44 protein-coding genes (1 of these 44 cut by a window edge) are annotated in these 54,058 nt (G+C 68.4%); 22 read left to right on the top strand and 22 right to left on the bottom strand.

The window, feature by feature from the left end; translation table 11 throughout:
- Positions 1–150, top strand: a 150-nt coding sequence (locus ACH413_RS38755; protein ID WP_396425563.1) for an acyl-CoA dehydrogenase family protein, incomplete at its 5' end; no start/stop codon positions are given.
- A gap of 126 nt (positions 151–276) precedes the next feature.
- On the top strand, positions 277–3,003 hold the full coding sequence (locus ACH413_RS38750; RefSeq protein WP_360043614.1) for a hypothetical protein: 2,727 nt from the start codon (positions 277–279) through the stop codon (positions 3,001–3,003).
- Here ACH413_RS38750 and ACH413_RS38745 read toward each other — a convergent pair.
- A complete protein-coding gene (locus ACH413_RS38745; RefSeq protein ID WP_360043617.1) occupies positions 3,000–4,535 on the bottom strand; it encodes an acyl-CoA dehydrogenase family protein in 1,536 nt (511 codons plus the stop codon). The genes ACH413_RS38750 and ACH413_RS38745 overlap by 4 nt on opposite strands.
- Before the next feature lie 71 nt (positions 4,536–4,606).
- Here ACH413_RS38745 and ACH413_RS38740 point away from each other — a divergent pair, with 71 nt between their 5' ends.
- Together ACH413_RS38740 and ACH413_RS38735 are read left to right on the top strand one after the other, a co-directional pair.
- Positions 4,607–5,956, top strand: a complete 1,350-nt coding sequence (locus ACH413_RS38740) for an FAD-binding oxidoreductase (RefSeq protein ID WP_396425555.1) — start codon at positions 4,607–4,609, stop codon at positions 5,954–5,956.
- A complete protein-coding gene (locus tag ACH413_RS38735) occupies positions 5,957–7,189 on the top strand; it encodes a cyclopropane-fatty-acyl-phospholipid synthase family protein (protein ID WP_360043619.1) in 1,233 nt (410 codons plus the stop codon).
- A gap of 52 nt (positions 7,190–7,241) precedes the next feature.
- On the opposite strand, the gene ACH413_RS38730 is transcribed toward ACH413_RS38735, so the two are convergent.
- From ACH413_RS38730 to ACH413_RS38715, 4 genes are all read right to left on the bottom strand, one after another.
- Positions 7,242–8,072: a trypsin-like peptidase domain-containing protein gene (locus ACH413_RS38730; protein WP_360043622.1), complete on the bottom strand. Its 831-nt coding sequence runs from the start codon at positions 8,070–8,072 to the stop codon at positions 7,242–7,244.
- 66 nt (positions 8,073–8,138) lie between these two features.
- Positions 8,139–10,172, bottom strand: coding sequence for an EAL domain-containing protein (locus ACH413_RS38725; protein WP_360043625.1), 2,034 nt, complete (start codon positions 10,170–10,172; stop codon positions 8,139–8,141).
- 175 nt (positions 10,173–10,347) lie between these two features.
- Positions 10,348–10,815, bottom strand: coding sequence for a GNAT family N-acetyltransferase (locus ACH413_RS38720; protein WP_360043627.1), 468 nt, complete (start codon positions 10,813–10,815; stop codon positions 10,348–10,350).
- Positions 10,812–11,912, bottom strand: a complete 1,101-nt coding sequence (locus ACH413_RS38715; RefSeq protein WP_360043630.1) for an LLM class flavin-dependent oxidoreductase — start codon at positions 11,910–11,912, stop codon at positions 10,812–10,814. The genes ACH413_RS38720 and ACH413_RS38715 overlap by 4 nt, the downstream gene beginning before the upstream one ends.
- A gap of 191 nt (positions 11,913–12,103) precedes the next feature.
- Here ACH413_RS38715 and ACH413_RS38710 point away from each other — a divergent pair, with 191 nt between their 5' ends.
- Positions 12,104–13,798, top strand: a complete 1,695-nt coding sequence (locus ACH413_RS38710; RefSeq protein WP_360043633.1) for an FAD/NAD(P)-binding protein — start codon at positions 12,104–12,106, stop codon at positions 13,796–13,798.
- Here the strand turns inward: ACH413_RS38710 and ACH413_RS38705 are convergent.
- Genes ACH413_RS38705 through ACH413_RS38695 form a run of 3 tightly spaced genes read right to left on the bottom strand, consistent with a single transcriptional unit; the run spans position 13,787 to position 16,442 of the window.
- The gene (locus ACH413_RS38705) at positions 13,787–14,254 is read right to left on the bottom strand and encodes a flavin reductase family protein (RefSeq protein ID WP_319975316.1); all 468 of its coding nucleotides are present in this window, start codon (positions 14,252–14,254) and stop codon (positions 13,787–13,789) included. The two genes, ACH413_RS38710 and ACH413_RS38705, sit on opposite strands and share 12 nt — an antisense overlap.
- Positions 14,251–14,730: an NAD(P)H-dependent oxidoreductase gene (locus ACH413_RS38700; protein WP_360043636.1), complete on the bottom strand. Its 480-nt coding sequence runs from the start codon at positions 14,728–14,730 to the stop codon at positions 14,251–14,253. Before ACH413_RS38700 ends, ACH413_RS38705 begins: the two co-directional genes overlap by 4 nt.
- A 56-nt stretch (positions 14,731–14,786) precedes the next feature.
- The gene (locus ACH413_RS38695; RefSeq protein ID WP_360043639.1) at positions 14,787–16,442 is read right to left on the bottom strand and encodes an FAD-binding dehydrogenase; all 1,656 of its coding nucleotides are present in this window, start codon (positions 16,440–16,442) and stop codon (positions 14,787–14,789) included.
- A 72-nt stretch (positions 16,443–16,514) separates the two neighbouring features.
- Here ACH413_RS38695 and ACH413_RS38690 point away from each other — a divergent pair, with 72 nt between their 5' ends.
- Positions 16,515–16,934 carry a cupin domain-containing protein gene (locus tag ACH413_RS38690; RefSeq protein ID WP_360043642.1) on the top strand — a complete coding sequence of 140 codons (420 nt, stop codon included), beginning with the start codon at positions 16,515–16,517 and terminating at the stop codon, positions 16,932–16,934.
- A gap of 289 nt (positions 16,935–17,223) precedes the next feature.
- Here the strand turns inward: ACH413_RS38690 and ACH413_RS38685 are convergent, their stop codons facing one another.
- Both ACH413_RS38685 and ACH413_RS38680 read right to left on the bottom strand, forming a co-directional pair.
- Positions 17,224–17,910 carry a hypothetical protein gene (locus tag ACH413_RS38685; protein WP_360043645.1) on the bottom strand — a complete coding sequence of 229 codons (687 nt, stop codon included), beginning with the start codon at positions 17,908–17,910 and terminating at the stop codon, positions 17,224–17,226.
- A 27-nt stretch (positions 17,911–17,937) separates the two neighbouring features.
- Positions 17,938–19,773 (bottom strand): tetratricopeptide repeat protein, encoded by a 1,836-nt coding sequence (locus ACH413_RS38680; RefSeq protein WP_360043647.1) that lies wholly within the window; start codon positions 19,771–19,773, stop codon positions 17,938–17,940.
- 43 nt (positions 19,774–19,816) lie between these two features.
- On the opposite strand from ACH413_RS38680, the gene ACH413_RS38675 reads away from it, so the two are divergent.
- Positions 19,817–20,356 carry a hypothetical protein gene (locus ACH413_RS38675; RefSeq protein ID WP_360043650.1) on the top strand — a complete coding sequence of 180 codons (540 nt, stop codon included), beginning with the start codon at positions 19,817–19,819 and terminating at the stop codon, positions 20,354–20,356.
- A gap of 254 nt (positions 20,357–20,610) precedes the next feature.
- Complete coding sequence (locus ACH413_RS38670; RefSeq protein WP_360043653.1) at positions 20,611–23,844, top strand: S8 family serine peptidase; 3,234 nt, start codon at positions 20,611–20,613, stop codon at positions 23,842–23,844.
- A 51-nt stretch (positions 23,845–23,895) separates the two neighbouring features.
- On the opposite strand, the gene ACH413_RS38665 is transcribed toward ACH413_RS38670, so the two are convergent.
- Positions 23,896–24,171, bottom strand: a complete 276-nt coding sequence (locus ACH413_RS38665; RefSeq protein ID WP_360043656.1) for a hypothetical protein — start codon at positions 24,169–24,171, stop codon at positions 23,896–23,898.
- Positions 24,172–24,286: 115 nt separating this feature from the next.
- On the bottom strand, positions 24,287–24,952 hold the full coding sequence (locus tag ACH413_RS38660; RefSeq protein WP_360043659.1) for an alpha/beta hydrolase: 666 nt from the start codon (positions 24,950–24,952) through the stop codon (positions 24,287–24,289).
- Positions 24,953–24,994: 42 nt separating this feature from the next.
- On the opposite strand from ACH413_RS38660, the gene ACH413_RS38655 reads away from it, so the two are divergent.
- The gene (locus ACH413_RS38655) at positions 24,995–25,345 is read left to right on the top strand and encodes a MerR family transcriptional regulator (protein WP_360043662.1); all 351 of its coding nucleotides are present in this window, start codon (positions 24,995–24,997) and stop codon (positions 25,343–25,345) included.
- On the opposite strand, the gene ACH413_RS38650 is transcribed toward ACH413_RS38655, so the two are convergent.
- Positions 25,335–26,417, bottom strand: coding sequence for a mechanosensitive ion channel domain-containing protein (locus ACH413_RS38650; RefSeq protein WP_360043665.1), 1,083 nt, complete (start codon positions 26,415–26,417; stop codon positions 25,335–25,337). The two genes, ACH413_RS38655 and ACH413_RS38650, sit on opposite strands and share 11 nt — an antisense overlap.
- 124 nt (positions 26,418–26,541) lie before the next feature.
- Here ACH413_RS38650 and ACH413_RS38645 point away from each other — a divergent pair, with 124 nt between their 5' ends.
- From ACH413_RS38645 to ACH413_RS38625, 5 genes are all read left to right on the top strand, one after another.
- Positions 26,542–26,778, top strand: coding sequence for a hypothetical protein (locus tag ACH413_RS38645; RefSeq protein ID WP_360043668.1), 237 nt, complete (start codon positions 26,542–26,544; stop codon positions 26,776–26,778).
- 76 nt (positions 26,779–26,854) lie between these two features.
- Positions 26,855–27,859 (top strand): adenylate cyclase, encoded by a 1,005-nt coding sequence (locus ACH413_RS38640; protein WP_360043671.1) that lies wholly within the window; start codon positions 26,855–26,857, stop codon positions 27,857–27,859.
- 2 nt (positions 27,860–27,861) lie between these two features.
- A complete protein-coding gene (locus ACH413_RS38635) occupies positions 27,862–28,842 on the top strand; it encodes a hypothetical protein (RefSeq protein WP_396425547.1) in 981 nt (326 codons plus the stop codon).
- A 1-nt stretch (position 28,843) separates the two neighbouring features.
- Positions 28,844–30,061, top strand: a complete 1,218-nt coding sequence (locus tag ACH413_RS38630; protein WP_360043676.1) for an adenylosuccinate synthetase — start codon at positions 28,844–28,846, stop codon at positions 30,059–30,061.
- Entirely contained in the window at positions 30,012–30,656 is a 645-nt protein-coding gene (locus ACH413_RS38625; protein WP_360043679.1) for an NUDIX hydrolase, read from the top strand. The genes ACH413_RS38630 and ACH413_RS38625 overlap by 50 nt, the downstream gene beginning before the upstream one ends.
- Here ACH413_RS38625 and ACH413_RS38620 read toward each other — a convergent pair.
- From ACH413_RS38620 to ACH413_RS38600, 5 genes are all read right to left on the bottom strand, one after another.
- Positions 30,631–31,755, bottom strand: coding sequence for a M1 family metallopeptidase (locus tag ACH413_RS38620; protein ID WP_360043682.1), 1,125 nt, complete (start codon positions 31,753–31,755; stop codon positions 30,631–30,633). The genes ACH413_RS38625 and ACH413_RS38620 overlap by 26 nt on opposite strands.
- Positions 31,756–31,826: 71 nt before the next feature.
- Positions 31,827–35,564 carry a Pls/PosA family non-ribosomal peptide synthetase gene (locus tag ACH413_RS38615; protein ID WP_360043685.1) on the bottom strand — a complete coding sequence of 1,246 codons (3,738 nt, stop codon included), beginning with the start codon at positions 35,562–35,564 and terminating at the stop codon, positions 31,827–31,829.
- 100 nt (positions 35,565–35,664) lie between these two features.
- Entirely contained in the window at positions 35,665–37,560 is a 1,896-nt protein-coding gene (locus ACH413_RS38610; protein WP_360043688.1) for a DUF4153 domain-containing protein, read from the bottom strand.
- Between the two features lie 87 nt (positions 37,561–37,647).
- Entirely contained in the window at positions 37,648–38,646 is a 999-nt protein-coding gene (locus tag ACH413_RS38605) for a HAMP domain-containing sensor histidine kinase (protein ID WP_360043690.1), read from the bottom strand.
- Entirely contained in the window at positions 38,643–39,332 is a 690-nt protein-coding gene (locus tag ACH413_RS38600) for a response regulator transcription factor (RefSeq protein ID WP_360043694.1), read from the bottom strand. The genes ACH413_RS38605 and ACH413_RS38600 overlap by 4 nt, the downstream gene beginning before the upstream one ends.
- 84 nt (positions 39,333–39,416) lie before the next feature.
- Between ACH413_RS38600 and ACH413_RS38595 the strand changes: the two genes are divergently transcribed.
- Entirely contained in the window at positions 39,417–41,597 is a 2,181-nt protein-coding gene (locus ACH413_RS38595) for an ATP-dependent RecD-like DNA helicase (RefSeq protein ID WP_360043697.1), read from the top strand.
- On the opposite strand, the gene ACH413_RS38590 is transcribed toward ACH413_RS38595, so the two are convergent.
- Positions 41,572–42,336: an alpha/beta fold hydrolase gene (locus ACH413_RS38590; RefSeq protein WP_360043700.1), complete on the bottom strand. Its 765-nt coding sequence runs from the start codon at positions 42,334–42,336 to the stop codon at positions 41,572–41,574. The two genes, ACH413_RS38595 and ACH413_RS38590, sit on opposite strands and share 26 nt — an antisense overlap.
- Before the next feature lie 370 nt (positions 42,337–42,706).
- On the opposite strand from ACH413_RS38590, the gene ACH413_RS38585 reads away from it, so the two are divergent.
- The 3 genes from ACH413_RS38585 to ACH413_RS38575 all read left to right on the top strand — a co-directional run bounded on the left by ACH413_RS38585 (position 42,707) and on the right by ACH413_RS38575 (position 46,230).
- Positions 42,707–43,984 carry a M14 family zinc carboxypeptidase gene (locus ACH413_RS38585; protein ID WP_360043702.1) on the top strand — a complete coding sequence of 426 codons (1,278 nt, stop codon included), beginning with the start codon at positions 42,707–42,709 and terminating at the stop codon, positions 43,982–43,984.
- Between the two features lie 87 nt (positions 43,985–44,071).
- A complete protein-coding gene (locus tag ACH413_RS38580) occupies positions 44,072–45,163 on the top strand; it encodes a serine hydrolase domain-containing protein (protein ID WP_360043705.1) in 1,092 nt (363 codons plus the stop codon).
- A 2-nt stretch (positions 45,164–45,165) separates the two neighbouring features.
- Entirely contained in the window at positions 45,166–46,230 is a 1,065-nt protein-coding gene (locus ACH413_RS38575; protein WP_360043708.1) for a serine hydrolase domain-containing protein, read from the top strand.
- Positions 46,231–46,292: 62 nt separating this feature from the next.
- Here ACH413_RS38575 and ACH413_RS38570 read toward each other — a convergent pair whose 3' ends face one another.
- Positions 46,293–47,921, bottom strand: a complete 1,629-nt coding sequence (locus tag ACH413_RS38570; protein ID WP_360043711.1) for a glycosyl hydrolase family 18 protein — start codon at positions 47,919–47,921, stop codon at positions 46,293–46,295.
- A gap of 336 nt (positions 47,922–48,257) precedes the next feature.
- On the opposite strand from ACH413_RS38570, the gene ribB reads away from it, so the two are divergent.
- Both ribB and ACH413_RS38560 read left to right on the top strand, forming a co-directional pair.
- Positions 48,258–48,914 carry a 3,4-dihydroxy-2-butanone-4-phosphate synthase gene (gene ribB / locus ACH413_RS38565; protein WP_360043714.1) on the top strand — a complete coding sequence of 219 codons (657 nt, stop codon included), beginning with the start codon at positions 48,258–48,260 and terminating at the stop codon, positions 48,912–48,914.
- On the top strand, positions 48,911–49,588 hold the full coding sequence (locus tag ACH413_RS38560) for an HAD family phosphatase (protein WP_360043717.1): 678 nt from the start codon (positions 48,911–48,913) through the stop codon (positions 49,586–49,588). The genes ribB and ACH413_RS38560 overlap by 4 nt, the downstream gene beginning before the upstream one ends.
- Here the strand turns inward: ACH413_RS38560 and ACH413_RS38555 are convergent.
- Positions 49,578–51,983: a LuxR C-terminal-related transcriptional regulator gene (locus ACH413_RS38555; RefSeq protein ID WP_360043720.1), complete on the bottom strand. Its 2,406-nt coding sequence runs from the start codon at positions 51,981–51,983 to the stop codon at positions 49,578–49,580. The two genes, ACH413_RS38560 and ACH413_RS38555, sit on opposite strands and share 11 nt — an antisense overlap.
- Positions 51,984–52,187: 204 nt before the next feature.
- Between ACH413_RS38555 and ACH413_RS38550 the strand changes: the two genes are divergently transcribed.
- Positions 52,188–52,901, top strand: coding sequence for a response regulator transcription factor (locus ACH413_RS38550; RefSeq protein WP_360043723.1), 714 nt, complete (start codon positions 52,188–52,190; stop codon positions 52,899–52,901).
- 130 nt (positions 52,902–53,031) lie between these two features.
- Positions 53,032–53,904, top strand: coding sequence for a DNA-3-methyladenine glycosylase family protein (locus ACH413_RS38545; protein WP_396425539.1), 873 nt, complete (start codon positions 53,032–53,034; stop codon positions 53,902–53,904).
- Here the strand turns inward: ACH413_RS38545 and ACH413_RS38540 are convergent.
- A protein-coding gene (locus ACH413_RS38540) for a serine/threonine-protein kinase (RefSeq protein WP_360043725.1) crosses the window boundary here: on the bottom strand, positions 53,810–54,058 show its final stretch. The gene runs 699 nt beyond the window's last position; only the last 249 of its 948 coding nucleotides appear in the window; the start codon falls outside the window, past its right edge; it ends in the stop codon at positions 53,810–53,812. The two genes, ACH413_RS38545 and ACH413_RS38540, sit on opposite strands and share 95 nt — an antisense overlap.

Raw genomic sequence — 54,058 nt, 5'->3', positions numbered from 1 at the left:
GCCCGCGACGCCACGCAGATCTTCGGCGGCTACGGCTTCATGAACGAGTACCCGGTCGGCCGGTTCTACCGCGACGCGAAGATCCTGGAGATCGGCGAGGGCACCTCCGAGGTGCAGAAGATGCTGATCGCCCGCGAGCTCGGTCTCTAGTCCATTCCGGCTGAATAACTCCAAAGCACCAGTTCCAAACGGTCTGTCCGGCTACCGTCGCTTGCCTTCCGCACGAGTGTGAGGGTGCAGATGACAGGTAGCCGGACAGAGCCCGTTTTCCCGGGTTTGCGAGATCTGCTCGGAGTCATTCACGGTCTTTGCGACCGGCCGGGGTTCTTCTACCGGAGCAAGACCGAGGAAGTGGTCGGTGACCAGCCACTTCCGTTGCTCTACCTGGAGAGCGAAGCCAGTCCGACGCCATTCCTGCACGCCCTCGAGCACAAGCTCGACGAGGGACGTCCGGCAATTCCGCACGCCTATGTCGACGTGTCCGCGGTACGCGCTGAAGTGGACAAGAGATGGCCACCGGAAGCGCGGGAGACCCAGCCGCTGTTGCCGTTGCTGGACGTGCTGAGTCATCGGCTGTCGGAGGTCCACGTCGGCAGTGAGCGGCTGACGCGGTTCGACCACTACCGGCTCGTCGACTGGCTCACGAGCAAGAGGCTGCCGCGCAAGCCGGGGCGCGACGACCGGGCAAGCGTCATCGAGTTGCTGCGGCAGTGGACCGGCAAGAGCGGCGAGGACGGCGAGGCGCTCAACCGGGCCGTCGACGCGTTCATCCCGAACCTCGTGACGAGGCTGGGGCTCGGGCTGGTCGCCTGGGTCGGCAGCAAGGCGGGGTTCCGCTGGCTCGGCAAGCGGGTGCCTGGGCTCGCGCGCGAGTCGAAGTGGTTCATGCGCGGGCAGAACTTCGCGCTGCCCAACCACTCCATCGAGTTCCTCGGGTTCGCGGAACGACTCACGCTGGGCAGGCGCGAGTCGGAGAACACCGAGCAGATCAAGCTGCTGCTCGTGCACGCGTTCCTGGAGGACCTGCGGATCTCCTACCGGCGCCGCCGCCGGTTCCTGCCGCGCAGGGCCGGGTTCCGCCGCACCGCCTACATCCCCGTGCTGCTCGACGGCGTGACGAAGGAGAACGGCGGCTGGGAGCTGCTGGAGCTGATCAACGACGTCCGCAACGAGACGGGCGAGCTGGACCCGTTGCTGGTGATCGCGGCCAGTTCGGTGCAGCCGGCGCTGTCGCAGCGGCTCGGGACCACGCCGGTCGCGCCGGACGAGACCGCGGACGCGCTGGCGACGTGGCGGGAGGAGCTGCCGCGCAAACGGCAGATGCTCGCGCCCGACGCCCGCTACCTCATGATCAGGCTGCCGTTCCCGAGCGAGGACAAGAAGAAGTGGAAGGGCGCGCCCGCGTTCACCGCGGCACCGGCGCGCTGGCTCGCGAAGTCGCGGCGGCTGGAGGCGATCATCGCGGCGGTGGTCCTGGTGCTGCTGGTGCCGGGGTTCGTGGCGGTGCAGAACAACGTCAAGGCCAACTGCTCGATCGTCGGTTCCGCGATCTCACCCGGTGTGTCGACGCGGCTGATGGAGGTGGAAGGCAACGTCGAGTGCCTCGGGTACAGCGACAACAGCGGCCAGGTGTTCGGCTCGAACGAACGGCTGCGGTGGACCCAGCAGGCGGTCTTCGCGCAGAACGGTGAGGCGGAACGGCTGCACGACTCGGAGCCCGCGCGGCCGCTCGTCTCCCTGCTCTACTTCTCCAGCCTCACCCACAAGGACAGCAACCCCGACGCCGACCACTCCAGGGCGGAGGAGCTGGAGGGCATGCTGCTCAAGCAACGGCAGCAGAACGACAGGTCGAGCTCGGGACCGCTGCTGCGCGTCGTGGTCGCGAACGGCGGCGGGAAGATGGGGCGCGCGGACGACGTGCTGTCGGGGATGCTGATCCCGTTGCTGGAGAAGGACCCGAGCATCATCGGCGTGGTCGGGCTCGACCGCAGCGTCGAGCAGACCCAGAAGGTCATCAGCGCGCTCGGGTCGCTCGGCGTGCCGACCATCGGCACCACGCTGACCGAGGCGTCGCTGCCGAAGCTCTCGACGACGTACTTCCAGCTCATCCCCGGCAACGTCCGCCAGGCCGACCTCGTCAGGAGGTACGCGCAGCACGTCGGCGCGACCAAGGTGACGATCCGCCACCCGAGGCTCGGCGGGACGGACGTCTACCTCGACAACCTGGTCAACGTGCTGGGGGAGGAACTGGCCAGGGAGAAGGTGCCGTACGAGGCGCACGAGTGGGTGAACAGCCCGCAGGAGGTGCCGTCGCAGTGCGTCGAGGACCACTCCAGCGAACTGGTGTTCTTCGCGGGCCGTGAGGAGCACTTCGGCGAGTTCCTGCAGGCGGTCGGCAAGGACTGCTACGACAAGAACCGCCTGCCGCGCATCCTGGCGGACGACGCGATCATCCGGTTCATCGCGCAGAAGGCCAGCCGCACGCGTGACTCGCTGGCCGGCATGCGCGTGTCGTACGTGAGCATGGCCGGGCTCGTCGTGCTCGCCGGCAAGTCCTGCGTCGAGGGCAAACCAGACCAGAAGGTGCGCGGCGGCCTGCCGCTGGACGCCTTCTGCGCCGGCTACAGCAGGCTGGCCCAGGAGATCCAGGATTCGGGGCTGCCGGCGGAGGACAGGCCCGCCAAGCCGTGGCCGGGCGAGCACATGGCGGTCGCCTACGACGCGGCAGGGCTCTTCCTCGACGCGGTCGGCAACGCCCAGGCCCGTCTGTCCGGACACGCCCCGCACCGCGGCGCGATCGGAGGGGAGCTGCGCGAGCTGGAGTTCTTCGGCGCGACGGGACGCACGAACTTCAAGGCGTCCAGGGTCGGTGAGACGCGGAACTTCACGATCCTGGAGATCGCGAACATCCACGACTTCGAGCAGCAGCCCACGTGCGTGTTCCTGACGGGCGACCTCTACGGGCCGGACTCGCCTCGCCAGGACAACGGTTGCCCTGCCTAGATCTTGGGCACGACCCGGTCGATGATCGAGGCGAAGTCGGTGGACCTGGGGAGCGTGCCGAACGCGACTCCCCAGTCCCCGCCGAGCCGTGAGCCGAGGAACGCGTCCGCGACGGCGGGGTGCCCGTGCTTGACCAGCAGGGCACCCTGCAGGATCAGCGCCATCTTCTCCACGACCCGGCGTGCCTGCGACTCGTCCACATCGGACAGCGCGACGCCGAGCTCGTTCAACGCCCTGTCGACGCGCTGGTCGACCCCGCTGACGGCGGCGAGGAACTCCTGCACCGACTCGGGTTCCCTCTTCATCGCCCGCAGCACGTCCAGCGCGGCGACGTTGCCGGAGCCCTCCCAGATCGACATCAGCGGCGACTCGCGGAACAGCCGCGGCATGCCGCTGTCCTCGATGTACCCGTTGCCGCCCAGGCACTCCAACGCCTCGGCGGCGTGCACCGGACCGCGTTTGCACACCCAGTACTTGGTGACCGCGAGCGCGAGCCGCGGCCGCTCCTGGGCCAGCCACATCGCGGTGGTGGTCGCCGCCTCGGACTCGATCGCGAGGTCCGCCAGCACGTTGCGCATGGCGGGCTGGTCGATCAGGTAGTTCCCGAACGCCTTGCGGTGCGCGGCGTGGTGGGCGGCCTGCCGGATCCCGAGTCGCATGCCCGCCGCGGTGCCGAGGACGCAGTCCAGCCGGGTCGTGTTGACCATCTCGATGATCGTCCGCACACCGCGGCCCTCGTCGCCGACCCGGTGCGCGAACGCCTCGTCGTACTCGATCTCGGCGGACGCGTTGGACTTGTTGCCCAGCTTGTCCTTCAGGCGCTGCAGGAAGAACCGGTTGCGGGTGCCGTCCGGGAGCACCCGCGGCACCAGGAAGCACGTCAGCCCGCCGGGTGCCTGCGCGAGCGTCAGGAACACGTCCGACATGGGCGCCGACGTGAACCACTTGTGCCCGGTCAGCACGTAGCCGTCGGTCACCGGCTTGGCGACGGTGGTGTTCGCGCGGACGTCCGAGCCGCCCTGCTTCTCGGTCATGGACATGCCGGCGATCAGGCCCTGCTTGCCCAGCGGTGCCCTGAGTCCGAAGTCGTAGTTCCGGGCGGTGAGAAGGGGTTCGTAGATTTCGGCCAGTTCCGGCGCGACGCGCAAAGCGGGCACCGCCGCGTAAGTCATCGAAATCGGGCATCCGTGGCCGGCCTCGACCTGGGACCACGCGTAGAACTTGGCTGCCCTGTTGAGATGCTCACCGTCGACATAGGCGTGCAATCCGTGCGAAACGGCCACGTTCATCAGTTCGTGCCAGGCCGGGTGGAACTCGACCTCGTCGATCCGGTTCCCGTACCGGTCGTGGGTGTGCAGGACCGGGGGATGGGCGTTCGCCAGCCTGCCGTGCTCCTGCCACTCGTGGCTGCCCGCGAGCCTGCCCAGTTCGTGCAGCTCGGGGCTGTCGACCCAGCTCAGCAGGGCCGGGTCGGCCGCGACGTCGTGACCGCTCAGCGGCGGCACCTGGTTGGTCACCTCGTGCGTAGCCATGCCTCGCACGCTACTACTCGCGAGTAACTTTGGGCAGGGTGTGTCGAAAGATCGCTGGCCCATTCGGGCTTTTGGGCGCGACAACGACGCTGACGAGGAATAACGTCGTTCTGGTGAGGGACCATGGGCACAGCTCGGCCGTGGCTGCGCTGAGCGCGCAGTACGCCGCGATGCGCGAAGGTGCGCCAGTGCGGCTCGCGAAGAAGACGTCGAACCTCTTCCGCTTCCGGGCCGACCAGGCCGGCGGACTCGACGTCGGCAGGTTCGACCAGGTCCTGTCAGTGGACCCGGTCGGACGCACCGCACAGGTGCAGGGCATGACCACCTACGAGAACCTCGTCGCCGCGACACTTCCCCACGGCCTGATGCCGTTAGTGGTGCCGCAGCTCAAAACCATCACCATCGGCGGTGCCGTGGCGGGTCTCGGCATCGAGTCCACGTCCTTCCGCAACGGGCTGCCGCACGAGTCCGTGCGGGAGCTGGAGATCCTCACCGGCGACGGCGAGGTGGTCGTCGTCAAACCGGACGACGACCTGTTCCGCGCGTTCCCCAACTCCTACGGGACGCTCGGCTACGCGCTGCGGCTGGAGATCGAGCTGGAGCCCGTGCGGCAGTACGTGCGGCTGCGGCACATGCCGTTCGGGTCGTTCGAGGAGTGCGCCGCCGTCATAGAGGAGGTCTGCGCGGACGGCTCAGCGGACTTCGTCGACGGCACGGTCTTCTCACGGGGTGAGATGTACCTGACGTTGGGGCACTACGCCGACATCGCGCCGTACACGTCCGACTACACCGGCAACCAGATCTACTACCGGTCCATCCAGAAACGCCGCACGGACCACCTCACGATCCACGACTACCTGTGGCGCTGGGACACCGACTGGTTCTGGTGCTCGCGGGCGTTCGGCGCGCAGAACCCGGTCGTCCGTCGCATGTGGCCGAAGCGCTACCTGCGTTCGGACGTGTACCGGCGGCTGGTCGCCAAGCACCGGCAGTTGCGGCCGCGGGTGGACGTCGAGCCGGTGATCCAGGACGTGGAGATCCCCGTCGCGGGGCTCGCCGAGTTCCTCGACTTCTTCGACCGCGAGATCGGCATCACGCCGGTGTGGCTGTGCCCGGTTCGCCTGCGCGACACCACGGCCTGGCCGCTCTACCCGATGGACAAGGACACGCTGTACGTCAACGTCGGGTTCTGGTCGGAGGTCCCGGTCCGCCCGGGAGAGAAGATGGGTGACCGCAACCGGCTGATCGAGCGCGAGGTGGCTCGGCTGGGCGGCCACAAGTCGCTGTACTCGGACTCGTACTACACCGAGGACGAGTTCTGGCGGCACTACAACGGTTCGCACTACCGGTCCGTGAAGAGCCGGTACGACCAGACGAACCGCTTGCCTGATCTGTACGCCAAGTGTGTCAGGGGACGATGAATGCGGTTGGCCTCCATTTTCCAGCGCATCACAGGTGGCAGCGACGTTCGCTTCCAGGCCTACGACGGCAGTACCGCCGGGCCTTCCGCGGCCTCGGTGTCCATCGACATCAAAACACCGGAAGCCTTGTCCTACCTGGCTTCCGCGCCGGGTGAACTGGGCCTGGCCCGCGCCTACGTGACGGGCCACCTGGAGATCCTCGGCGACGTGCACGCCGGTCTATCGCAGCTCTCCGAGTTCTCCCTGCGGGAACTCCCGGTGCTGCAACGGCTGGAGCTGCTGCGGTTCCTGGGCCGGATCCGGTTCTCGCACAAGGTCTCCCCGCCGCCACAGGAGACCCGTCTGCACGGCCTGCGTCACTCGAAGGCGCGTGACTCGCAGGCCATCGCGCACCACTACGACGTCTCGAACCAGTTCTACGAGTGGATCCTCGGCCCGTCGATGGCCTACACCTGCGCGGTGTACCCGTCGCTGGAGTCCACTTTGGAACAGGCCCAGTTCGCCAAGCACGACCTGGTGGCGCGCAAGCTGGGACTCAAGCCCGGCATGAAACTGCTCGACGTCGGCTGCGGCTGGGGCGGCATGGTCATGCACGCGGCCCGCGAGTACGGGGTGCGCGCGATCGGCGTGACGCTCTCGCGCAACCAGGCGGAGTGGGCGCAGAAGGCGATCGTCGAGGCCGGGTTGTCGGACCTGGCCGAGGTGCGGCACCTCGACTACCGGGACGTGCGCGAGACCGGGTTCGACGCGGTGTCGTCCATCGGCCTCACCGAGCACATCGGCAAGGCCAAGCTGCCGGCGTACTTCTCTTCGCTGTACCGGAAGCTGAAGCCCGGCGGCCGTCTGCTCAACCACTGCATCACCAGGCCGAACAACAAGGAACGGGCGCTGTCCGGTCCGTTCATCGACAGGTACGTGTTCCCGGACGGCGAGCTCGTCGGCCCCGGACACCTCGTGTCGCTGATGCACGACACCGGGTTCGAGGTGCGGCACGAGGAGAACATCCGCGAGCACTACGCACTGACCCTGGCCGCGTGGAGCCGCAACCTCGACGCGCACTGGGACGAGGCCGTCGAGGACGTCGGCGAGGCCAGGGCCCGCGTGTGGCGGCTGTACCTGGCGGCGTCCCGGCTCGGGTTCGAACGCAACAACATCCAGCTGCACCAGGTGCTCGGGGTGAGGCTGGACGGGACGACGTCGCACATGCCGTTGCGCCCGGACTGGCTGTCCTAGGACGGACTGAGGGCCGCGGCTTCGTGCCGCGGCCCTGGTTCTTGGGGAGGTTCTAGCTGAGCTGGCCCACGATCTGCTTGGCCGTGTTGGACGGGATCGCGAACCCGATGCCCACGCTCCCGGCCTCACCGCTGCTCGACGCCGGCGAGTAGATCGCCGAGTTGATCCCGATCAGCTCACCGGCCGCGTTCACCAGCGCACCACCGGAGTTGCCGGGGTTGATCGACGCGTCGGTCTGGATCGCCTGGTACGACACGGGTTGCGAGCGACGGCTCTCACCCGGCACGGTGACCTTGCGGTCCAGGGCCGAGACGATCCCGGTCGTCGCGGTGCCCTGCAGGCCGGACGGCGAGCCGATGGCCATCACCGCGTCACCGACCTTCACCGAGCCGGAGTCCGCCCACTTGATCGGCGTCAGCCCCGAGGCCCCGGAGACCTGCAGCACGGCGAGGTCCGAGGTGGCGTCGGCGTTCACGACGGTGGCGGGCAGTTCCTTGCCGTCGTTGAACTTCACGGTGATCTGGCCGCCCGCGGCCGCCACGACGTGGTTGTTGGTGAGGATCTTGCCGTCGGCGGACAGGATCACGCCGGAGCCGAGGCCGTTGCCGACGTTGACCTGCACCACGGAGGGCAGCACGTCCGAGGCGACGGCGCTCCAGTCCAGTGTGGACGTGTTGGAGATCGTCTGCGCGGAGACGGAAGTGGAGGTGGGGGTGGAGTCCGGCGAGGCGATCACCGCTCCGGTGACGCCGCCGAACAGGCCCGCGACGAGTGCCGCGGCCGTCAGCATCGGGGCCGTTCGGCGCCAGAACTTCGGGGCGACGACGACGGGCTGCGGTTCCACCAGTGACCCGCTCATCGCGGGGAAGCTCTGCTCGGTCATGACTCAAAGATGGACCCCCATCATGTGAGCCAGCTGTGCCGAAACCCTGGAAAACCCTGATAAGAACTAGCTGAGAAGAAGCGCGGAGACCTCGGCGGCCGACAGCGGCGGGCCGAAGTGCGCGCCCTGCCCGCCCGTCACGCCCAGCTCGGCCAGTCGCGAGGCCTCGGTCTCGGTGCGGACGTCCTCCGCGTACAGCGGCAGCCGCAGGATCGACGCCCACGTCAGCAGCGTCACCGACGCGCTCTCCTCCACGCGGTTCGCACCCTCGTCCAGGCCGTGCACGACGGAGCCGGTGAACTTCACGCCGGTCAACGGCAGCCGGCGCAACCGGTCGACGCCGACGTTGCCGCCGTTCACCTGGTCGAGCACCAGGCCGACGCCGCGTTCGGCGAGGATCGTGAGCTCCTCGAGCTGGTCGTCGTTCAGCAACGCCGGCAGGTGCTCGTGCAGTTCGAAGCGCAGCAACGACGCGGGCAGGCCCGTGCGGTCCAGCACGCGGGCGACCTCGGCGACGAGTTCGGGTTCCTGGCACAGCCGCGGCGGCAGGTCGATCGACAGGGCGGGCATCCGCTCGCCCAGCGCCCGGTGCCAGTCGCTCGCGTGCCGGCACGCGTCGTCCAGCGCCCAGTGCACGAGGCGGACGATCATGCCGTTGTTCGAGGACTGGTCGAGGAACGAGTCCGGGCACAGCACGCCGCGTTCGGGGTGGTCCCACGCGATCTTGGCTTCCAGCGCGAGCACCGAGCCGTCGGCCAGGGAGTGGACCGGCACGTAGTCGACGCGGAACTGGCCCTCCTCCAGCGCACCGGGGATGGACGCCGCGAGCGCGTACCTCTCCTTGTCGTGCACGTCCCGTTCGCGGTCGTACAACGCCCACTGCGCCTTGCCGTCGCGCTTGGCCCAGCCGACCGTGACGTCCGCCGCGCGCAGCAGGTCCGCCGCGTCACCGCCGCGCGCCGCCCGTGCCACGACGCCGACGCTCGTCGTCACGCCGACGCCGTGCGCGCCGAACCAGATCGGCTCCTCCAGGCGTACCGTGAAGTCCTCGACCAGGGCGACGACGCTCCGCACGTCCTGCGGATCCTTGATCAGGACGCCGAACTCGTCCTCGCCGATGCGCGCGATCTTGGCGATCTCCTCGGAGAACACCGCCCGCAGGTGCGTCGCGACGTGCATCAGCACCCGGTTGCCCGCCTCGTGCCCGAACGCGTCGTTCACGCCGCGGAACCCGTCGATGTCGACCTGCACGAGCGCGAGGGTGTCCGGGCCCTTCGACCCGGTGGCGCCTTCCAGCCAGCCGAGGAACTGCGCGCGGTTCGGCAGGCCCGTCTGCATGTCGTTGAGGCTCTGCCGCACGAGCTGCGTCTGCAGCGCGCGCATCTCGTTCATGTTCTCGATCATCGTGACGAGGTACGGCGGCGCGTCGTCCCCCTCGCGCACCATCGAGATCGCCATGTGCGTCTGGATGGTCTCGCCGTCGCTGCGGACCATCCGCTTCTCGACCCGGATGTTGTCGAAGTCCGACGCGATCAGCTGCTTCGTCATCTCCCGCAGCCCGGCCCTGTCGTCCGGGTGCACGAGGTCGCGGCCGCTCATCCTGCGCACCTCGTCGTGCCGGTAGTCGAGCATCGCCAGCAACGCCTCGTTGACGTCGATGATCTCGCCCTTGAGGCCGCTCACGACGATCCCGAACGCCGAGCTCTCGAAGATCGCCCGGAACTTCGCCTCGCTCGCCCTGACCGCGCCCTCGGCCCGGCGCATCGTGGTGATCGCGGCCGTGCGGCTGAGCTCCTGCTGGTCGAGCGTGCGGTCGCGCAGGCCCTCCGCGTACCCGGCGGCGAGCGCGGCCAGCTGGGGTTGCGTGACGGGGATGTGCTCACCGAGGCACGTGAGCGTCTGCTCCAGCGTCGCCGAGGAGATGAAGTCGTGCTCGACCATGGACCGGCCGACCCGCCGTGCCTCGCCCACCCCGCCACTGAGCAACTGCTCGACGTAAGCGCCGAGCAGTTCCTCGAGCTTCTCGCGCGTGAAGTTCGCGACGAGGGTGTTGGAGATCGCCGCCGCCCAGGCAACGGCGGGCTCTCGGCTGTCGACCATGTTCATTCAGCTCAGGTGGCCATTCGGAATCGGTCGAACGGGTGACAACCCCACTCGGTCGCACCACCGGGTGTGGGCCCGACCGGCAAGTTTACTGATCACTCAGAACCTGTCCAACGGAACCCTGAATCCCGGTCGAGATACAGCACTCAGGCCACGAATTCACTCGTTTGAACTAATGAATCACCTTGCTGAAGGCCAGTGGGCCAATTGTTAGAGGGTCTGTATCAACGTCGAACAACGGTGTGTAACCGGTCGCCAGGTACAACCCTTTCGCCTCCGGCTGGCGAGGCCCGGTGGTCAGGTAGATCCTGGTGTACCCAAACGTTCGCGCCTCATTCTCCAGTTCCACGAGCACGCGGCGCGCCAATCCACGCCTGCGGTGCTGTGAATGCGTCCAGATCCGTTTCAGCTCGGCGGTTTCGGCGTCGAACCGCTTGAACGCGCCACCCGCGACGGCCACTCCGGCTTCCATCAGCAGCAGGAACTGTCCGTTCGGCGGCTCGAACACATCCGCCGGCCGTTGCATCTCCTCTGCGCCCATCGGACCGTAGCGAGAGGTGTATTCGTACGTGAGTTCTTCGACTAATGGCGCCGCGTCCGGATCCGATTGCCGGACGCGGCGGACTTCGAGCGTCGTCATGCGGCGTTGGCCCGGTCCCGCTTCGCGACCTCCTCGCGCACGATCGGAATCACGTACCGGCCGAAGTCGATCGCGTCGTCGAGCAGGTCGTAACCCCGTGCGGACAGGATGTCGACACCGAGGTCGTAGTAGTCCAGCAACGCCTGTGCGACGGTCTCCGGAGTGCCGACCAACGCGTTGGAGTTGCCCGCGCCACCGGTCGCCTTCGCCGTCGGCGTCCACAAAGCACGATCGAATCGCTCGCCGCGTTCCGCGACGGCCAGAAGTCGTTGCGAGCCGGTGTTCTCCGGATTGGTGAGCGAATGCCGGCGGCTCAGCGGCCCGTTCGCCTTCCGCGCCTCGATCCGGTCGACCGTCCGGTGTGCCTTCTCCCACGCCAGTTCCTCGGTCGGCGCGATGATCGGCCGGAACGCGACCTGGATCCTCGGCACGTCCGTGCGTCCGGCGTCCTTCGCCGCCTGCTTCACCGACTCGATCTGCTGCGCGGTCTCGGCCAGCGGCTCGCCCCACAGGCAGAAGATGTCGGCCTCCGCGCCCCCTGCCGCGTACGCCGCGGGGGAGGAGCCGCCGAACGACACGTTCGGGCGCGGCTGCTGCACCGGGAACACGTCGCTCACGAAGTCCGCGAAGTGGTAGTGCTCGCCGTCGTGGTCGAACGCGGACCTGCTGGTCCAGGCCTTCTTGACGATCTGGATGTACTCGCGGGTGCGGCTGTAGCGCTGGTCCTTGGTCAGGTAGTCGCCCTCGCGCTGCTGCTCGTGGTCGGTGCCGCCGGTGATGAAGTGCACGGTCAGCCGGCCGTCGCTGATCTGGTCGAGGGTCGCGAACGTCTTGGCGGCGAACGTCGGGTAGGACACGTTCGGCCGGTGCGCCAGCAGGATCTGCAGCTTGTCGAGCTTGCTGGCGAGGTAGGCGGCCGCCGCGGAGGGTTCCGGCGCGCCCGATCCGTACGCGAACAGCACGCGGTCCCACCCGTGCTCCTCGTGCGCCCTGGCGAGCCTGAGCGTGTAGTCCTTGTCGAACGCGCCGCTTCCCGACCGCGGCGTCGTCTCCGAGCCGTCGTTCGTGGCGGCGATCCCGAGAAACTCAACTGGCATGACCGATTCCCCAGAGCTGTTGGTGGGATTGGGGCGCGTTGAGGGAGGCGCCCTTCGAGTGCACACCCGGATCTCGTTCGCCGCAACGACGTCCACAGAGCGGGATTTGCTTGCACGCGCGGGGTACTGTGGTGGTGTTCGCGTTGAGGGGCGCGGCTCGTTCTTCGTTGCCCTCCAACGGAAAGACGCGCATGCGCTCACTCGTCGTCATCGGTGGCGGTCCTCGTGCCGCCGGCCTGCTGGAACGCATCGCCGCCCAGTCGCCCACGCTGCCACTGGCCGTGCACGTCGTCGACCCGCACCCACCTGGGGCGGGCCGGGTGTGGAGGCACGCCCAATCCCCGTTGCTGCGCATGAACTCCATGGCCGAGGACGTCACGGTCTTCACGGACGACTCCTTTGACGGCTCGGGCCCGGTTCGTCCCGGTCCGTCGCTGGCGGAGTGGACCGACATCGACCCGACGTCGTTCCCGTCCCGTCAGGTGCAGAGCACGTACCTGGCGTGGTTCTTCGACCACGTGAAGAAATCTCTGCCTCCGAACATCTCTGTGACCGTGCATCAGGCGACGGCGCTGAAGGTCGTCGGCAACTGGGTGTGGCTCGACAACGGCGAGTCCCTGAACGCCGACGTGCTGGTGCTCGCGCTGGGGCATCTGGACGCCGAACCGGAACCCGAGCACCGCAAGCTCGCCGAGCACGCGTCGGAGCACGGCCTGATCTACGTGCCGCCGCTGTACTCCGCCGATGCGGACCTGTCAGCGGTGCGGGGCGATGTGGTGCTGCGCGGGTTCGGGCTCGCGTTCATCGACCTCATGGTGTTGCTGACCGAGGGCCGCGGCGGCCGTTACGTGCGTGGTCCGGAAGGGCTTTCGTACGTGCCTTCCGGTGCCGAGCCGACGCTGTACGTCGGTTCGCGGCGGGGCGTGCCGTACCACTCGAAGACCGGCTACCGGTTGCAGGGACGGCGTCCGACGTTGCCGAACTTCTTCGTCGCGGACGCCTTGAAGGGGCAGGAACTCGACTTCCGGGACGACGTGTGGCCGTTGATGGCCAAGGAGATCGCCTGGGGCCACTACCACGAGCTCTTCACCGGACATCCCGGTCTGGTGCGGATGCCGTTCGTCGAGTTCGCCACGTCGTTCGCCGCTTTGCCCTGGTACAGCGAGGAAATGCGCGAGCTGGAACTGCTCGCCGTGCCCGATCCGGCCGACCGCATCGACTTCGAACGGCTCGACCGTCCGCTGGCCGGCGTCACGTTCGCGTCGGCCGAGGAGTTCCAGGAGCACCTGCGCGCGTACGTCGAGGCGGACGTGGCCCGGCGCTCGGATCCGCGGCACAGCGCCGATCTGGGGGCGTTCCTGGCCCTGCTGTCGGTCTACGGCCAGCTGGCGGGCCTCATGCCGTTCGACGGCTGGTGGCACGGCTACTTCAGCTACCTGGCCTCCGGGCCGCCGCCGGACCGGCTGGAGGAGCTGCTGGCGTTGTCGCGCGCGGGAATCGTGCGGTTCCTCGGCGCCGACATGTGGGTGGACGCCGTGGAGGACGCCTTCGTGGCCGGCAGCGCGACGACGCCGGACGTGGTGCGCGCCAACGGTTTGATCGAGGCCCGGCTGCCGACGCACTCGTTGTCGCGCACGGCGGATCCGGTGCTGCGGTCGTTGCGCGCGGTCGGTGACGTCTCCGAGGACGCCGCCGGGCTGGTCCGGGTGTCGCCGGTGGGCCGCCTGATCAACGAACGCGGCGAGGAGGATCCCGTCCGGTTCGCCGTCGGCCCGTACACGACCGGGAAGGCGTTCGCGGCCTTCGCGCGACCGAAGACGAACGCCCCGGCGTTCCGTCAGAACGACGTGATCGCCAGGGCGTTGCTCGAGCAGCTAGGCGACTGAGGTGTAGCGCCCCTGGTGCCGCACCAGGGGCGCGGCGATGTCGGTGTGCGTGATGTCGAGGGGCTCGCCGACGAGCGCGATGTGGTCGCCCACCGCGATCCGCCGCGACGTCCGGCAGCGCAGCCGCACGGGAGCGTCCAGCAGCAACGGCACACCGTCGTCATCGGGCTGCCAGCGCGTGCCGGGCCCGAACCGGTCGACGCCCTTGGTCGCGAACAGGTCCGCCAGCCCGGTCTGCGCGGCGTGCAGCAGGTGCACGGCGAACAGGGGCGCGGTCCGCAGCACCGGCCACACCGAGGCGCCTTCGCCGATCCAGACGACGACCAGCGGCGGTTCGAACGAGACCGAGGTGAACGAGGAGACCGTGGTGCCGACCGGGCCTTCCTGGCCGGTGGCGGTGACGATCGTGACGGCCTGGGCGTGGTGCTTCAACGCGTTGCGCAGCTGTTCCTTCATCGCAGCACCTTCAGGGCGTCCAGGTCGAAGTCCGTGGCGTCGGCGGGAAGCGAGGCCTCGTTGAGGAACAAGGCTTGTGGCACCAGCGCACCCAGCTCGGCCAGCACCGGCCGCAGGTGCACCTCGACGGCCAGCGCGTGCTTGTCCGACGCGGCGATCTGGAGCGGTACGACGACCTTGCCCTTCAACCACCCCGGCGGCGCCTGGTCCAGCACGGCCTTGAGCAGGCCGGTGTACGCGGCCTTGTACGTCGGCGTGGCCACCACCAGGACGTCGGCCTGGCCGAGCGTCGCCAGTGCGGCCTTGATCGTGTCCGGTTCGGTGAAGACGGCGGGTGCGAGGTCCGCCGCCTCGATGACAGGCCCGTCGACGGGCACGCCCAGCGTCGAGGCCAATGCCTCGCGCAGGGCCAGGGCCGCCTGCAGCGTGCGCGAGGCGGGCCGCGGGTTGCCGACCAGAACACCGATCTGCGTCATGCCTTCAGCACAGCCGCAAGCCGGGGGACCGTCAACCCGCGTCCACCACGCGAGAACTACTTGACTGCTTCCGCCGCCGAACGCCCGGCGACCCGTCCGGAGAACAGGCATCCGCCGAGGAAGGTGCCCTCCAGCGCGCGGTACCCGTGCACGCCACCGCCACCGAACCCGGCGGCCTCACCGGCGGCGTACAGGCCCGGCAGCACCTCGCCGGACGTGTCGAGCACCCGCGACGACAGGTCGGTGTGCAGGCCGCCCAGCGTCTTTCGGGTGAGCACCGACAGCCGCACGGCGATCAGCGGACCGGCCTTGGGGTCGAGCAGCCGGTGCGGCTCGACGACCCGGATCAGCTTGTCGGTCAGGAAGTTGCGGGTCTGGCGGATCGCGTTGATCTGCATGTCCTTGCTCAGACCCGCGGTGACCTGGCGGTCGCGTTCGACGATCGTCTTCTCCAGCGCGGCCGCGTCGATCCTGCTGTCCCCGGTCAGCGCGTTCATGCCGCGGGCGAGGTCGGCGACCGTGCCGGCCTGGATGAACTCCTTGGACTTCTGCGCGAACGCCTCGACCGGCGCGACCGCACCCGGCAGCGCGCGCTTGAGGACGGCCTTCGTGTCCTTGCCCGTCAGGTCCGGGTTCTGCTCGGAGCCCGACAGCGCGAACTCCTTGCCGATGATCCTCTTGTTCAGCACGAACCACGAGTGCTCGTGCCCGTTCGAGGTGATGTGCTGCAACGACCCCAGCGCGTCGAAACCGGGGAACAGCGGGATCGGCAACCGCTTGCCGTCGGCGTCGAGCCACAGCGGCGACGGGCCGGGCAGGATGCGGATGCCGTGCCGCGACCACACCGGCGCGTAGTTCGCGATGCCCTCGGGGTAGTGCCACATGCGGTCTTCGTTGATGATCGCGCCGCCGGCCTTCTGCGTGATCTCCATCATCGAGCCGTCCACGAAGTCCGGCACACCGGCCAGCATGAACTTCGGCGGCTTGCCCATCCGCTCCGGCCAGTTCTTGCGCACCAGGTCGTGGTTTCCGCCGATGCCACCGGACGTGACGATCACGGCCTGCGCCTTGAGGGAGAAGTCGCCGACGACGTTGCGCGAGCTGGGTTCGGCCCGCTGGACGGACGACGGCTCCAGCACGTCACCGGACACGCCGTCGCACACACCGTTGGTGACGTTGACGCTCGTGACCTTGTGGCGGAACTTCAGCGTCACGAGTCCTTTCGCGACACCCTCGCGCACCCGGCGCTCGAACGGTTCGACGATGCCGGGACCGGTGCCCCACGTGACGTGGAAGCGCGGCACCGAGTTGCCGTGCCCGTCGGCCAGGTAGCCGCCGCGCTCCGCCCACTGCACGAACGGGAACCAGCGCACCCCCATGTTGTGCAGCCAGGAGCGCTTCTCACCGGAAGCGAAGTCCACATAGGCCTGTGCCCACAGCCGTGGCCAGTGGTCGCTCTCCCGGTCGAACGCCGCCGAACCCATCCAGTCCTGCAGCGCCAGGTCGTGCGAGTCCTTGACCCGGAGCCTGCGCTGCTCGGGGGTGTCCACCAGGAACAGCCCGCCGAACGACCACCAGGCCTGGCCGCCGAGCGACGCTTCCGGCTCCTGGTCGAGGAGAATGACCTTGCGACCCGCGTCCGCGAGCTCTGCGGTCGCGACGAGACCTGCGAGGCCCGCGCCGACGACGATGACATCCGCGTCATGTGCCATCGGGCGAGTCTAGATCTACCCCAGGTCACGCACGAGACCTGAGTCAATTTCACTTTTTGGGGGATGTTGAGGATGAGCTTCCGACCGGCCTCTGAGGTGGGCTTCACCACTCCGACCACGCGTTTTGTCGCGCCGGGCTCCGTCACGAACGGCGAGTTCGGCCTGTTCGAGTGGCGCATGGAGGCCCACCAGCCCGGCGCCCGGCCGCACTTCCACAAGACGTTCTCCGAGTCGTTCTACGTGCTCGAAGGCGAGATCACCCTGCTCGACGGCGAGGAGTGGGTGACGGCAGGCGAGGGTGACTTCCTCTACGTGCCGTCTCACCGACCGCACGCGTTCCGCAACGACAGCGACGCTCCCGTGCGGATGCTGATCCTGTTCTCGCCGGGGATCGCCCGCGAGAACTTCTTCCTGGAGGTCCGCAACGCGAAGGGACTCTCGCCCGAGGAGCTGGTCGCGTTCTACGAGAGCCACGACCAGTACAACCTCTGAACTCGGCTGAGGGTGCCGTCGACCGCCACTACCGGTGAGGGGGGTTTACCGGAGTGCCGGTCGACGGCGGGTTGACCGCGGCGCGAGCACGCATCGCCTGCGGAAGGGCTTTTCCGACCTGGGGGTGTCGGATCGCCCTGGCGCGCAGCTCGAGCGCCGACGGCCAACCACATTGTTGAACGTACAACCGGACCGCTGTGTTCCGGTCGGCTTTCACTGTGACCAGGCTCAATTCCTTCAGCTCGTCTTCAGGTTCTGAACGGGTCAGACGCAGCTGGTGATCAAGTGCTCACGAAAGGTCGTTGAGCTTGCGTTCTGCGGCCTTGCGAGCCTTCTCGGAGGCCGACGTGACCCGCTTGGCGTCCTCCAGCCGTTCCGCCGCCCGGTCGAACGCCCGCTGGGCCGCCAGCTGGTCGGCCTGAGCCTCGCCCAGAGCCTGCTCGGCCTCGTCCAGCACCTGCTGCGCCTCGGCCCGCTTGCGCTCCTGCCGTTCACGCCGCTTGCGGGCCAGTGCGTCCTCGCCGTCCTGCGCCGGCTCGGGCGTGGGCAGCGCGAACCCGAACCCCGAGTACTCCAGCCCCTTGGTCAGGTGGCCGTTGCGCACCTGCTCGGCGGACTCCGGGTCGGCCATCGCGGCCGTCAGCGTGTTGCGCACCTGCGTGACGGCGTCGTCCGCGAGCGGTCCCGTCAGCTCCAGCGTGCGGTAGACGAGAGCCTCCATGAGCTCCTTGCGCTTGCGGCCGAGCTCCCGCATGGTCAGCTGCGCCGTGGAGAGCCCCAGGGCCTCCTCCAGGCCCTCGGGAGCGTCCCTGACGAGCTTGTTGACCGCCCAGGCGCCCACGGTCGGCCTGCGCAGCTCGGCGATGGCCTTCGCGAGGTCCTTGTCGTCGGCCTGCTTGGCCGCGGCGTTGCGGGCCGCGGTGAAGTCCTTCGGAGGCAGGCCGTAGAGCTCGTCGGCGACCGGCTTCAGGTCCATGCGCGCAAAATAGCGCCTGACCGCCGGTCAGGCGTCCCGAATGGTCTGGAGCGAGCCCTGAGCCGCGGTGACGATCAGGTGATCCGGTCCGAACAGCTCGATGCCGATGGTCCGCACGACCAGGAGCAGGCTTCTCGCCAGTTCGACCTCACCACACGCGTGGAGCGCCACCCCGAGCTTGCCGGCGGCGAACAAGGTGTTCGGATGATCAGGGCCTGCCGTGCGCCGATACGTGTCCCACACGTGCTCGCACACCCTTCGCTGCTCGGCGGAGCGGCCGAGTGCCCCGTACGCGTCGCTGAGCAGCGACTGCGTGTAGATCGCGTCCGGCCTCACCGCGAGGGACCGTTCGAGCACGATCACGGCCTGCTCCGCACGTCCGGTGCTCGTGTAGGCGTAACCGAGGTCGTCCAGGGCGCCGAACTGCTCGGTGCCGCCGAGCGGCTCGTCCCGCCACGGTTCGAGCACGGAGACGGCCTCTTCAGCCCGGCCGATCCTCAGGCAGTACTGGCCGAGGACCCTGGCCGAGACGAGCGTGCCGGGGTGGCCGGCGCCGTGCACCTCACGGCTGGTCTCGAGGTCGATCCGCAACTCGGCCAGCAGGTCGTCGAGCCCGCTCGGCGTGCAGGCCGCGGCGACCCTGCGGGCGGTCAGGAGCAGCTCCCGGTCATCGCTGAACCGTGCGACGCACTCCGCGTACACCTCCTCCGCGATCGCACCGGCCCGGGCGAATCTCCCGGTGCTTCCCAGGAAGCTCGCCTCCCACATCCGCAGACGCAGCACGGCCTTCGACACGGGCCGGCCACCGGCGCCGGCCCACAGCGCCTCGATCTGCCGCACGAGTTCGTCGCCACCGAACTCGACATGACCGAGGAGCAGTTTCGCGGCGAGCTCGGTCCCGTCGTCCAGATCGCGGACCACCCGCTGCACCAGTCGATGCACGAGCACGGACGAGTCGCCGGCGAACTCCACCAGCGACGCCTCGTGCAGCGCCACCAACTCGTCGTCGAAGGAGTCGCCGAGCATCTGCCTGGACACGCCGTCCGGCGACAGCACCGACAGGATCCGGACGAGTTCGCTGCCCTGGAACGGTTCCAGGGCCATCAGGATCGCGGTGGCGGCGCCGAGCGGGTACGGGTCGCCGTCGCGCCGCTTGAGGTACTTCTCCGCCGGGAACTTCCGGAAGTTCTGCAGGTACTTCGCGAAATCCCACCGGGCAGCTCTGATCCGTGCCGCCGCCTGCGCGAGCGCCAACGGCAGATGCCCGAGTTCGGCGGCGAGTTCGGCGGCGTCACCGTCCAGTCCGGTGGCTTCGCGCAGGAACCGCGACGCGTCCTGCGGCGCGAAGACGTCCACCGGCACCTCACGGCCGAGTTGCGACCCTCGTGCGGTGCTGGTGATCAGCACCTGACAGCCGCTGACGGACGGCAGGTGCGGCCGGACCGCGTCCAGCGACACCACGTTGTCGAACACCAGCAGGGCGTTCCCGGACCGCGTCTGCAGGTGGTTGCGCACTCTCGTCGCCGCGATCTCGGCGCTGTCCTCCGGCCGGTACAGCCCGAGCCGGTCGGCCAGTTCGACCATCCCCGCGATGATCTGGCCTGGCGTTTCCGCCCCGATCCACGCCACCAGCCAGCCGTCCGAAACCCGTTGCCGCGCATGAGCGGCTGCCAGCTGCGTCTTCCCGACCCCGCGCTGCCCCGTGACAACGCACACGGGCTCACTCAACAAATCCAGTGCGGCAGGCGTCTGAAAGTTAGGTGGTTCGTGCGGGATCAGGCCCGTGACCACCTGGTCGGCAGGCACGGCGGGCAGACCGCGGTATTCCGCCCGCACCGGCATCCGGCCGTCCTGGTTTCGCACCGAACAATGCTAGGCCCCGCAATCGGGTAAACAGGATGGAGACATGCACACCAGGTGGAGATGGTTCCTGTTCGGCCTCGGCGCAGCCGTGGCCGCGATCGGTCCGCTCGCAGCCAAGGACGGCCCCTGGTACGCGTACGTCTTCGGTGGCCTGTGGTTCCTCATGGGCGCGACTGTCGCGTGGCGCACCTTCAGCATGGGCACGAAGCTCACGGCCGAAGGCATCACGTCGAACGGGCTCGACCGCCAGAGCACCGTCGAGTGGTGCGACGTCCAGGGGTTCGAACCGAAGCGCAGCCGGAACCTGATCTTCTTCCACACCATCACGCCCGCGGCACAGCTCCGCCGCGGCACGCACGTGCTGACCGAGCTGAGCCTGCTCTCGGTCAAAAAGGACTCGGTGCCCGAACGGACCGCCAAGCAAGTGACGGAACTGCGGCAGGCGTTGGCCAAGCATCGCGCTAACTGCCCCGAGTGCGGAGCGCAGCCGAAAGCGCTCGTGACCGGGCAGGGGATGGTGGCTCGCCTGCGGTCCCGATTGCGCTCGCTAATGGGCGGAAATAGCGATCAGTCCATCGCCTGATCACGGGATCCTGTTACACGCCAACACCGTTCACCGTTGACACAGCCTTGACATTCCCCTCCATCAGCTCTTGACTGGAGAGTGGTTGCTCGTTCCACGGCAGAAAAGAAACGCGCAGCACTAAAAGGCCGCCCGTTCAAGCCGCTGAACAGTCCAATGTGGATCTAACAATTACTCCGGTCCGACGATTGCCCCTCGTGAGGCGAAGAGATGTGCTTCGGAGCACTCTTTACCCCACGAAGGGCACATGCGCCGTGAAGAACTGGAGACGCCGCACCGGAACGGTCTTGCTGACCGCGGTGCTGGGCACTACCGGGTTCGGCTTCGCCGCCACCCCCGCCATCGCGCAGAACGCGTCACAGCAGCCTGCCGCTGACAAGCAGCTGGACAAGACCGACCGCGCGCTCGTCGAGGAGGCCGCCCGCGAGGGCAAGCCGACCGTCGACCTGCTGGTCGCCGCGGAGGACGGCAAGACCGACGCCGCGGTCAACGACCTCAAGGCGCTCGGCGCCACGGTCCAGAAGACCGAGAAGGACGTCGACTACGTCAAGGTGACCATCCCGCGCGAGAACGCGGAGAAGGCCGCCAAGCTGGCCTCGGTCAGCACCGTGGACGTCGACGGCCTCGTCGCCCTCGACAACCCGCGTCCCGAGGGCATGGAGAGCCCGGCTCCGCAGAAGGCGCCGGACTCGAAGACCCCGCGCACCAACCCGTACATGCCGACGCAGGACACGCAGGCGGCGCAGTTCGCCACCGCGCACCCGAAGTGGGACGGCCGCGGCACCACGATCGCGATCATCGACTCCGGCATCGACCTGGACACGCCTGCCCTGCAGACGACCAGCACCGGTGAGCGCAAGATCGTCGACTGGTACAACGCGAACGCCACGAACTCCGGCGACGGCACCTGGGTCACCATGACCAAGACCGGTCGCGTCGGCAAGTTCACCGACAGCGGCCGCGAGTGGACCGCGCCGGCGACCGGTGGCCCGTACTCGTTCGGCCTCTTCCGCGAGACCGCGGGCGACCTGAACCTCGCCAACAGCGAGACCGGCGGCGACATCAACCGCGACGGTGACCGCACGGACGCGTTCGGTGTCCTCCAGGACATCACGACGAAGGAAGTCTTCGTCGACACCGATGGTGACGGCAACTTCACCAACAACAAGCGCATGATCGACTACAAGGTCAAGCAGGACAGCGGTTTCTTCGGAACCGACAACCCCGCGACCCCCGTCGCCGAGCGCGTCGCGTTCGTCGTGCAGACCGACCGGTCGATCTACGACAACGCGGGCACGCCGTACGTCAACCTCGGCATCGCGGGCGCCGCGCACGGCACGCACGTCGCCGGCATCACCTCGGCCCACAAGCTGTTCGACGGCAAGATGGCCGGTGCCGCCCCCGGTGCGAAGCTGATGGCCATCAAGGCCTGCCTCTCCACGCCGTCCTGCACCAGCTCCGGTCTCATCGACGGTGTCCTCTACGCCGCGCGCAACGGCGCCGACGTCGTGAACATCTCCATCGGTGGCCTCCCGGCGCTCAACGACGGCAACAACGCCCGTGCGGAGCTCTACAACCGCACGATCAACGAGTACAACGTCCAGCTGTTCATCTCGGCCGGCAACTCCGGCGCGGGCTCGAACACCGTCGGTGACCCGTCGGTCGCCACGGACGCGGTGAGCGTCGGCTCGTACATCACCAAGGAGACCTGGCTCTCCAACTACGGCTCGAAGACCGCGCAGAAGCAGAACCTGCACGGCTTCTCGTCGCGCGGCCCGGCCGAGGACGGCGGCTTCAAGCCGAACATCATCGCGCCCGGTTCGGCGATCTCCACCACGCCGCGCTGGCAGCCCGGTGGCCCGGTGGCGGGCACCTACGCCCTCCCGCCCGGCTACTCGCAGTTCAACGGCACCTCGATGGCCGCCCCGCAGGCGACCGGTGCCGCCGCGCTGCTCGTGAGCGCGTTCAAGGCCACGCACAACGGCACGAAGCCGACCAGCGCCGAGCTGCGCTACGCGATCCAGCGCAGCGCGAACTACGTCGCCGACCTCGGTGCCTACGAGCAGGGCGCGGGCCTCTTCAACACCAACGCCGCGTGGACGTTGCTGGACAAGCACTCCGTGCCGGACAAGGTCACCACGTCCGTCGCGGTCAACACCGTCCTCAGCGGACTGCTGGCCACCCCGAACGTCGGTGTCGGCATCCACGACCGTGAAGGCGTGACCGCGGGCCAGGAGTACACCCGCACCTACACGCTGACGCGCACCACGGGCCACGACGACGAGACGTACAACGTTTCGTGGAAGGGCAACGACGGCACGTTCACGGCGCCCAAGAAGGTCAACCTGCCGCTGAACAAGCCCGTCCAGTTCGCCGTCAAGGTCAAGGCCAAGACCGCCGGCGCCCACAGCGCCGTCCTGCAGCTCGACAACCCGGAGACCCCCGGTGTCGACGCGCAGACCCTGAACGCGGTGTTCGCGGCGGAGAACTTCAACGCCGCCAACAAGTTCTCGGTCACCAAGTCCGGCACGATCGCGCGCAACCAGTCGACCAGCCTCTTCGTGAACGTGCCCAAGGGCACGAGCGCGCTGAAGGTCGACCTGGCCGGCGGCGGTGCCGAGGCGGGCAAGGGCCAGGTCCGCTTCCTGCGCTACACCCCGCAGGGCATCGGTTTCGACAGCAACACGTCGACCAACTGCTACAACCCGGACGCGGGCGCCGGTTGTGCCGGTGGCACCCCCACCAGCCGCACGGTCGCGAACCCGATGGCCGGTGTGTGGGAGATCGTGATCGAGGCGCGCCGCACCTCCGACGCCGACGAGGCGCCGTACTCGGTGACCGCGTCCGTGCTCGGCACGTCGGTCAGCCCGAACCCGGACACCATCGCGTCCGCGACGCTGGGCACGCCGATCGAGCGCACCTACACCGTGACGAACACGCAGGCCAGCTTCAACGGCCGGCTCGCGGCGCAGCCCGCGCTGGGCAGCGCGAAGCAGGCCCGTCCGACGATCGCGAACCTCGATGTCCAGCAGTACCCGGTCGCCGTCGGCGCCGGCGCGACGCGGCTCACCGCCACGATCGGCAACACCGCCGACCAGGGCGCTGACCTCGACCTGTCCGTCTACAACTGCACGACGGGCACGTGCGTGCTCGCCGGTCAGTCGGCGGACGCGGACTCCGAGGAGTCGGTGACGATCGCCAACCCGGCGGCCGGCAACTGGCTCGTCGTGGTGGACGGCTACGCGGTGCCCGCGGGCACAACGGCGTACGACTACTTCGACGTCTACACCTCGGCCGCTCTCGGCACGCTGTCCGTGACGGACAGCAACGCCGACCGCGCCGCTGGTGCGACGTGGAACGCCACGGGCGTCATCACGCCGCAGGGCCAGCCCGGTGCCGGCCGCGTGCTGCGCGGTGAGCTCGAGGTCCGCACCGACGAGAACGTCGTCGTCGGCGGCGGTGCCGTGATCATCCAGTCCGTCAGCTAGTAGCTCGTAGCAACGCAGAAAGCCCCAGGGTCCACGAGATCCTGGGGCTTTCTACGGTTCAGGGAGCTTGTTGTTCAGCGGCTCGTCCACGTCCACTTTGGACACGCCGGCGATCAGATACGCGTCTTCCACCTTGTCGACCGGCATCTCGGCGCGCAGGTAGCCGATTCTGGGATCCCGCGACTCGACGGTCGCGCCCAGCCTCGTCAGTGCCTGCTCGACCTCCTCGTCGCGTCCCGGCTGCACGGAGATCATCAGTGGCACTGTGAGGTGGCCGTCGCGTTTCGCCTGCTCGATCCGGATCCTGTCCGGTTTCGCTGAAGACACGGTCGGCACCTCCGCCAAGGGCACGGCTGGAGACCCGTTCGTACCACAGCTTCCGAGAGCCAGCGCGCAGAACGCGACGGCGAGCGGTCTTCTCATGTGGTTAGGACGGAACGCCTCACGAGAGTGGTTGCATGGCTTTCGACAAGAGTTCCGGATGCGTCACGTGAGCCACGTGACCTGCGCCTTCCAGCGTGATCAGGGTGCCGCCGGTGTCTTTGACGATCTTGCGCGCGGCCGGTCCGAAGAGGTGGTCGGTGCGTTCGCCGACGATCACCGTGACCGGAATCGACAACTTCGGCGGCTCGTAGCGGTGGCCGATGACCGCCCTCAGCTCGTGCAGCGTCGTGTCGAGCATGTCCTGCGCCTTGAGCCAGCCCTCCGGGTCGGTGTCGCGGAACGGGGCCTCGCCCGCGATCCGGACGGCCATGATCTCCAGCGCGAGGTCCCGGTCGCCCCGGCCCAGTGCGTCCTCGAAGTCCAGCACCGCCTGTGCGTCCAGGCCGATCGCGGGCTCGTACAGCACGAGCGCCTTGAGATCCGTGCGTTCCTGCGCCGCTAGCAGCGCGATGACGCCGCCATAGCTGTGCCCGATCAGGGTCGGCCGCTCGTGCCGGTCCAGCACCGCGTGCAGGTCGTCGATCTCGGTGCGCAGGCCGTAGCCGCTCGGCAACGGCACCCCGTTGCGCCCGCGCCGTTCCGGCACCTCTGTGGGGCCCAGCAGGGCTTTCACCTGGTCCCAGTCCGCTGCCGTGCCCTGTGCTCCGTGCAAGATCACGTTCATGCGGCCGACCGTAGGGCTTGACATCAGTGTCAAGGTCAAGGCGTGTTGATCGGTGAACTGGCCGCCGAGTGCGGCGTCTCCGCCCGCTCGGTCCGCCACTACGAGAAGTGCGGCCTGCTGACCTCGGAACGCTCGCCCAACGGCTACCGCCTGTACTCGCCGGCCGACGTCGAGACCGTGCGCCGCATCAAGGCGTTGCTCAACGTGGGCCTGCCCGTCGCGACCATCGCACTGCTGCTCCCGTGCGTCCTGGACGCCTCACCGCGCCTCGACCCGTGCGCGGACCTGCTCGCGACCCTGCGAGCCGAGGTGGCCCGCCTGGACACCCAGGCCGCCGAGATCGACCGATGCCGCGGCCTGATCGCGGGCATCCTCGAACGCTCTACCCCTTAGGCCCCGCAAACGCTTGCTCCCGCAGTTCCCCGTCCACGCTCTCCCCGAACACCCGAGCGTCCGTGTGCTGGTCACCGGCCGGCTGCTGGCGTGCGTAACCGGTCACGGTCCTGGTCCTGACCTGCGGCAACGCGCCGACGTGCTGTCGCTGCACCCAGTCCACCAGGTGCTCCCGCGTGAGACAGCGCAGGTCCCAGAGCTTGCCGGCGTCAGCGGCGCTCACCAGCGCCCGCAACCGCACGAACCCCTGCGTGGCCTGCGTGACCTGGAGAACGGACACCCGCCCGTCCCACAGATCGCTGCCCTCCAGCATCGACCGCATCTCCTGCCGCATCGCCTCGACCGGCACCGTCCAGTCCAGATCTAGCTCCACGGTCCCGAGCAACGCCGACTGCGTGCGAGTCCAGTTCTCAAAGGGAGTCTTGAGGAAGTACGAGGTGGGCAGCACGAGCCGCCGGTCGTCCCACAGGTGCAGCACCACGTACGTCAGCGTGACGTCCTCGACCCGCCCCCACTCACCTTCGACGACCACGACGTCATCGAGCCGCACCGCGTCACTGAACGCGATCTGCAACCCCGAGATCAGGTTGCCCAGCAACGACTGCGCGGAAAACGCCGCCACAGCACCAATGACAGCGGCAGAAGCCAGCACCGTCGACCCGACCGCCCGCGCTCCGGGGAACGTCATCAGGATCGCCCCGACCGCCAGCACCCCGATGACCACCAGAACCAGCCGCCGCACCAGCGTGATCTGCGTGTGCACCCGCCGCGCGTGCCGGTTGTCCGTGACGTCAGTGCGAATCCGCGACAGCGAGACGTCCACCAGCGTGCTGATCAACGCGGCCAGCAACCAGGCGCCGGCCAAGATCAACGCGATTCCCAAGGCGTGCAAAGCGATCGGCGCGTTCACGGGGTAGACGCTCAGGCTTATCTGCGCGGCCAGCACCACCCCGAAGGCCTGACCGGGCCGGTACATCTTGCCGCTGTGGGTGAAGCGGCGGACCAGACGGTGGATCACTTCCACCACCAGTAGTGCGAAGGCCACCGAGCAGCCCATGACGACGAACAGCAAACCGTTCCTCCTCCCGTATCGGGGCCGGGTACCCGGCGGCCGGGGAGGGGAACACCATGAAACGCCTCACGGAACGACCTATCGTGAGTGTCGCTTCTTGCTTCCTGCGGGGATGGTGTCTGTCATGACGATCTCTGACTTCGCGTACCTGTGGGAGTCGCCACGCGACAGGTATTTCCTGGTCGGATCGCCTGATGCCGAGTACGGGTACTTGATCTGGGATTCGGTCACCAGAACCGCTCTCGTGATCGAGGACGACGACCTGGCTGAGGAAGTCACGGCGAGGATGGAGCGGCAGGATGTTCCGGTAGTGGCGCGCATCGTTGACGTGCCGGGATGGTACGAGGGCTTGAAGCCGTAGACAGCGCCTGAGCGGCATCGGCTGAGTCACATCGCGCACCGTTGCGTTCTTGGTTTGAGTCTGCAAGACTCAAACTATGTTCACGACACCGGAGGCGCTGGAACTGGTGGAGCGCGCCACGACGGCCGAAGCGCTGTTCGGGCCCCGCACCACCGACCCGGACCTGCGCAAACAGGCAAAACGCCGGTACCGCGCGCTGGCTTCGGTCCTGCACCCCGACGTGGTCGGACCGGGCAACACGCGGGCGCACCGGGCGTCGGCGAACCTGACCCGCCTGCACCACGAGTGGACCCACAGCACGAGCGTCGAACTGAAGACGAGGACCGGCGTCTACCGCATCGGTGAGCCGTTCGCGGTCGGCAGCATCGCCAACCTGTACGAGGCGGACGGGCCGTACGTCGTGAAGGTGGTGCGCAACCCGGCGCTCAACCCGTTGCTGCACGGCGAATGGCAGGCCCTGCGGGCGTTGGAACGCTTCACCGACCGCAATCAGTGGCTCCGACCGTTCTACCCGAGGCTGCTCGACACGTCCGGCGAGGTCGCCAAGGGCTCAAGGGCTTTCACGGTGCTGGACCCGCTCGTCGACGGGTTCGTGACGCTCGCGGACGTGAAGCGTGCGTACCCGCACGGACTGGACGGGCGCGACTACGCGTGGATGCATCGCAGGCTGCTCAAGGCATTGGCCGGCGCGCATCAGATCGGGCTGGTGCACGGTGCCGTGACCGCCGAGAACGTCATGGTGCACCCGGAACAGCACGGGATCGTGCTGGCCGGCTGGTCGTTCGCCGTCGAGTCCAACCAGAAACTGCTCGCGACCAGCAAGACCATCAGCTACCCGCCGGAAGTACAAGCGGGAGAACCGGTGACGGCCGCGACGGACGTCCACATGGCACACACGTTGATGCTCGATTTGCTGAACCACAACGAACATCGGCAGCAAGCCTTCGCGAGAGGGTGCCTGCAGGAACTTCCGGCGCGCAGGCCCGACGCCGCCGACCTCATCGGCGAGTACGACGACCTGCTCGAAGAACTTTACGGCGCACGGGTTTTCCGCCCGTTCGCACTTCCCAAAGGAGAATGACCGTGGGACACGGCAAGTGGGATGACAACGCCTACGCGGCAGCCAAGACCTTCCGTGCTGCCAAGGGGATCGCGGACTTCGGCTACACCGCCTCGATCAAGGGGAACCCCGCGTCGAGCTGGAAGGCGGCGCCGAGCCTCGACCCGTTCAAGGTCGAGTACCGCGAGTGCCGCGACTCGCCCGACCACGCCGACTCGACACCGATCGCGGTGCTGTTCGACGTGACCGGGTCGATGGGCGCAGTGCCGCGGATCATGCAGGGCAAGCTCGGCAAGTTGCACGGGCTGTTGCAGCGCAAGGGATATCTCGCCGACCCGCAGCTGATGTTCGGCGGGATCGGGGACGCCGACAGCGATCGGGTTCCGCTGCAGGTCGGTCAGTTCGAGTCGGACAACCGCATGGACGAGCAGTTGCGGGACATCTTCCTCGAAGGCAACGGTGGTGGGCAGAAGAGCGAGTCGTACGAGCTGGCCGCGTACTTCGTGGCACGGCACGTGGTCACCGACGCGTGGCAGAAGCGGGGCCGGAAGGGCTACCTGTTCATCATCGGCGACGAGCTGAACAAGCCGCGGCTGGAAGCCAAGCACATCCGCCGGATCATCGGCGACGACGTCAAGCAGGACATCGATCCTGTGTCGGTGTACCGCGAGCTCGCCCGCAAGTGGCACGTGTACTTCATCCTTCCCAACCAGTCGTCGTACTTCAACGACGACAGCATCGGCGAGCACTGGCGGATGATCCTCGGCCAGAACTTCCTCAAGCTGGACGATCCCGGCGCGGTGTGCGAGCTGATCGCCGCGACGATCGGCATGGAGGAACGCGTGGTGGACCTCGATCAGGCACTGGTGGATCTGGCCGAGATCGGGTCGGTCGCGGAGAGCAAGGCCGTCGGCAAGGCGCTGGTCGCCGTCGGTGGCGCGGCACGCTCGATCACCGCCGCGCCGCTCGGCATCGACGGTCCTGACGACGTGGCGCTGAGCTGACATGAACGACCACGTGATCGTCGTCGGGCTCGGGTTCGGCGACGAGGGCAAGGGGGCCACCGTCGACGCGCTGTGCGCCGACGGGTCGGTGTCGGCGGTCGTGCGGTTCAACGGGGGAGCGCAGGCCGCGCACAACGTGGTCGTCGACGGGCGGCACCACACGTTCAGCCAGTTCGGGTCCGGCACGCTCGCGGGCGTGCCGACCTGGCTCTCCCGCCACGTGCTCGTCGAACCGATCGCGCTGGCGACCGAGTCACGGGAACTGGAGGCGCTCGGCGTCGCCGACCCGCTTTCGCTGATGTCGATCGACGCGCAGGCGCTGCTCACCACCCCGTTCCACGTGGCCGCGAACCGGGCCCGCGAGAACGCCAGGGGCGAGGACCGGCACGGCTCGTGCGGCAAGGGGATCGGGGAGACCGTCTGGTACGGGCTGCTCGAGGGGGCGACCAGGGGAGTGGTCGTCGAGGGGCAGGAGGTCATCGGCGAGCCGGGTCAGGCCCCGACCGTCGGTGACTGCCTGAACCCCGGCACCCTCAGGCACAAGCTCAGCACCCTCGCCCGGTTCTACGAGCCGCTGATCGGCGACGGCATCAGCGTGGACGAGCTGGTCATGCTCTACCGCTCGTTCGCCGACGCCGTCCGGATCACGACCGACGACTTCGGACGACTCGCGGACGCCGGACGGCTCGTCTTCGAGGGCGCGCAAGGCGTTCTCCTCGACGAGACCCACGGCTTCCACCCGCACACGACCTGGTCCACCACCACGCCACGCAACGCGAAAGCGCTGCTCGGCGGCCGAAAGGCCCGCGTCATCGGCGTGACCAGGACCTACCAGACACGGCATGGCGCGGGCCCGCTGCCGACCGAGGACCAGGCAGTCCTCGACCGGTTCCCCGAGGCGCACAACGGCACGGGGGAGTTCCAGGGCGCGTGGCGGGCCGGTCACCTGGACGCGAACCTGTTGCGCTACTCCGTCGATTGCTGTGGGGGTATCGACGGCTTGGCCGTGACGCATCTGGACGCTCGTGGCCTGAGGGTGGCCACGGGTGAGGGCCTGGACGACCTGCTCGATCCCGTGGCCTACCTGGAGGAGCTGCTCGATGTCGACGTGCTCGTCACCGGCGCGGGGCCGGCCAGGGCGGACTACGTGGTGCGGGACAATCCACGACATGATCGAGTCGACGTTGGTGTCGGTGGACGTGATCGTGCTCCGGTTTGATCCGGACGCACGGGCGGTGCTCGTGGGGGTGGCGTCGCGCGCGCAGGCGCCGTTCGCGGGCGAGTTGGCACTGCCCGGCGTGCTGCTGGGCAGGGGTGAGCGGCTGCGCGACGCGACCACGAGGGCCGTCACGGGCAAACTGGGCCTCGTCGAGGGGTCCGTGACGGCGACCGGTCAGCTCGCCACGTTCGACGAGCCTTCCCGTGACCCGCGCGGCCCGACGTTGTCGATCGCGCTGTGGGCCACGGTGACCAGGCCGACCGGTGACGTGGCGGTCTGGAGCCGGTTCGACGCCGTGCCCGCGCTGGCCTTCGACCACGACCGGATCGTCGCCGACTGCCGGCCGTTGCTGGCGGACAAGCTCTGGCGGGACGTGCCGTTCACCGCGGGCCTGCTCGGGCCCGAGTTCACGACGGCGCAGGCGCTCGACGTGACCGAGTCCCTGACCGGCGACCGGCCCTACCCCGCCAACCTGGGCCGCACGATGGATCGCGTGCCCGGCCTCGAACGCACCAGCCAGCACGCGTCGGCGCTGCCCAAGGGAGGCCGTCCGCCGCTGGTGTGGAGGTTCAGCGCAGGGGGAGCTCAGGCTTGAAGAGCCAGCGGGTGAGCAGGTCCCGGTGCCCGGCGAGCGCGAGGAAGTCCTCGGTCGTCACCGCGCCGTGCCGGTTGCGGGCACACCACTCCCGCAGCAACGCGAAGAACGAGTCGTCGCCCATCTCGCGCCGCAGGACGTGCAACGTCAAAGCCCCGCGCTGGTAGACCCGGTCGTCGAACCAGTCGGCACGCGGTGGCCGTCCGATCACGAGGTTCTGCGGCAACCGTCGCAGCAGATCCCGTGCGCCGGCAGCACAAGCGTCGGCGGAGCGGCCACCGGAAGCCTCGGACCACAACCATTCCGAGTAGCAGGCGAAGCCCTCGTTCAGCCAGATGTGCTCCCACGCGGCGATCCCGACCGAGTTGCCGAACCACTGGTGCGCCAGCTCGTGCGCCACCAGCCGTTCCGAACCGCGGCGCCCGTCGACGTGGTTGGCGCCGAACGTCGAAAGCCCTTGCGCCTCAACGGGAACGTCCAGCGCGTCATCGGTCACCACGACCGAGTAACGCGCGAACGGGTAGGGCCCGAACAGCGACGAGAACAGCTCGATCATGGCGTTCTGCCGGCCGAAGTCGTGCGCGACGAGCCTGCGCAACCGCGCCGGTGCCCACACGCCCGGCAGCGCCTCGACGTACTGTCCGATCTGGACGGTCGCGAGATAGGTCGCCATCGGCGCGGCCATCGAGTACGTCCACCGCGTGGTGCTGCCGGATACCTTGCCGTCCACCAGAACTCCGTTGCACACCACCGTGTACGGCGAGGGCGCGACCACTTCCAGGTGGTACGAGGCCTTGGAGGACGGCTCGTCGAGGCACGGGAACCACGACGGCGCACCGATCGGCTGCGACGCCACGATCGAGCCGTCGGTGAGCTGGTCCCAGCCCAGGTCGCCCCACTCCGGCGTCGAGACCGGCACGGGCGTGCCCGAGTACCGGATCTCGATCGTGAAGGCTCCGCGCACGGCCGCGCGGATGTTCAGCACACCGCCCGCATGTCCGTATCGCGCCGGCTTGCCGTTCACCAGCACCTTCGAGATCCGCAGTGGACCGAAGGACAGCGAGAACGACGACAGCGAGGTGCAGGAAGCCTGCAGCACCGCGCGCCCCGAAAGGCGCGCGGAGTGCGGCTTGTAGTCAAGCTCTAGTGCGTAATGATGTACGGAGAAGCTCATGTCCACGCGGAGATCGGGTTGCCCAGCCAACGGGTTCCCGACGGTACATCCTCTCCGCGCATGACGAGCGAGGCGGGTCCGATCGTGGTGTGAGCGCCGACGGACGCGCCGGGAAGCACGATGCCGTGCGGGCCCAAAGTAGCGCCCGCCGCGAGGGAAACCCTGTCCATGCGCAGGATCCGGTCGTGGAACAGGTGCGTCTGCACGACGCAGCCGCGGTTGACCGACGCGCCGGCGCCCAGCGACACCAGGTCCGCCTCGGGCAGCCAGTACGACTCGCACCACACGCCACGGCCGACCGACGCGCCCAGCGAGCGCAGCCACAGGTTCATCAGCGGCGTGCCGCCGGAGAACCCGATCAGCCACGGCACCGCGAGCACCTCGACGAACGTGTCCGCGAGCTCGTTGCGCCACACGAAAGCCGACCACAGCGGGTACTCACGCACCTTGAAGCGGCCCACGAGCGTCCACTTGGCGACGACGGCGACCAGGCACGCGGCCACACCGGCGCCCAGCAGCACGACGCCGGACCACCAGAGCCCGAACTCCTTCAACGCGAACAGCACCAGCACGACGAGAGCCACGTTCAGCATCACCGGGACGAACCGGCACAGCTCGACCAGCGCCCGCGCCCACATCAACCGCCTGGGCGGGTTGAACGTGCGCGACTGGTCCGACACCTCGGCGGCGCGCGGCAGCTTCATCGGCGGCATGCCCAGGTACGACGACCCGGCCTTGGCCCGCTTCGGCGCCGCCGACAGCACGCCCACGAGCCCGCCCTTCGGCACGTTGCGGCCGGGCGCGGTCATGCCCGAATTGCCCAGGAACGCCCGCTTGCCCACACGGGCCGTGGCGATCCGCAGCCAGCCGCCGCCGAGCTCGTACGTCGCGACCATCGTGTCGTCGGCCAGGAACGCCCCGTCGCCCACGCGCGTCATCTTCGGCAGCGCGACCACGGTGGACGCCTCGACGTTGCGGCCGACCTTCATGCCGAGCAGTCGCAGCCACACGGGTGTGAACAGCGACGCGTACAGCGGGAACAGGGCCGTGCGCGCGTTGTTCATCAACCGCTCGGTCGTCCACGCCGCCCACGCCACACGGCTGTGCACGGCGTAGTAGCCCTCGCGCATGCCGATGCCCAGCAGACGCACGGCGACCAGCACGATCAGCGCGTACGAGCCGAACCAGATCGCGGAGGCGACCGGCACGTCCCACAGCGCCGAAGTCAGGGAAACGGGCCTGCGCAGCACGTAGAGCAGGGCCGGAGCCGCCGCCAGCAGCGGCAGCACGGCCAGCAGGCCGGACGAGACGCCGTACATCAGGTTCCAGAAGCGCGACCGCGTGGGACGACGCGACGGGAACGAGCGCGACGCCTTGCCCTCACGGGTGGCGGGCACGCCTGACCAGCGCTGACCGGTCGGCACGGACCGGACGACACCCGAACCGGGCGCCACCTCGGCCTTCTTGCCGATCCGCGCGCCGGGGAACAGCGTGCTGCGTGCACCCACGGTCGCGCCGGCGCCGATCCGGATGCGGCCGATGCGCAGCCTGTCGCCGTCCAGCCACCAGCCGGACAGGTCGACCTCGGGTTCGACGGCGGCGCCGCGCCCGACCTTCAGCATGCCGGTGACCGGCGGCAACGAGTGCAGGTCGACACCGGGGCCGATCTTCGCGCCCAACGCCCGCGCGTAGTGCGTGACCCAGGAGCCGGAAAGCTCGGTGGCGCGCGACATCTGCGCCAGCATCTCGGCGGTCCACAGGCGCAGGTGCACGGAACCGCCGCGCGGGTACTCGCCGGGCTTCACACCGCGCAGCAGCAACCGCGCGCCGCCGGCGGAGATCGCCAGCCGTCCGGCGGGGCTCAGGAACACCACGAACCCCGCGGCGACCCACCACCACGACACCGACGTCCAGCCCAGCACGTTCGACAACGCCGTCAGCCCCACGACCCAGCGCGCGCCGGAGATCGTGAGCAGCGGGATCATCAGCAGCGTCTGCACGACGCCGGTCCAGCGCGGCGTCGGCGCGACCTCGCGCACCTCGGCCGTCTCGCCGTACGACTCCAGGCGGCGGGCCAGCTTGTACAGCGTCGGGTTCTGGTAGATGTCCTGCACCGACGTGCTGGGGTACCGCGTGCGGATCATCGAGACGAGTTGGGCGGCGCCCAGCGAGCTACCGCCGGACGAGAAGAAGTTCGCGCCTTCGGAGGCCGGTCCGGAGCCGAGCACGGCGGCCCACTGCTCCGCGAGCCAGCCTTCGAGACCGGAGAACACCACGCCCGCGGTGTCCATCGACGCCAGCGGCCACGGCAGCGCGGCGCGGTCGACCTTGCCGGACGTGCGCGTCGGCAGCGTCTCGACGACGGCGATCAACGGGACGAGCGCGGCAGGCAGTTCGCCGCGCAACTGCTCGACGGCGGCGTCCTGGTCGAACTCGCCGTCGACCACCACGTAGCCGACGAGGATCTGGTTGCCGCCACGGGTCGTGCGCACGGCGGCGGCGGCACCGGCGATACCGGGCAGCGCGGCCAGCGCCGCGTCCACCTCGCCGAGCTCGATCCGGCGGCCGCCGAGCTTGATCTGCTCGTCCGCGCGGCCGAGGAAGACGAGGCCTTCCGGCTCGGCGCGGACCATGTCACCGCTGCGGTACGCGCGGTCCCAGCCCATCGAGGGCAGCGCCGCGTACTTCTCCGCGTCCTTGGCTTCGTCCAGGTAGCGCGCGAGGCCGACGCCGCCGATCACCAGTTCGCCGGACTCGCCCATCGGCACGACCTCACCGGCCGCGTCGACGACGACGAGTTCCCAGCCGTCCAGCGGCAGGCCGATGCGCACGGGGCCGGTGCCGTCCATCCGCGCGGCGCAGGCGACGACGGTCGCTTCCGTCGGCCCGTAGGTGTTCCAGACCTCGCGGCCGTCCATGGCGAGCCGCTCGGCCAGTTCCGGCGGGCAGGCCTCGCCGCCGAAGATCAGCAGCCGCACGTCGTCCAGCGCCTCGACGGGCCACAGCGCGGCCAGCGTCGGAACCGTGGACACGACGGTGATCTCCTGCTCGACCAGCCACGGACCCAGGTCCATGCCGGTGCGCACCAGCGAGCGCGGCGCGGGCACCAGGCAGGCGCCGTAACGCCACGCGAGCCACATCTCCTCGCAGGAGGCGTCGAACGCGACGGAGAGCCCGGCGAGAACGCGGTCCTCCGGCCCGATCGGCTCGTCGGTCAGGAACAGCCGCGCCTCGGCGTCCACGAACGCGGCGGCGTTGCGGTGCGTCACGGCGACGCCCTTGGGCTTGCCGGTCGAACCGGACGTGAAGATGATCCACGCGTCGTTGTCCAGACCGGGTTCGCCGGGCACGCCGAGCGTGGTGCCGTGCGGCACAAGGGATCGGCCCTCGCCGAGCACGGCACTCACCTGTGCCTCACCGAAAACGAGTTCGGCGCGCTCGTCGGGGTCCTCGAAGTCGACGGGCACGTAGGCCGCGCCGGCCGCGAGGGTCGCCAGGATCGAGACGTAGAGGTCGACGGTCCCGGACGGCACGCGAATGCCTACTCGGTCGCCGACCCCGACGCCTTCCGCGTTGAGCTTTTCGGACAGTTCCTGAACTTCGGTGATCAGTGCGCGGTACGTCAGCGCGGTGGTGCCGTCGTCGACGGCCAGCGCGTTCGGGTGCTTCTCGGCACTCGCGCGCAGGATGTCCAGGAGGGTGCGCGGTGTGGGCGCCTCGCCTGCGGTGAACATCGATCGAAGGACAACGGGTTCAGCCGCGATCGTCACGTCAGCGTCACTTCTCACCCTCTCGGCAACTGGTAGCTGAGCAACTTTACAGTGTTGTAACCATTTACCTCTCGCCGGAGTACGCGTCCTCACAAGTGACCTCAGTCACCGCAACACTTTCGAGTGACTTCTTTGCGTTGTGGCGCGCCAGGTTCCACTCCCGCCAGTCCTGCTCGACGGTGCGATTCTTCATCCACCGCAAGGCACACGAGCGTTCGTGCGCGGGCAACCGGACCAACGCCGGCACCGCGTCCTCGGACAACTGCGACAGGTAGTAGGTGTCGATCTTCTGCGTCGCCTCGAACCGCGACACGTTGTAGTCGGCGACCACCCGTTCGGGGTTCATCGCCACCACCGCGAGGAAGAAGGCCGCGCCGGTACCGACGATCGCCTTCGGCAACCAGTTGGCGCGCAACGAGATCCCGCTCGCGATCACCATCAGGTACACCACCGCCAGCCACACCTCGCAGGACGCGACGAGCAGCCGCAACACCGTCCACCCGTACGCCTGCTGGTAGAACCACATGCGGCTCAAGGCACTCGCGACGATGACCAGCGTCAGAACAGCCAGTGAACCGAGCAACACCCGCAGCCACAACTGTTCCCGCGCCGTCTTCTTCACGGCGAACCGCGCGACACCGGCAATTACGCCGAGCGTGAGAATGGTGACCCATAGCAGCTGCCAGAAGCCGGTCCGCGCGTACTCGGCGAACGTCACGCCCGCCGTCTTCATCACGTAGGCCTCGCCACCGAACAGGACCGCGAGCTGCGTCCCCACGAACCCGGTGAACAGCAACACGAGCACGCCGACCGGCAGCCCGTAGTCCTTGAGCCGCAACGTCCCGGGCTTGCCCTCCGCGTCCTCGTTGATCTGCGGAGGTGCCGCCACGAGGTAGCAAGCCCCCAGAGCACCAAGTGCCGCAACGACTCCGTAGAACGCCTTCTGCACGTAGGCGCCGATTTCGAGGTCCGGCACCAGGCCTTCGAGGAAGTCGTTGAACCCCTTGTCCGCCCCGGCCAGCAAGGACCCGAAGACCAGCAACAGCACCAACGCCACACCAACGGACACGAACGGCCGGATCCCGACCGGCCCGGCCCTGCGGAACCCCTTGGCCACCCACGGAATGGACCGCAGCCCGCCCAGCCCCACGCCCACAGCGCCGAACACGAGCCCCTTGACCGTCTTGCCGCCGGCCATCGCGATCGACCCGCACAACATCGACGCCATCAGGCTGAGCGGGAACACCCACTCCGCGGCCCGCAGGAAGCCCATCGCGAGGAACGCCAGCGCGCCCGCCAGCCACAGCGCCCGCTCGACGGTCGGCTTGCCCGCGTAGAACAGCACCCCGGCGATGCCCGCCAGCCCGGCGAGGAACCAGCCGATGCCGTTGTTCGGCACGGCGAGGAACGCACCGGCCAGGCCCGCGATCAGGCCCGCGACCAGGGCTTTGCTGGGCGCGCCGGTCGTGGGTGGGCGCCACCAGGGCAGGAACGGGAGGCCCGGCGTGGCCATGGCGGCCGTTGCGGCGGGGTAGCGGGGCGGGCCCTGCCACGGGGAGGGCGGGGGCAGGGTGGCGGTGACGACCTGCGCGGGCTGGGCAGGCGGAGTGGGCTGAGCGGCCTCATCGGGCTTCTCGCTCGCTGGCCGCGCCGCCTCGCTGGAGTTCTTGCCCGTCGGCTGCGCTGCCTCGGCAGGGCTCTCGCTCGCAGGCTGATCTTGTCGGACCTCCTGAGTAGGTTGAGTTGTAGGGGTTCCCGGCTCGGGGGTACCCCTGCGAGAGCCTGCCTCGGCCTCCTGCCCAGCCTCCTCGGGGTCCGGCGAGCCCCCGGCACCCGCCGGCTCCCCTTCCCCGGAAACGGGCCGATACCCGACCTTCCGGAAGTTCCGGTACTTCCGCCGCGAGGCGGCCTTCTCCGCGGGCGTCTCGGACGAGTCGGCCGGAGGCGTCGAGTCAGTCATGTCTCTCTCCCAAGCCCGGAAACGGGCGTGCTTCACCGCCACACCAGCCAAGCGGGTGCGGGCAAGTCAGTCAGGAAAAAACCAAGGTCAGCGAGGCAAAGTCACCCGGATGCACGATCCGGGGTCCACCACGGCGATCGTCCCGCCGTGCAGGTCCACCACCCACCGGGCGATGGCGAGCCCGAGCCCGGTCCCGCCACCGCCCGCCCTCTCCCCTCGGGTGAACCTCTCGAAGATCCGCGACCGCTCGGCCGGCGCGATTCCCGGCCCTTCGTCCCGGACCTCCAGCACCACAGCACCCACGGACGCATACCCGGACACGGACACCAACCCCCCGGTGGGTCCGTGCCGGGCAGCGTTGTCCACCAGGTTCACCAACACCTGGTGCAACCGCTCCCCATCAGCGAAAACAGTCAGATCCCCTGCCACGTCGATCGAGAACGAGGCAGCGGGGGCCGCCACCGCGGCCTCGGCCACCACATCAGCCGCCAGGGACGACACCGACAACGTCTCCCGCTTCAGCGACAGCACCCCGGCATCGATCTTCGACAGGTCCAGCAGCTCGGTCACGAGCCGCCCCAACCGCTCGGTCTGCGCCAACGCGGTCCGCATGGTCGCCCCATCAGCAGAAGCCACCCCGTCGACCACGTTCTCCAACACCGCCTGCAAGGCGGAGATCGGTGTCCGCAGCTCATGCGACACGTTCGCGATCAACTCCCGCCGCTGCTGGTCGGCGGCGGCGAGGTCGGCGGCCATCACCGTGAACGCCTCGGCGAGCTGCCCGACCTCGTCAGAAGACGTCGCACGGACCGACCGCGAGTAGTCCCCGGAAGCCATCGACCGGGCAGCGGAAGTCATCTCCCGCAACGGCGAAGTCATGCCGTGCGCGAGCAACTGCGAGGTCAGCAACCCCAACACCAACGCGATCAGCGTCGTCCGAGGCGGCAACCACCCGGTCACGTAACGGAAGTAGGCGAACGACACACACCCGGACACCACGATCACGATCCCGAGCTTGAGCTTGATCGACCGCACCGAGTCCAGCGGACGCGGCAACAGGTCCAGCAGATCCAGCAACCGCTTCACGAAGACACCTTCCGCTGAGGTATCTCCAGCGCGTACCCCACCCCGTGCACGGTCCGGATCAGGTCGGCGCCGAGCTTGCGCCGCAACGCCTTCACGTGCGAGTCGACCGTCCGCGACGACGCTCCCTCGTGCCACCCGCAAGCCTCCGCCAGCAACCGCTCCCTGGCCTGCACGGCGGACGGCCGCTCAGCGAGGAACACCAGCAGGTCGTATTCGGTGGGCGTCAGATGGGCCTCGACCCCGGAACGGGACACCCGCCGCGAGGACAGGTCGATCAGCAGGTCCCCGAGCTCCAGCGACTGCGACGACACCGCCCGCGACACCCGGCGAAGCAGCACGTGCACCCGTGCCGCCAGTTCGCGCATCGAGAACGGCTTCGTCAGGTAGTCGTCGGCACCCACGGCGAGCCCGACCAGCAGATCGGTCTCGTCCCCCCGCGCGGTCAGCATCAGCACCGGCACCGAACGCGACGCCTGGATCCGCCGGCACACCTCGAGCCCGTCGAACCCCGGCAGCATCACGTCCAGAACCACCAGGTCAGGCACAAAAGACGCGGCCAGAGCCACCCCGGAAGGCCCGTCATGAGCCACCGACACCACGAAGCCCTCCGCACGCAGCCGCACGGCCACGGACTCGGCGATCGTGATGTCGTCCTCCACGACGAGCACCCTGCGCTGACCTGTCATGCCGGCGACTTTATGGGTATGTCGTGGAGGACGCCGGGACAAGTTGTGAAGATCGTGTGCAGACCCGAGATGTAGGTTCGCACCATGAACGTCCTCGAAGCGGTCCTGGAGAGGATCACGTACGCCAACGAGGACAACGGCTACACCGTCGCCAAGGTCGACACCGGCCGAGGTGACCTGGTCACGGTCGTCGGAGCGCTGCTCGGCGCGCAGCCCGGCGAGTCGATCCGCATGCGCGGCACCTGGGGCTCGCACCCGCAGTACGGCAAGCAGTTCCTCGTCGACGACTACACGACGATCCTGCCCGCGACGATCCAGGGCATCCGCCGCTACCTCGGCTCCGGCCTGATCAAGGGCATCGGCCCGGTGCTCGCGGACAAGATCGTCACCCACTTCGGCGTCGACGCCCTGGACGTCATCGAGAACGAGCCGCACAGACTGATCGAGGTCCCGAAGCTCGGCCCGAAGCGCACCAAGCTCATCGCGGACGCGTGGGAGGAGCAGAAGGCCATCAAGGAGGTCATGGTCTTCCTCCAGGGCGTCGGCGTCTCCACGAGCCTCGCCGTCCGCGTCTACAAGCAGTACGCGGACAAGGCCATCGACGTCGTGAAGAACGAGCCGTATCGCCTGGCCAGCGACGTCTGGGGGATCGGCTTCAAGACCGCCGACGTCATCGCGAAGGCTGTCGGCATCCCGCACGACAGCCCGCAACGCGTCAAGGCCGGCCTGCAGTTCACGCTCTCCGAGGCCACCACGAACGGCAACTGCTACCTGCCGGAACAGGCCCTCATCGCCGAGGCCATCAAGATCCTCCAGGTCGACACCGGCCTGGTCATCGACTGCCTCGCTGAACTGGTCGAGGAAGAGGGCGTCGTCAGGGAGGAACTGCCGGACGACGAGATCGCCGTCTACCTGATCCCGTTCCACCGCGCGGAGATCTCGATGGCCGCGCAGCTCAAACGCCTGCTGCACGCGGACAACGACCGCATGCCGAGCTTCGCCACCGTGAACTGGGACAAGGCCATCGCCTGGCTGGGCACCGACCTCGAAGAACACCAGTCGGCGGCGGTGAAACTCGCCCTCACGCAGAAGGTCGCCGTGCTGACCGGCGGCCCCGGCTGCGGCAAGAGCTTCACGGTCCGGTCGATCGTCCGGCTGGCCAAGGCGAAGGGGGCCAAGATCGTCCTGGCCGCTCCCACCGGACGCGCCGCGAAGCGCCTCACCGAGCTGACCGGCCACGAGGCCCGCACCGTCCACCGCCTGCTCGAACTCAAGCCCGGCGGTGACGCGGCGTTCGACCGCGACCGCCCGCTCGACGCCGACCTCGTGGTCGTGGACGAGGCCTCGATGCTGGACCTGTTGCTGGCCAACAAGCTCGTGAAGGCCGTCCCGCCCGGCGCCCACCTGCTGCTCGTGGGCGACGTCGACCAGTTACCGTCCGTCGGCGCTGGAGAGGTGCTCAGAGACGTGCTGGCGCAGGGAAGCCCGATCCCGAACGTCCGCCTGACGCACATCTTCCGCCAGGCCCAGGAGTCCGGCGTCGTCACGAACGCCCACCGCATCAACAGCGGCGACTACCCGGTCGTCCAGGGCATGCCGGACTTCTTCCTGTTCAGCACCGACGAGGCCGAGGAAGCGGCGACGCTGACCGTCGACGTCGTCGCGAACCGCATCCCGCGCAAGTTCCGCCTCGACCCGCGCAGGGACATCCAGGTCCTCGCCCCGATGCACCGCGGCCCGGCCGGCGCGGGCGCGCTCAACACCGTGCTCCAGGAAGCCCTGACGCCGTCGAAGGACGGCCTGCCGGAGAAGCGCTTCGGCGGCAGGGTGTTCAAGCTCGGCGACAAGGTCACCCAGATCCGCAACAACTACGACAAGGGCAAGAACGGCGTCTTCAACGGCACCCTCGGCGTCGTCATCGCGCTGGACCCGGTCGAGCAGAAGCTGACCATCCGCACCGACGAGGACGAGGAGGTCGACTACGAGTTCTCCGAACTGGACGAGCTCAGTCACGCCTACGCCATGACCATCCACCGCTCACAGGGCAGCGAGTACCCGTGCGTGGTCATCCCGATCACGACCAGCGCGTGGATGATGCTGCAACGCAACCTGCTCTACACCGCCGTCACGCGCGCGAAGAAGCTCGTGGTGCTCGTGGGCAGCAAACGAGCCATCGGCCAGGCTGTGCGAACGGTGGGGGCGGGCCGCCGCCACACGGCGTTGGCCCACCGCCTCCGCACTACACAGACGTCAGATAGTCGGTGATCAGCCGTGCCCACGGCATCGCGGACTCCAGCGCGATCGCGTGACCGCAGGCGATGTCGGAGTACTTCGATCCGGGGACGAGGTCCGAGACCTCCTTGCCCAGCTCCCGCGACAGCAACTGGTCACCGGACGCGCCGATCACCAGCGTCGGCTGCGTGATCTGCGGCAACAGGTCGGTCAGGTCGATCTTCAGGATCAGGTCGACGTGCGCGGGGGAGCCCGTCGGCACGCTCGCGCCGATCAGCTCGGCGAAGCCCTCCGCCTGCGCGGGAGTGAGCCGGGCCAGGTACTCCCTGCTGCACATCACCGAAAGGATGAACCTCGACAGCACCGAGCGGGACCCGTCGAGCAGCGACTTCCACTCGTCGATCTTGGCCTTGGTCGCGGCGTCGATCTTCGTGAACGGAGCGCTCAGGACCAGCCCGCGCACCCGGTCCGGATGCCGCACGGCCGCCGTGGCGGCGACCGCGCAGCCCATCGAGTAGCCGGACACGAAGAACGACTCGTGCCCAGCCTTGACCGCGACGTCCACCAGGTCGTCGGCGAGCTTCTCCAGGTCGAGAGCCCCCGAGGCCTTCGGTGAACCGCCAGAGCCCGGCAGGTCCGGCGCGATGACGGTGAAGTACTGGGTCAGGGTTCCGAGGATCGGTCCGTAGTTGGCCTGGATGCTGCCGCCCGCGCCGTGCACGAGCAGGAGAGCCGGGCCGGTGCCCTTGACGACGGTGGACAGGCCGGTCATGGGGAACCCCCGAGTTTTGTCAGTCCATGCTGCGGACGATGGTCGGCTCCAGCCCCTCGTCGTCGTCCGCGAGAGAACCGCGCCAGGGGAAGTCCAGAAGGGAGATCTCAGCGACACCGTCGTTGTACAGATGATCCATGGCTTGCGCTCCCGTTTCTTCCGGTGGCTGGGTGTCTGCGAACCTCGCTGTTCGTCGAGTCGGTTTCGGCCGTGAAAGCACAATAACCGCTGCGATGCTGGGTGAAATCCTATTGATTTTCGTCACAGCGCGCCAAGTGGGCGCTTTCTCCGTCCCAAGAACCGGACGGTAATCATCCGGTCGGTCGAACGGACTGGCGGTGATCAGCGGAACGGTCGATCATCGTTGATCATGAGGACCGCCGTCGCCCTGTTCGCCTGCCTGGCCCTGCTGCTGAGTCCCGCGCCGGCGCCTGCGGAAGGTCCACAAGCGACATACGTGCTGCGAGTGCCTGCGCCCAAGGGTGATTCTGCCCAACGGTTGTTGCGCCTCGGTTACGACGTGTTGGAACAGCGTGACGGCGACGACCTGTTCGTCGTCGGCGACCCGCGGACCTCGCAGAAGCTCCGCGCGGACGGCTTCCCGTCCACCGTCGAGACGGCGATGCCCCCGTCCCAACGGTCGCCGCGCTCCCTCGCGGACACGACTTATTACGGCGGCTATCGCACCATCACCGCGCAGTTCGCTCACCTGGACGAAGTCGCTCAAGCGCACCCCGATCTCGCCACGGTCGTCGACTACGGCGACTCCTGGCGCAAGACCCAGGGCGGCGGCGGATACGACCTGAAAGCCCTCTGCATAACGCGGAAAAGCCCAGGTGACTGCGCATTGTCGCCCACCGCGCCAAAGCCCCGCCTGTTCGTGATGGGCCAGCTCCACGCACGTGAAATCACCACCGGCGACATGGCGTGGCGTTTCATCGACGACCTGGTCGGCTCGGATCTCACCGCGATGCTCGCCGACCTGGAGGTCTGGGTCGTCCCGATCGCCAACCCGGACGGCGTCGAGATCGTGGAGTCCGGCGGCGACTCGCCCGTCCTGCAGCGCAAGAACGCCAACGGCACCTGCACCTCGGGCTCCCGCGGCGTGGACCTCAACCGCAACGCCGGCTCGCACTGGGGCGAGGTCGGCTCGTCCACGAACAAGTGCAGCGAGACCTACCGCGGTACGCGCGCCGACTCCGAGGTCGAGGTCCAGGCCCTGGAATCGCTGTGGCGCAAGCTCTACCGCGACACCCGCGCGCCCGGCGACACCGCGGCCGCCTCCGCCGACACCACCGGCGCCGTGATCTCCATGCACAGCTACGGCGACTACGTGCTCTTCCCGTGGGGCTGGAGCACGCAGAAGACCGGCAACGACGCGGCCCTGCGCAAGATGGCGGACGAGCAGGCCGCGCTGTCCGGCTTCACCGCGGGCCAGCCGGGCGAGATCCTCTACAACGCGTCCGGCGCGACCGACGACTGGGTGTACGACGACCTGGGCGTGCCGAGTTTCGTCTGGGAGATCGGCGCCAGTTCCGGCAGGTGCGGTGGCTTCCTGCCGCCGTTCTCGTGCCAGAAGGACGCGCATTGGCCGAAAGTGCGTCCCATGCTCGTTTCGGCCATGAAAGCAGCAAAACGCCCGTACTGACGCTGAACGGAGCAGGGGACACCCCTAGGGCACCCGTACGACTGAAGGTGGATGCGGGCTGACGCCACACCTCGACATGGTGTGAGCATGGGGATTCGATTGGTAGCCACAGTCACCGCGACGAGCCTGCTGGCACTGACCACCGCGGGCATCGCGTCCGCGGACACGTCGAGCGTCGACCGCAAGGTCATCCAGCAGGCCTTGGACCAGATCACGCAGAGCGGGGCGGCTCTGGGCGTGCAGGCGAGGGTCACGGACGGGCGGCAGCGCTTCACCGCCAGTTCCGGGAAGGCCGAACTGGACGGCAACCGGCCGGTGCCGGAGAACGGCAGGTTCCGCGTCGGCAGCATCACCAAGACGTTCGTGTCGACGGTGACGCTGCAACTCGCCGGTGAGGGGAAGGTCGACCTGGACGCGCCGGTCGTCCGGTACCTGCCCGGCCTGATCGACGGCCGCATCACCGTGCGCCAGGTCCTGCAGCACACGAGCGGACTCTTCAACTACACCAACGCGTTGCCGCTCAACCCGGACGAGTTCGAGCAGATCCGCTACAAGAGCTGGACGCCGCAGGAGCTGCTCGCGGTCTCGACGTCCAAGCCGCTCGACTTCGAGCCCGGCACGCAGTGGAGCTACTCCAACACCAACTACGTCGTCGCCGGCCTGCTGGTCGAGAAGATCACCGGCAAGCCGTACGAGAAGGCCGTCGAGCAGCGGATCCTGAAGCCGTTGCACCTCAACGACACCGAGCTGCCCGGCGACAAGGTCGGCATCAGCGGCCCGCACGCGCGCGCCTACTACACCGTCAAGGGTCAGCCGACCGAGATCACCCGCATGAACCCGTCGGTCGCCTGGGCCGCCGGTGAGATGATCTCCACGACCCGCGACCTGGACACGTTCGTCACGGCGTTGTCGAGCGGCAAGCTGCTCAAGCCCGCGCAGCAGCAGGAGATCAGCAAGACCACGGCCGTGAGCCCCGAGTACGGCCTCGGCCTGCAGGTCGAGACCCTGCCGTGCGGCACCAAGGTGTGGGGCCACGGCGGCGGCATCCCCGGCTACTCGTCGCAGCTGCTGACGACGCCGGACAGCAAGAAGCGCTTCGAGCTCAACGCCACCAGCGGCCCCACCGAGGGCAACCCCGGTGACGCCTTCAACAAGCTCCTCACCGAGGTCTTCTGCTGATCATGAGACTGGTAGCCGCACTCACCGCGGCCACCCTGCTCGCCACGGCCGGTGTCGCCTCAGCGGCACCGGCCCGGCAGGGGGCCGTGCAGGAGATCATCGACCAGCTCACGAAGTCCGGTGGCGCACTGGGCATCCAGGCGCGGATCAACGGGCGTGACACCGTCCGTTCCGGCGTCGCCGAGCTGGGCTCTCGCAAACCCGTGCCGCACAACGGAACCTTCCGCATCGGCAGCGTCACGAAGCCGTTCGTGTCGACCGTGGTGCTGCAACTCGCGGGGGAGGGGAAGCTCGAACTGGACGTGCCGGTGTCGCGTCACCTGCCCGGCCTGGTGGACGACCGCATCACCGTCCGGCAGCTGTTGCAGCACACCAGCGGCCTCTACAACTACACGGACGCCTTGCCGCTCGACCCCGCGGGCTTCCCGTCCGTCCGCTTCAAGAGCTGGACGCCGCAGGAGCTTCTCGCGGTCTCGACGTCCAAGCCGCTCGACTTCGAGCCCGGCACGCAATGGAGCTACTCCAACACCAACTACGTCGTCGCCGGCCTGCTCGTCGAGAAGATCACCGGCAGGCCGTTCCAGCAGGCGGTCGAGCAGCGGATCCTGAAGCCGTTGCACCTCAACGACACCGAGCTGCCGAGGAACTCGGTGGAGGTGCCGGGCCCGCACGCGCACGGCTACTACCCCGATGCGTCGGGCAAACCCGTGGACGTCACACGGCTCAACCCGTCGTGGGGCTGGGCGGCGGGGGAGATGATCTCGACGACCCGCGACCTGGACACGTTCCTGACGGCACTGCTGGCCGGGAAGCTGCTCAAACCCTTGCAGCAGAGGGAACTGACGAAGACGTCGGCGGTGAGCCCCGACTACGGCCTGGGCCTCGCGGTCGCGTCGTTGCCCTGCGGCACGACGATCTACGGCCACGACGGCCAGATCCACGGCTACGGGACGATGATGGTCGGCACGCCGAACGGCAAGCGCCTCGAACTGTCGCTCACCGAGGCGGCCGACGGCGCGAGCCCTGGTGACGGCTACCGCAGACTGTTGGACCAGGTGTTCTGCTGATTTTCGGGCAAAACAAAAGGGGAGCTGGGTTGACCCAGCTCCCCTCCCGGCGTTTAGAAGAACTAGTTGAGACCGCTCTTCATCGCTTTGACGAGCTCACCGTTCGAGGTGTCTCCGGACATCTCCCAGAAGAAGGCGCCACCGAGACCCTGGGTCTTCGCGTAACCCATCTTGCCGGTGATGGTGGACGGGGTGTCGTAGCTCCACCACTGGTCACCACACTTGGCGTAAGCCGTGCCCGCGACCGTGCCCGTGGCGGGGCACTGCGTCTTGAGCACGTTGTAGTTCTGGTTGCCCGGCTCGATGCCCGGCGCGGGGCCGGTCGCCGTGCCACCAGGGGCGTCCTGCGTCACGCCGGACCAGCCGCGGCCGTAGAAGCCGATGCCGAGCAGGAGCTTGCTGGACGGAACGCCCTTGCCCTTCAGCTTCTGGATCGCCGCGTCCGAGTAGAAGCCGGCGGTCGGGATGCCGTTGTAGGACGTCAGCGGGGAGTGCGGAGCCGTCGGGCCCTGCGCCGCCCAGGAACCGAAGTAGTCGTACGTCATGACGTTGTACCAGTTGACGTACTGCGCCGCGCCACTGTAGTTGGCAGCGTCGATCTTGCCGCCGTTGGTGCCGTCAGCCGTGATCGCCGAGGTGACGAGGTAGTTCTGACCGAACTTGTCGCGCAGCGCCTTCATCAACCGCGGGTACGCCTCCGTGCCGCTGGCGTCACAGCTCAGGCCACAGGCGTTGGGGTACTCCCAGTCGATGTCGATGCCGTCGAACAGGCTCGCCCAACGCGGGTCCTCGAGCAGGTTGTAGCAGGAGTTCGCGAAGTCGCGCGCGGTGTTGTCGTCCCGAGCGGCGGCACCGAAGCCACCGGACCAGGTCCAGCCACCGAAGGAGTAGAGGATCTTGATGTGCGGGTACTTCTTCTTCAGCTTGATCAGCTGGTTGAAGGCACCGCGCACCGGCGCGTCCCACACGTCAGCGACGCCGTCGACCGACTCGGCCGCCGTGTACGACTTCTCGATCGCCGGGAACGACTCACCGATGACGCACTGCCCGTTCGTCACGTTGCCGAACGAGTAGTTGATGTGCGTGATGTTGGCTGCCGTGCCGGACGTGTCGATGTTCTTCGGCAGGTAGTTGCGCGCGGGGTACGTGCCCCACTCGGTGAAGTAGCCGAGGTTGATCTTGCCACCGGGCTGCGGACCACCGGTCGTGGTCGTCGTAGTGGTGGTCGTGGTGGTGGTAGTCGTCGTGGTCGACGTCGTGGTGGTGGTCGTCGGGTTCGTCCCGCCGGCCTCACACGAGCCACCGTTGAGCTTGCAGTTGGTCGGCGCACCGAACGCGCCGGTGTAGGAGCCGTTGAAGCCGAAGCTCGCCGACCCGCCGACACCGATGCTGCCGTTCCAGGTGTTCTTGACCGTGACGGTCTGGCCGCTCGTCGTGTACGAGCCGTCCCACAGCGAGGTGACCTTGTGGTTGGCGGGGAGCGTGAACTCGACGGTCCACGACGTCAGGGCCGCCGCGCTGTTGTTCTTGATCGTGTACTTGCCCTCGAAGCCAGTTCCCCAGTCAGAACCCTTGGAGAACGTGGCGGAAACGCCACCGGCACCGCTAGCAGCGGGCACGACGACGATTCCGAGGACCATCGCGGCGACAGCCGCGAAGAGAGCAGCTAGATGCCATCGGAACTTGGACATCGGTCTCCTCAGTCGCAGGGGGTACCGGAACGATGTGGTTTAGACCACTCGAAGGTCAAGGTCTAGACCTCTGCCGTCACTCGAATGGAGCAGTCCGAAAACGGTTTAGGTGCCCTGGATGTCCGGTCTCTGTCTAGTTGGTTAACCATTGGCAGGGTTCCGAGACGAACTCTCTTCGGGCCTGACTTCGTTCCATGCCAAAGCGTTTCTCCGCTGCCGCATCGATCCAGACGGGCGCGACCACCTGCTCGCCACGACCGGCGCGAAGTTCGCACCTTCGGGTCAAACCGACTGGTCCGCCGAGCGTCACCCCCGCCCGTTCCCAACGATGAGGACGTGAACCTCACCGTTCCTGAACAGGCAAAACGCACACCAAGCCTCGACTCGGTCCAGGCTGCCATCTTCGACCTGCGCGCAGGCCGCCCGGTGATCGTCGTCGACGACGAGGACCGCGAGAACGAAGGCGACCTGATCATGGCCGCCGAACACGCCACCCCGCAGGCGCTGGCGTTCTACGTGCGGCACACGAGTGGCCTGATCTGCGCGCCGGTGGCCCCTGAGATCGCCGACCGGATGCGGCTGCCGTTGATGGTCGAGGACAACGAGGACCCCGAAGGCACGGCCTACACGGTCTCCGTCGACGCCAAGAGCGGCATCGAGTCCGGCATCTCCGCAGCCGACCGCGCCCGCACCCTGCGCGTCCTCGCCGATCCGGCGAGCTCGCCGCAGGACGTGCGCCGGCCCGGCCACGTGTTTCCGTTGCGCGCCAGGGCAGGTGGCCTCCAAGAACGGCGCGGGCACACCGAGGCCGCCGTCGAACTGATGCGGCTGGTCGGGTTCGCGCCGGTCGCGGTGATCAGCGAGGTCTGCGACGAGGACGGCGGTGTCGCGCGGTTGCCGCAGCTCAGGGCGTTCGCGGACCAGCACTCGCTGAAGCTGGTGTCCATCGAGCAGCTCGCGGCGTTCGTGCCGGAGGGCGTGGTGGCGCGATGACGCTGCTGGCGACCGTCTTCGACCTCGACGAGACCCTCGTCGACAGCGCCGCGACGTGGAACCAGGTGATCGGCGCCGTCGCGGCCCGCCACGACCACCACTGGACCTCCACCGACTGGACCGCGATCCAGGGCACGAGCACGGCGAACTGGAGTGCCTACCTCGCCGAACGGTGCCACGGCCTCACGCCGGAGCGTGCGGCGTCGGAGTGCGTGGACGGCATGGTGGACGCGATCGCGCGCGGCACGTTCGGGATGCTGCCCGGCGCGGCGGAGCTTGTCGCTCTCGCGGCCGAACTCGGGCCGGTCGGGCTGGTGTCGGCGTCGCCGCGGCGATACGTCAGGGCCGCCGCGTCGGCGTCCGGGCTGCGCCGGCACGTCGAGGCGATCGTGACGGGCGACGACGTCCAGAACGGCAAGCCCGCGCCCGACCCGTACCTGCTCGCGGCGCGCAAGCTCGGCCTCGACCCCGTGAACGTCCTCGCGATCGAGGACTCGGCGTCGGGCATCCGCTCCGCGCACGCGGCTGGGATGACCGTGCTCGCGATTCCCAACGCCACCGCGGCCCGTGACGCCGACGTGCTGAAGCTGGCGGCCTGCACGGCGTCCGACGCCCGAGTCGCGGCCAAGGAGATCTGCCGGCTGTGGGTGAACGTGTACGCGCTCAGCCGATAGCGCGTTCCGCACCCCAGGCCGCGATGTCCTCGCGGCTCTGCAGCCCGAGCTTGTCGCGCAGGCGCTGCAGCCGCGAGGCCACCGTCCGCAGCGACACGTTCAGCCGGTTCGCGATCTGCTGGTTCGTCAGTCCCGTGGCGAGCAACGCGATCACGCGTCGTTCGTGGTCGTCGAGCGAATCGAACGCGGCTTCCGTGCGATCGAGCCACACCTCGTCCTGGATGAACGCCTCGGTCTCCGCGGCGGTCAACGGCGTGGAGGCCGCCTCTGCGCGCGCGACGGACAGCATCAGTCGTGCGGTGCGCATGGCCACGGCGACCTTCTCCGCCCAGAACGGGTTCGGCACCACACCGACAGACCGCCTGAGCGCGCGTCCCGTTGCTTCGATCCGTAGCGCGCGCTCAGCCTGACCACGCGTCACGGCGACCACGGCGAGGCCTTCCAAGGCGTCGGGGGCGGTCAACGGGTTGATGCCGTCCATCCGCAACGCCTCCTGGAAGGCGTGCGTGGCCTCGTCCAGGTCGCCCTGCACCAACGCGACGGCGCCGCGTGTGGTCAGTGCGGAGGCAATGCGCGCGGGCATGCCCGACGCGCGCGAGATCGGCAACGCCTTCATGACGTTCTTCTCGGCGCGTTCGTGCTTGCCCAACGACAACGCCGTGCGCGCGAGGTCCACCAAGCACGCCGCACGGGCGAGAGGCTCGCCCAGCAGCTCCGCGACCCGCAGGCACTCGGTGCTGTTCGCGTTCGACGCCTCCCACTCGCCGGACGACTGCTGCACCGCCGCCAGCGTGCTGCGACAGCTCATCGCCAAGGCCGTCGCGCTGGCCGGCACCAGCCGCGACGCCTCGCTGGAGAGTTCGACGGCCTCGTCGTGGTCGCCCTGCTCGGCCGCGAACCGCGCGGCGTGGTTGAGGGCCACGCACCGGTAGTCGTCCCTTGTGGACGGTCGCCGCAGCGCGTCCCGCAGCAGCACGCGCGCCTGGCCGAGTCGTCCGCGCCGGGCCGCGCAGTCGGCCAGCGAGGAGGTCAGCAGCAACAACCGTTCGTCACCACGATCCGCCGCCCACTCGACCGTGCCGAGCAGGCTGTCGACGTGGTTGTCGAGCTTGAGCTGCACGTCCGCGGGCACCGACAGCGGCGCGGTGATCAGCACGTCCGACAGGTCGGTGAACCAGCGGGCCAGCGCCTCGTAGGCCATGTCGAGCTCGCCGGCCGCCAGCAGCTTCTCCCTGGCGTGCAACCGAACCGACTCCAGCTGCCGGAACCGGGTCGTGCCCGGCACGGCCGTCAGCAACGACTTCGCCTGCAGCCGGGACAGCACGTCCAGCACGGGTTCCGCGGAGCGTTCCGACGAGCAGACCTCGGTGGCCGCGGCCAGGTCGAAGCCGCCGTCGAACACCGAGAGCCGCCGCAACGCGAACTGCTCGTCCGGTTGCAGCAGTTGGTAGCTCCAGTCGATGGCCTCACGTAACGAACTCTGGCGCGACGGCGACTTGCGGCAGCCCAGCGTCAGCAGCTCCAACGGTTCGTCCATGCGGTCGCAGATGTCCGCGACCGGCAGCACCTGCACCCACCGCGCCGCGAGTTCGATCGCGAGCGGCATGCCCTCTAGTCGCGCGCACAACAACGCGACCGCGGCGGTGTTGTCGACGGTCAGCCGGAAGTCGGGCTTGCGTTCGCGGGCCCGGTCCACGAAGAGCTTCACGGCCTCGGAACGCGGCGCCGCCGTCGTGACCAGGTCCCGATCCGTTGAGGGAACAGGTAAACCCTCGACGTGGAAGCTGACCTCGCCGGTGATCCACAGGGCTTCGCGTGACGTCGCGAGCACCCGCACGCCGGGACAGCGGTTCAGCAGCGTGTCGGTGAGTTCGGCGCACGTGTCGAGGAGGTGTTCGCAGTTGTCGAGGACTACGACCGCCTTCATGTTCTTGAGCGTCTCGACCACGGTGTCGCGCAACGGTTCGTCGGTCTCCGCGGCCACTCCGAGCGCGTCGGCGAGGGCCGGCACGACGTCTCGGGAAGCGGTGATCTCGCCCAGCGCGACGAGCAGGACCCGGTCCGTTCGCCCGCGCCGCAGCCGTCCCGCGGCCTCCAGCGCGAGCCTCGTCTTACCCGCACCCGCACTGCCCACGAGTGTAACGAGACGATGCCTGCGCAACAGCTGGTCGAGTTTCGACAGCTCTTGCTGACGGCCGATGAACGTGTCACGCGCCGCGGGCAGGTTCGAGAGGACGCGCAGGTTCTGCCTGGTGGGAGGCGTTGTCGTGGAAACGGTGGCACGGCGGCGATACGCCCGTTGGCGGCACGCGTTGGAGCAATAGGACCTGCGTTGCTCGGAGGTGGCGGGAGGCATCGTTCCGTCGCACAGTGCGCAACGTCCGTTGCTGCTCATGAGTCCCTCTCCTCAAGCCGTAACGGCCGGCTGTTCCTGTCTCGGTCTGATGTTCGCGCAGGTCGTAAGCGGTGGGCCGTTATGTGCAACCCGTTACGCCTCCGTGCGCGCGAGACGGTTCGCAACCTGCTCGTTATGCCTGCCTTCCTGAGTTCCTCGTTCGGGAACAAACTGGAGACTGGTCCGGTCTGACAGGGAGTGCGCATGACGTTGACGACGAGCACCTCGTGGGCGAGCGCAGGTCTGCAACTGGTGGACAAGCCGCGCACGATCACCGTTGGCATCGCTGACGACGAGGTTCTGATCCGCACGGGAGTCCGCGGTGTGCTGGAGCGTTCCGGCAACGTCGTCGTGGTCGGTGAAGCCGGTGACGGCGGTGGCGCGCTCGAACTCGCGCGGCGCCAACGCCCGCAGGTGCTGCTGATGGACGCGTCCATGCCCGGCATGGAAGGCCTCGCGGCGGTGCGGATGGTGCGTAGGCACGTGCCCGGTACCCAGGTGATCATGCTGTGCACCCGGCAGACCGAGGAGATGCTCTTCCCCGCGTTGCGGGCCGGCGCGGCGGGATTCCTGTTCAAGAGCGGCGAACCCGACGCGTTGGTGAGTGCCGTGCGTGCCGTCGCAGCAGGAGAAGCGATCCTCTCGCCGTCCGCGACGCGCGCGTTGATCGACCACTTCACCGGCGCCGACTCGGAACGCCGTGACGCCGCGCGCAGCCGCATCGGCCTGCTCACTCGACGCGAGCAAGAAGTGCTGGTGTATCTGGCGCAGGGCATGGCGAACGCGCGCATCGCTAGGCTCATGTACCTCTCGGAAGGGGCGATCAAGGCCCACGTCAGCCGACTGCTGACGAAACTTCGGTGCGACAACCGCGTCCAAGCCGCTCTCATCGCACGCGACGCCGCCCTTCCATGCTGAATCTGACAACTGCTGCCACGGCGCGACAGCCAGCCTAGCCACGGAATTTCGCGCCGCGAAGCAGGTCACCCGGTTGGCCCCGTCCAGAATGATGTCGCTTTCCCGCCAGCGTCTCGCTTGGAATGGCGCCATGCTGGTGGACATGCAGCTCGACACGTTCTCGGAACACTTGCACTTTCAAGCACCTCTGTGTCCCGACAACCTGTTCGGCCACCTCATCGCCACCGCCGTGCCCGGAGTGGAGGAGTGGCGCGACGGTGTCTACCGGCGAACCTTGCGACTTCCTTGCGGATTCGGGATCGTCGCATTGCGGCCGTTCCCCGAGCACGTCGCCTGCACGCTGGAACTGTCCGATTCTCGCGATTTGGCCAGTGCTCTAGACCTTTGCCGGTTTCTGCTGGACCTCGACGCCGATCCATTGGTGGTCGATGCTGCGTTGTCCGCGGATCCGCTTTTGGCGCCGCTGGTTTCCGCCGCGCCCGGCCGCCGTGTGCCGCGCACGGCGGACGGCGCGGAGTTCGCCATTCGCGCCGTGCTGGGCCAGCAAGTGTCAACGAAGGCCGCGCGCACGCACGCCGCACGCCTGGTCGCCGCTCATGGGACGCCGGTGGGTGACCTGTTCCTGTTCCCGCTGTCGTTCGACGTCGGCGAGCTGGCCATGCCCGAGTCCCGCCGCCGCACGATGGCCGCGTTGCTCGGCGCACTGGAGTCCGGTTTGGACCTCTCGCCCAGCGCCGACCGAACCGTTGCGCGCGAATGGCTTTCGTCGCTGCCCGGCTTCGGCCCGTGGACCGTCGAGTCGATCCTGATGCGCTCTTTGGGCGATCCCGACGCGTTCCTGCCGACCGACCTCGGTATCCGGTTGGCCGCGGAAGCCCTGGGCCTGCCGTCGACGCCGGCGGCGCTGGTCAGGCGTTCGGAGGCGTGGCGACCGTGGCGGGCGTACGCGGTGCAGCACCTGTGGGCGACCGGTGATCACGAGGTGAACCGAATCCCGGCCTGACCTGCACGCTCGAGTACATCGCCGTCGACCCGTCCCGCACGAACCCGGGCAACGCCGGCGGATCCTGCGCAAACCCTTGCAGGTCCTCGAAAACCTCCAGCGCCGTCGCCGGCCGCCCGCCGGGGTCCTTGGCCAGCAGCCGCTGCACCACGGG

This window comes from Lentzea sp. NPDC020367, from assembly GCF_044387305.1.
Lineage (GTDB): Bacteria > Actinomycetota > Actinomycetes > Mycobacteriales > Pseudonocardiaceae > Lentzea.
This window is presented reverse-complemented; position numbering and strand designations above follow the sequence as displayed.

Coding starts and splice junctions, on each gene's coding strand:
- ACH413_RS38745 (WP_360043617.1), bottom strand. CDS start 4,535: ATGGCTACGCACGAGGTGACCAACCAGGTGCCGCCGCTGAGCGGTCAC.
- ACH413_RS38735 (WP_360043619.1), top strand. CDS start 5,957: ATGCGGTTGGCCTCCATTTTCCAGCGCATCACAGGTGGCAGCGACGTT.
- ACH413_RS38730 (WP_360043622.1), bottom strand. CDS start 8,072: ATGACCGAGCAGAGCTTCCCCGCGATGAGCGGGTCACTGGTGGAACCG.
- ACH413_RS38725 (WP_360043625.1), bottom strand. CDS start 10,172: ATGGTCGACAGCCGAGAGCCCGCCGTTGCCTGGGCGGCGGCGATCTCC.
- ACH413_RS38720 (WP_360043627.1), bottom strand. CDS start 10,815: ATGACGACGCTCGAAGTCCGCCGCGTCCGGCAATCGGATCCGGACGCG.
- ACH413_RS38715 (WP_360043630.1), bottom strand. CDS start 11,912: ATGCCAGTTGAGTTTCTCGGGATCGCCGCCACGAACGACGGCTCGGAG.
- ACH413_RS38710 (WP_360043633.1), top strand. CDS start 12,104: ATGCGCTCACTCGTCGTCATCGGTGGCGGTCCTCGTGCCGCCGGCCTG.
- ACH413_RS38705 (WP_319975316.1), bottom strand. CDS start 14,254: ATGAAGGAACAGCTGCGCAACGCGTTGAAGCACCACGCCCAGGCCGTC.
- ACH413_RS38700 (WP_360043636.1), bottom strand. CDS start 14,730: ATGACGCAGATCGGTGTTCTGGTCGGCAACCCGCGGCCCGCCTCGCGC.
- ACH413_RS38695 (WP_360043639.1), bottom strand. CDS start 16,442: ATGGCACATGACGCGGATGTCATCGTCGTCGGCGCGGGCCTCGCAGGT.
- ACH413_RS38690 (WP_360043642.1), top strand. CDS start 16,515: ATGAGCTTCCGACCGGCCTCTGAGGTGGGCTTCACCACTCCGACCACG.
- ACH413_RS38685 (WP_360043645.1), bottom strand. CDS start 17,910: ATGGACCTGAAGCCGGTCGCCGACGAGCTCTACGGCCTGCCTCCGAAG.
- ACH413_RS38675 (WP_360043650.1), top strand. CDS start 19,817: ATGCACACCAGGTGGAGATGGTTCCTGTTCGGCCTCGGCGCAGCCGTG.
- ACH413_RS38660 (WP_360043659.1), bottom strand. CDS start 24,952: ATGAACGTGATCTTGCACGGAGCACAGGGCACGGCAGCGGACTGGGAC.
- ACH413_RS38645 (WP_360043668.1), top strand. CDS start 26,542: ATGACGATCTCTGACTTCGCGTACCTGTGGGAGTCGCCACGCGACAGG.
- ACH413_RS38640 (WP_360043671.1), top strand. CDS start 26,855: ATGTTCACGACACCGGAGGCGCTGGAACTGGTGGAGCGCGCCACGACG.
- ACH413_RS38630 (WP_360043676.1), top strand. CDS start 28,844: ATGAACGACCACGTGATCGTCGTCGGGCTCGGGTTCGGCGACGAGGGC.
- ACH413_RS38625 (WP_360043679.1), top strand. CDS start 30,012: ATGATCGAGTCGACGTTGGTGTCGGTGGACGTGATCGTGCTCCGGTTT.
- ACH413_RS38615 (WP_360043685.1), bottom strand. CDS start 35,564: ATGTTCACCGCAGGCGAGGCGCCCACACCGCGCACCCTCCTGGACATC.
- ACH413_RS38610 (WP_360043688.1), bottom strand. CDS start 37,560: ATGACTGACTCGACGCCTCCGGCCGACTCGTCCGAGACGCCCGCGGAG.
- ACH413_RS38600 (WP_360043694.1), bottom strand. CDS start 39,332: ATGACAGGTCAGCGCAGGGTGCTCGTCGTGGAGGACGACATCACGATC.
- ACH413_RS38595 (WP_360043697.1), top strand. CDS start 39,417: ATGAACGTCCTCGAAGCGGTCCTGGAGAGGATCACGTACGCCAACGAG.
- ACH413_RS38590 (WP_360043700.1), bottom strand. CDS start 42,336: ATGACCGGCCTGTCCACCGTCGTCAAGGGCACCGGCCCGGCTCTCCTG.
- ACH413_RS38585 (WP_360043702.1), top strand. CDS start 42,707: ATGAGGACCGCCGTCGCCCTGTTCGCCTGCCTGGCCCTGCTGCTGAGT.
- ACH413_RS38580 (WP_360043705.1), top strand. CDS start 44,072: ATGGGGATTCGATTGGTAGCCACAGTCACCGCGACGAGCCTGCTGGCA.
- ACH413_RS38575 (WP_360043708.1), top strand. CDS start 45,166: ATGAGACTGGTAGCCGCACTCACCGCGGCCACCCTGCTCGCCACGGCC.
- ACH413_RS38570 (WP_360043711.1), bottom strand. CDS start 47,921: ATGTCCAAGTTCCGATGGCATCTAGCTGCTCTCTTCGCGGCTGTCGCC.
- ACH413_RS38560 (WP_360043717.1), top strand. CDS start 48,911: ATGACGCTGCTGGCGACCGTCTTCGACCTCGACGAGACCCTCGTCGAC.
- ACH413_RS38555 (WP_360043720.1), bottom strand. CDS start 51,983: ATGAGCAGCAACGGACGTTGCGCACTGTGCGACGGAACGATGCCTCCC.
- ACH413_RS38550 (WP_360043723.1), top strand. CDS start 52,188: ATGACGTTGACGACGAGCACCTCGTGGGCGAGCGCAGGTCTGCAACTG.
- ACH413_RS38545 (WP_396425539.1), top strand. CDS start 53,032: ATGCTGGTGGACATGCAGCTCGACACGTTCTCGGAACACTTGCACTTT.